The sequence below is a fragment of the Candidatus Dadabacteria bacterium genome, from assembly GCA_009837205.1.
GTDB lineage: Bacteria > Desulfobacterota_D > UBA1144 > Nemesobacterales > Nemesobacteraceae > Nemesobacter.
On sequence record VXTZ01000012.1, the window covers coordinates 1 to 57,671 of the forward strand.

Genomic DNA, 57,671 nt, shown 5'->3' on the forward strand with positions numbered 1-57,671 from the left:
CGGCAGGCCCCTCCGCGTTAACATCCTACCCCTAGCTCTCGGCCTTTCACCTTTGAATGCCCGCGGCGGGGGAGGAGGGGGAGGAGGAGGTTCATCTCGACCATCCGCAGGGGATGTACTGGACAGCGTCGTATCAGAAGCTGATAAGAACAACGCCGGGGATGAAATTTCCGAAGCTGCAGAGAATGAACCGAGCGTGGGTAGCGTTACCCAATCCTCAAATGCCAATAACGGCATCACGACAGACAGGGTTTCAGTTGAGGCTTCATACAGTGGAGGACAAGTTCGATACATTGTTCGGAACAGTAGCGCCGGATGGTCCGTTGACAGCACCACAGATACAGTGTTGAACCGGCTTGGAGGAAACAACTGGGACGGGATTGAACTGATAAAAAGACTGCCGGGAGGATATCTTTACGTCGATGTCTATTCGGAGGAAAGAACAAGGGAGAGAAAAGATTACATAGCCGGCGGAGTCTGGATATATGTGCCGGACAGCACCACCGGAACTGACGATTTAGAATTGGGTGTCTTCGGAGATGGCAGCGATCCCTTCACACAGGGAAATCTCTCCGGCCTGGACGTGAGCAACCCTGTGACCTATGAAGGGGACGCCACCGCTATGTATTCTGAAGAAGGCAGTATTTATTTTGCTGAAGGGAAAGTGACTTTGACTGTTGATTTTGATCGCGGAACCGTGAAGGGGAGGATTCATTCCTTTCTTGATGAAGAAGGCTATCCCATTGAAGGAACAGTAACACTGGAAGAGGCAGATATCGGGAATTCAGACAGCGGTTTCTTCCTAGGTGATACGGATTTGGCACATTCAAGTCCAAGTATAGTGGGAGCGGAAGGCAAATGGGGTGGACAGTTTTTCGGAAACGGGAACAGAATTCCAAGAGCAGTGGGAGGAACCTTTGGCGTTACAACGGCTGGCGGAGAAGTTGCCGGCTTGGGCGTATGGGGCGCACTGAGTCCCCGCATGCCGCAAGGGTCTGAACCTGCTACCACATCCAAATGTGGTACAGGTAACGCGGACGGTCAAAGCTGTACGGTTAGAGTTGCCGGCCAGACGGTAACACTAAATCCCGATGGTTCATGTGAGCAGGGCAGTATTAGAAGTGGAAGCGGGGTTATCAGCATTAACGGCGTGAATATCTGCGAGCAAGCGGCCGAAAGCGCTGGAATTAATTGGACGCCCGGAAGGGGTTTTGGAGATGGCGGAACTGGCCCTCCACCCGACACTTCCGGGAGAGTGCCTTCTCACCCGAGCATATTGAGTCACCGAATTTCACCACAAGAACTAGAACCTGGAGGATCAGGTGAGGTAATTGTCACTTATAGCAGGGTTCCAGAGGCGACTGATTATAAAGTGCATATCAATGTTGGTATTGCCGATTTTCCACTTACTTACAGGAGAGATGGACCAGGTTGCGACGTTTTCCCCACCGCGGATCATGTCGTAGAAACCACGAGCACAACCCATACACAGAGATTTGAGGTTCCTGACGCTCCTGGGTTTAGAGTGTACTATAGGGTAGCTGTGCAGGCCTGCAACGCGACTGGCTGCTCCTGTCCTCCTCAGTGATAAGCTTTACGGCGTATTCCCTTCTCCACTGTTATGCGGTGGGGGGAGGATGCACGGCGGCAGCACCGACACATGATAAACTCACTCCCACGCTGGAAATATCCGCATGGAAGAAGGCGTCTGGTTCTGATTCGAGATGAGAGAATTCCGAACTCGCGGTTGTTAGGTATGGATAACTTGCTCCGTCCATTGCGCAATAGCCGACGGCCGCAGGCAGAAGGGTGCGGGCACGGTGTTCAGGCCGTCTCATTTTCAGAGCAGTAGAAACCATCATAAAAAGTTCAGTGGACAAAGCTGTCCCAGTCATTATACTTAGCCGCACTGATGGTTTGTCGGAGGTGCCGTTGAAACTCGGAGCATACGGTTACATAAAACAGTTTCTCAGAGATCCAAAGCGCACCGGCTCCATAGGGCCTTCAAACGAGGAGTTGTCGGAGCTTGTCACCGAGACCGCCCGGCTCAACGAAATGGGAACCGTGGTGGAACTTGGCTCTGGAACCGGGGTTTTCACCGAGAAGATTCTTGAGAAGAAAAGTCCGGAAGCACTGTTTTTCGCAATAGAGATCAATCCCGAGTTCTGCGAGGCGACCAAATCACGATGTCCTTCCGCGACAGTCTACAGGGATTCCGCGGAGAACATGAAAAAATATCTCGAGCAGCACGGAAAAGATTCCTGCGACTGCATTATCTCAAGTCTCCCTTGGGCCGTATTTGACCACGGAACCCAGGACAGGCTACTTAACGTCATCTGGGATGTACTCAAGCCTGGAGGCAGGATGATCACATTCAGCTATTCAATCAGCATGATGGTTCCAAATGCCAGAAGATTCCGCTCAACGCTCCGAAACAAGTTCACAAGCGTCGTTAAGTCGAAAACCGTCTGGTCCAATTTCCCTCCAGCGTTTGTTTACAGCGCGGAAAAATAACGTTGTCTCCAACGCCGCCCAAAACCACACCAGCAAGCTGATTCTCCCACCGCAAGGACGGTTGGGTATACTTAATGAATAACGCGTAAGCGGTTTCTTTCATGTCCCAGCACCCGCTCTATCTGATTGACGGCAGCTCATATATATTCAGAGCGTATTACGGCGTAAGGGCCGATCTTTCCACCTCCGATGGGTTTCCAACCAACGCCGTCTACGGATTTGCAACCATGCTTCTTAAGTTTCTCAGGGAATACGAACCGAGGTACCTGGGGATGGTGTTCGATTCCAGGGGAGAAGTGTTCAGAAACGAAATATACCCTGAGTATAAGGCCAACAGGGACGAGGCCCCAGAAAGCCTCCAGCTCCAGTTCTCTAAGATTTTCGAACTGGTACGGGCATTCTCAATACCAATGCTCGCAATGGAGGGATACGAGGCCGATGACATCATAGGAACCATAGCCAGGGCACAGGGAACATCAAAGGTGGTTCTGGTCACCGGAGATAAGGATTTCTGCCAGCTGGTGTCTGAGAACGTGACTCTGGTTGACACAATGAGGGAACGTGTAACCGGAGTGCAGGAAGTGCACCAGAAGTACGGGATCGAGCCCGGACAGATGATTGATTTCTTCGCTCTTGTGGGAGACAAGGTTGACAACATTCCGGGAGTGGCGGGCGTAGGGGAGAAAACCGCTTCGGCCCTTATATCCAAGTACGGGAATCTTGACGGCGTATATAGAAACCTTGAAGAACTTCGCCCCAGCGTCGCGAAGAGGCTAAGAGAGCACAAAGACAATGCATACCTCAGCCGAGAGCTCGTTACCATAAAAACTGATGTCGAAGTAGGAACCGGAATCGAGGACTTCAGATACGGTGGATACGCTGCCGAAGATCTTCAGGAAATATTCTCAGAGCTTGAATTTGAAAAGCTTCTGGACGAAATCGGTGCATCCCGTACGCCAGGCGAAAGTGAAGCAGTAAGATACGATTCCTACGAAACTGTTTTCGATGAGATGTCCCTCGGCCAGGTCATAAGAATAGTAGAGGAGGCAGGAGAACTCTCAATAGATCTCGAGACGGATTCTAGACTGCCGATGAACGCAGGGATAGTCGGCTTTTCACTGTGCACAGCCCCGGGACGGGCTTTTTACGTCCCCGTAGGACACACGGGAATCATGGAAGCCGAAAAGCAGATGAAACCTGAGACCGCACTTTCTATGCTGAAACCAGTTCTCGAGTCCGAGGGCATAAGGAAAATAGGACAGAATATAAAATACGATATGCTCGTACTTAAAAATCACGGCGTCAGTCTCAGGGGAATTTACTTTGACACGATGCTGGCCGCACACCTGCTCGACGCTTCCCGGGGAAGCTACAAGCTTGACGAACTCTCAAGAACTGAGCTTGGCCACAAGATGATTTCCTACGATGACGTTACAGGAAAAGGGAAATCAAGGAAGAACTTCGCCGAAGTTGATATCGAGACGGCAGCAAGGTACTCGTGCGAAGATTCGGACGTGGCGCTTATTCTTTCAAGAAAATTTCTTGAGACTCTGAAAAAAGAGGGGCTCTGGGACCTTTACAGGGAAAATGTTCTGGGCCTTGTTCCGGTTCTTTGCGACATGGAGTTCACGGGAGTGAGCGTCGACACCGCTATTCTCGGGAAAATGTCTGAGGAGTTCGAGAGGGATCTCGATTCCATCGAGGGCGGAATATATGAAAAAACCGAAGGAAAGTTCAACATAAACTCGACAAAGCAGCTCTCCGAAGTGCTCTTCGAGAAGCTAGGGCTTCCCGTTAAGAAAAAAACCGCGAAAGGCGCCTTTTCCACCGATTCCGAAGTTCTAAGGGATCTGTCGACAATCCACGAAGTGCCGCGTCTCATACTCAGACACAGGTTTCTCTCCAAGCTGAAATCTACCTACATCGACCAACTTCCGAGACTCATAAATCCGGTCACCGGAAGGATTCACACCTCTTTTAACCCTGCCGGCACCTCAACCGGCAGACTGAGTTCCAGCGATCCCAACCTTCAGAACATCCCGATAAAAACCAGGGACGGAAAAAGAATACGAAAATCGTTCGTGGCAAAAGACGGCTGCGTTATACTGTCGGCTGACTATTCCCAGATAGAGCTTCGTCTGCTCGCCCATTTCTCTGAGGACCCGACCCTGCTTGAAGCTCTCCGAGACGATAAGGATGTGCACGTCGCAACGGCCTGCGAAATCTTTAACGCAAGCGAAGACCAGATCACCTCCGAGATGCGAAACCTCGCTAAGACCATAAACTTCGGGATAATATATGGCATAAGCGCTTTCGGGCTCTCAAAGCAACTCGGTACCACGGTCTCGGTATCAAGAAATTACATAAACAGATATTTTGACAGATATTCTGAAGTGAAAACCTATATGCAGGCATCAGTTGAAGAAGCCAGGAACAGGGGCTACACAGAGACGCTTGTTGGGAGAAGAAGGCCGATACCGGAGCTTGTTTCGGGAAACAGGGTAGAGAGGGGAAGAGGAGAGCGTGAGGCTATAAATACTCCGATACAGGGATCCGCAGCGGATATAATAAATTTGGCCATGATCCGCATATTCAGAAGACTTGAAGAGGGAGAATTTCGCTCGAAAATGATCCTCCAAGTTCACGACGAGCTTCTCTTTGAGGTTTACGAAGCAGAGCTTGAAAAACTACGAACTCATATAAAAAACGACATGGAAAACGCCTGGGAACTCAGAGTACCGCTTAGAGTGGAAATGCGCGCCGCAGAGAACTGGGCCGAGGCTCACTAAGAATACAGTAACGATGGATTCCAGAATAAAGACCCTGATTCTGCACACGCTCGTTTTACTCTTTGTGTTTCTGCCGGCGGCACCTTCTCACGCTGAAGTAAACGAGAAAAAAATACTCTCCTTTATTTCGAAAAATTCCTCGTCGCGAAAGAAAATCGGGGTCATGGTCCGTTCCGCCGATACCGGCAAGACGGTTTTTCGCTATAACAGCAAAGAGGAATTCATTCCCGCCTCCAATAACAAAATACTTTCCTCCATAGCGGCGCTTTCCCTGCTCGGAAAGGGTTTTCGGTTCAAAACGGAGTTTTATCTGGGTGGAGGAATACACTCGGGAGTCGGCCACGGCGGTCTTTACGTAAAAGGGTTCGGAGACCCCACTATAGACATCGAGAAGCTCAGAGAGATTGCAGGGCGGATTAAGGCTCTCGGGATAACAGGAATCGAGGGCGGGATTTACCTAGACGGTTCGTATTTTGACGACATCCATTACGGAGAAGGCTGGGATCCTGAATGGCGCGGCAAAAGCTTCTGCCCTCCCGTAACGGCGATTTCGTTTAATTACAACTCGGCCAAGATAAAAATTTCCGCGTCCAGGGTGCAGGGAGTTCCCGCAACGGTGAGAACGGAACCCGCCGAGTTTCCCTTCCCGATCAAAAACAGGGTTTCCACCAAGCTGAAAAGATCGGGTGTGAGAGCACAGTACAACGAACGAAACGAACTCAGGCTCTCCGGATACGTCTCCTCCCGAAAAAAAGCCGAGACCCTAGAGATTTCGGTGCCAGACCCGTTTTTTTACTTCGGGGCTACACTCAAGCAAGTTCTCAAGAAGGAAGGAATTGAAGTAAGCGGACCCATAGAGCGCAGGAGAGTGCCTCGGTGGACCGGCAAAATATTCACCCATTACTCAGAACCTCTGGGCGCCATTATCCATGAGTACAACAAAGAAAGCGTCAATATAATCGGAGAAAGCATAGTCAAAGTGATCGGGGCCAAGCATCTCAACACCCAAGGATCATGGAAATCCGGCACGCACGTAATTGAAAATCATCTGAGGAGAATTGGTCTTAACGGAAACTTCTCCGTGGCCGACGGTTCCGGTCTTTCGAGGCTAAACAGGGTGTCCCCCGAGGATATAACCGAGGCGCTCCATGTGGCCTACGGCGATCCGGACATTTCAGAGGAGTTCGTTGCGTCCCTTCCGATCGCCGGAGTTGACGGAACTCTCAAAAAAAGATTTCGCGCCCTCAAGGGCAGAATCTATGCGAAAACCGGATATCTTGAAGGAGCCAGATCTCTATCCGGCTACGCATTCGCAAAAAACGGGCGGGTTTATGTTTTTTCCATCATATCAAACGGCATGGGAACAAGGGTAAAGAAACTTCAGAATCTGCTTCTTAGGGAACTTGTCTACTGATTTATCGCGTGGAAGCTGTCGGCCAATCTCGCGAATTCCTCAACCGAAAGGGATTCCGCCCTTCTTCGCTGATCGATACTCGAGTCTGAAAGTGCCTGTTCAACGGTTTCCCTCTCAAAGAAGTTGCTGAGAGAATTCCTTATGGTCTTTCTCCGCGAGGAAAACGCACATCTGGTAACGGTCCTGAAGGTCTTCTCGCTCGATACAGAAAACACAGGCTCCTTAAGCGGATCGAGCACCACCACCGCCGAATCCACCTCGGGAACCGGATAGAACACGCGCCGGGAAACTTTGAAGGCAATCTCTACGTTGAAACAGCTCTGGAGAAGTATCGAGAGGGAACCGTAGCTCTTCCGTCCCTTTGCAGAGGATATCCTCTGCGCCACTTCCTTTTGCAGCATCACTACTATCTTTGAGAAAAGTTCTCTTTCATCGAAAAGCTTAATTAGAACCTGAGTGGATATGTTATAGGGAAGATTGGATACAAGTTTCGTCTTTTTTCCGTCGGAAAAACGACTGAACCCGATTTTAAGGACATCTTCGTAAACAAATCTGATGTTTGCAGATTCCCCGAATCTCTCGTCAAGAAAGGTCTTCAGCCTCTTGTCTTTCTCAATTGCCGTGATTCTGCCAGCACCGTGTGCGAGATGCTCCGTGAGGCTCCCCTTTCCGGGTCCGATTTCAATCACATGATCTTCTTTGTGGAGCTTTGCAGTGGCGCAGATCTTACGGAGTATGTTGGGGTCGTTCAGAAAATTCTGTCCAAGCCTCTTAGTCTGACGGAATATCTGCTCCCCCTTCATATCATCCATCCGTTTAAAGCGGATACTGTTTCAGAACAGCTCTTAAGCATGGAAGCAAAGAATGAAAGTGTAAAGTTATTCTTCTTTGAACCTGAATATCTTTTCTTTGTCTTTTATCATCCCCAGTTCCTCTCTCAGTATTTTCTCAATGTATCTTTCGTCTTGCTTAAGGGCCTTTATTTCTTCTCTGTACGCCCTGTTCTGCGTTTCTAAGTCCTCTATCCTCTTCTCTATCCTCTTGTTTTCGTTCTTGAGAAAATAGACCTTGGAAATCTCGTTGAAAAACATCAAGGCCACCGCTACGGCAATCACCGAGTACGCAGCCAACCTAATGAATCTTTGCGGTCTCATATGTCCTCTAAAGAGCAAAAGTTCCCACGAGAAAAGGATTAGTCCTTTTTTCAATTCCCACTGTCGTTTGAGGGCCGTGGCCCGGATGGATTTCGTAATGGTCGGGATATTGAAGAATCTCGGAGCGGATCGACCCGACAAGCTCCGTCATGCTCGTTCCCCCGGTAAGATCCACCCTTCCTACGCTTCCAGCGAAAACAGTGTCTCCAGCTATTATTGATTTTCCGAAAACAAAACATATATGCCCCCAGGTATGTCCCGGAACAAGGAGTATCTCTCCCCTGAGATTCCCCACAGAAAGAGTTTCTCCTTCTTTCACGTAACCATCTACCTCAGGGACTTCGACAAAGTCAAATCCCGGGAACCTCATCTTCGCCTCGGGAAGCAAATCAAGGACGGGCTGTTCTTTTTCGTGTATGTAAAAGGGTATGCCAAGCATTTTCTTGAAAGCCTCGACACCGGCCACGTGATCCAAGTGCGTGTGGGTATTAACTATTTTTTTTACCTCGAGTCCTGATTTTTCGATTTCCTCGGATATCTCCGCTATCTGCTCTCCGGGATCAACGAGCATAGCCTCGTTCGTATCTTCATCCCCTATGATGTAACAGTTTTCAATGAATATCCCGCCCGGGATGCATTTTATTATCAATCTGATCTCCTTTGAGTTCTGTTTATACGAAAATCGATGAATCCGCCCCCGGGTGGAAGCCACTTGAATTCAACCGATTCGACCTTTGCGCGGGGCGGTCCTTCTCCGCACCACTCAATCAGCTTTTCGAGATTCTCGGTCGTTCCTTCAGCGACTATTCTGACGTTTCCATCCATGAGGTTCTCGACATGTCCCTTGATGCCAAGCTCAGTCGCTGTTTGGGCCGTCGAGACTCTGAAGAAAACTCCCTGCACCTTTCCCTTTACCAGGATAACGGCTCTTCGTTCCATCCGATTCTTCCAGACTACCGAAAGCCTCTGTCAGTGTCAATGAACGCAGAGATTCGGGACTTTAAAGTAAGCACCGGAGCAGGAGAAAAGGGTTTGCGCGGCGTTGACAGAGAAAAAGGCAAAATGTATTTTCTTTTCTTAATGAGTGAGTACCGAGCCCATTTCAGATGCATAGACGAGAACTGCTCTGAAACCTATCCCATCGACGAAATCATTTACAGGTGCAAGAAGTGCGACAATCTTCTTGACGTTCAGCACGACATGGAAACTCTGGGGCAAAAAACGCCCGAGCAATGGAAAGAGCTTTTTGACAGCAGGTACAGAAAGCAGGTCTGGCCTTTCGGAAGCGGCGTCTGGGGGAAGAAGGAGTGGGTTATGCCCTCAATCGAAAACGAGAAAATAGTTTCAATGTACGAGGGGTGCACGAACCTTTTCTGGGCCGAGAGGTTCGGAAAACAGGTAGGCGCTGAAGATCTCTGGATAAAGATGTGTGGCAACAGCCACACGGGATCCTTCAAGGATCTGGGGATGACCGTGCTCGTATCGGCCGTAAACCAGATGATAAGCGACAACGTGAGCATCCCGGCGGTAGCCTGCGCCTCAACTGGGGATACATCGGCTGCTTTGGCCGCCTACTGCGCGTCTGCAGGCATTCCTTCCATAGTCTTTCTCCCCAAAGACAAGGTATCCATTGCCCAGTTGATCCAGCCCATATCGAACGGATCTCTGGTTCTCTCCCTGGATACGGACTTTGACGGCTGCATGGAGATGGTCCAGAGAATAACCAGCGAGCATAACATTTATCTTGCAAATTCGATCAACTCCCTGCGCATAGAGGGACAGAAAACTATAAGCATAGAACTTTGCCAGCAGTTTGACTGGGAGGTCCCGGACTGGGTAATAATTCCAGGCGGCAACCTAGGCAACGTGTCCGCGCTCGGGAAGGGATTCCTGATGATGTATGAGCTCGGCGTCATAAAAAAACTTCCGAGAATAGTCTGTGCGCAGGCACAGAACGCAAACCCTCTTTACCTGAGCTATCTTAAGGGATTTGAAGAATTTACCCCCGTAACAGCGAAAAAAACCCTCGCAAATGCCATACAGATCGGAAACCCGGTAAGCATCAACAAGGCAATTTCGATCCTCAGGCGATTTGACGGAGTTGTGGAGCAGGCATCGGAAGACGAACTTTCCCATGCCTCGGCAATGGCGGACAGAACAGGCACGTTTAACTGCCCGCACACAGGAGTTGCACTCGCGGTGTTTTTGAAACTGCTTGAGAAAAAGGTTCTTTCTCCCAAGGAGAAGATAGTGGTGGTTTCCACAGCTCACGGGCTTAAATTCGTTGAGTTCAAAGCCGGCTACCATAGGTCCGTTCTTGAAGGGATATCTTCTGAGCTAAGCAATGTTCCGGTGGAACTTCCAAACGATTACAAGGCCGTAAAAAACGCAATACAAAGCAGAATTCCGGTCCAGTAGTCACCATAAGAGTCATTCGGCAATCTGGATAATCCCTTGTTCTCAGCCGCTATCAACAATGTCTGTTCGGATGGCTGAGGCTTTTTCCGAAGCCCGAAACCTCCACCATTCCCAAGCGAGAAAAACCCACACGGGCGCAAACTCTATCCATATCACCGCGTTCCCGAATATTCCACCTTCCTCCGGGTGAGAGGGAAAATAGTACTGAAGGTAATAAAGCGGGAGCAGTGCGGTTAAAGCAAGGAACCCCGGGCTTGGAGCTATGCAGAGAAACGGAAGAAGCCACGTGTAGTACCAAGGAAACTGTGCCGGGATCAACAGAAACACACCTCCAATTATCAGAAGTGCTTTTCTGTGGAGACCTAAAGACCTGCATACAAACGCCACGTAAAACTTCCAGAGAAGAAAAATCGCGATGAGACCAATTCTTGAATGTGCCTGCGCATGTCCGGGGTGAACATCAAACGCCTCCAGGATAAACTCCCATCCCGAAAGAACCGCCGTGAAGAACGGGCTGTTGTTCTGCCAGCTTTTTCCGTACGCTACGATGCCGGAAGTCGAATCCAGCCTAAATACAACCATGGGAAGAAATATGATTAAGACCGCACTGGCGAAAATAGAGATCTGCAGCAGTGTTTGCCGTTTCTCCTTAAGGGGAGTTAAAAACATCCCGAAAAGAAGCGCCGGCCAGAGCTTGACTCCCACCGCCAAGGAAAGGACGAGCGTCCAGAGCTTTTTCCTTTCGCAGAGAAAAAGCAGAATTGCTCCCAGTACGAACGGAAACGCAAGGATGTCCATGTGCAGGGAATTGAATATCTCTTTCACCAGAAGCGGGTTCCACCAATAGATAATGGAATATTGACGAGGAATACCAAGTTTCTTCAAACTAGCAAGCAGAAGCCCTAGCGTAACCAGATCAAACACCATGAGCAGAATCCTCCACGCCGTGGTGCCCATGGGAGATATTTTGTAGGATATGGCGAAGAAGAGTTCTGCGATAGGCGGATAGATGGTTTTTACGTGGGGATGGTTTACCTTCTCAAGCGTATCGCCATAGAGGCGCTTGAGTTCCCTAAGTTTTTCGTTTCCCCCGCCTTCCGCCACTTCCTCCGGGGAGTACTCGTAGGGATTCATTCCGTTTGCAACCACGGCGCCGTCCCAGAAATAGCGGTGATAGTCGTTTTCGAGTATCGGGGTTGAAAAAAGAAACAGAACGCGGAACCCGAGACCGAAAAGAATTATGAGAAGAAGCGAACACGCGCGGTTTTTTCTGAAACTTCCCACCGCCGCAAAGTAGACAGCCGAGGCAATAATCAGAAGCGATATGAAAACCGGTATCAGGTCTCTCTTAAAAGCCCCAGAGGAGAGTTCCGGGGAGATTTTAGCGATAGCCCCAAGCAGGAGAAAAATGGCTGTTCCGCACAGAAGAAGGAGCCGGTCCGGTTTATTGATTTTCCGCATCAATAGGTACAATTACGAAAATAACATTTCATTCAGTTCGGAATCCCGGAAGATGAACAAGAGCAGAGAAAAATTAAAACTAATTCTAAAAAGCAAATCAATCCTGCTCGGAAATTTCACTCTGGCATCGGGAAAGCAAAGTTCCTACTACATTGACGCCAGGCTCACGACTCTGGATCCTGAAGGCGCCCACCTGATATCAGAAATACTTCTGGGCGAAATCGCCGCTCAGGGAGGCGTAACGGCTGTCGGAGGACCGTCCACGGGTGCCGATCCGATGGTGGGAGCCATCATTTCCAGAAGTTATGAGCAGGACATGCCGCTTCGCGGATTCATAGTAAGAAAGAAGGAAAAAGAACATGGGACCGGGAACATGATAGAGGGCGGACTTACCGAGGGAGACAGTGTGGCAATAGTTGAGGACGTGATTACAACCGGTGGTTCCGTTCTAAGAGCCATTGATCTTGTCGAGTCCGCCGGAGCCGAGGTCCGTGGGGTCCTCTGCGTCGTCGACAGGGGAGAGAACACAGAAAAAGCCTTCCTTGAGCGGGGCTGTAGCTTTTTTTCCATATTCAGCGTTTCGGAACTTCTCTAGAAAACTCCACGCAAAACTCTTTTGTTTTTCACACAAACCGGAATGATATTTGGTTTTTACGTAATTACTGTCACCTATATTTAGGCGGGGAGAGGATTTATTGAGCGTTTTACTTGTTGTAACACTTGTGCTTTCGGCATTTCTGGCCCTTAACATAGGAGCCAACAATTCCGCGGCGTCCATGGCGACATCGTACGGTGCCGGCGTAAGGTCGAAAAGACAGGCCGTATGGCTTATAGCTATCTTTGCTCTCCTCGGAGCGCTTACGGCCGGAGCGCCCGTGGTGGAGACCGTAGGCAAGGGAATAGTGTCGGCCGAGACCCTCTCTTCCGATATAGGCTTCATATTTATAATTCTGCTTCTCGGGATAGGTTTCATCGTCTGGGCGAATATAGTCCGCACACCTATAGCCACCACCCACGCCATAGTGTGCGCCATAGTGGGAATCGGTCTTTATACTCAGACACTTAATTCCGACAGCTTCATCCGGGTGCTCAAATGGTGGATTCTGGCGCCGATAGTCGCCTGGTTAATAAATTTCGCCGTGGCAAAGTTTTTCTATTTCAAGATAGTCCATTACCTCGCAAGTAATTTCTCGGAGAAAAGAGTCAACGTCATCCTGACCGTGCTGATTACCATATCCGGAACTTTTATCGCCTTTTCGGGAGGCGCCAATAATTCCGCAAACGCCATAGGGCCGATAGTAAGCCTGGGGCTGATAGACTCCTATCCGGGCGCAATTCTTGCCGGTGTCGCAATGGGGGTGGGAGCAATTCTGCTGGGAGGCAGAGTTCTTGAGACCCTAGGGAAAAAAATAACGGAGATATGCATAATAAGGGCTATCTCGGTCGAGTTTACGGCTGCGGTAATAATACTGCTCGCTTCGTTATACGGAATTCCGGTTTCGATCGCCGAGATAGTAACAGCCGGAGTTGTGGGTTTTTCGTGCGCGCAGCACGGATTTGTCCAGACTTCCAAAAACAGCCATGTTGTAAAAATCGGTTTTTTCTGGTTTGTTGTTCCTGTGATAACCGTAGGGGTAAGTTATTACATATCCCTCGTATATATAAAGTACGGCTTGTCGTCGTATCTGAGTTTTTTGGGTTAAATGAAATTTTCTGAAAAAGACGTAAAGAACCTCAATCACGAGTTTGAGCGAAGTTCTCCTGAGGATATCCTCGCCTGGGCTTCTGCGAACCTCGACCGCTCGGTGGCGCTTGCAACCAGCTTCCAGGTCCAAGGGATGGTGCTTGTCGACATGTTCGCAAAGGCAAACCCCGAAGCGAGAATCTTCACTCTTGATACCGGGAGGCTTCATTCCCATACGTACGACGTCATGGACAAGACAAGAGAAAAATACAACATCAACATCGAGGTGCTTTTCCCCGACACGGCTGAAGTGGAGGAGATGGTGATCAGCCACGGGGTAAATCTTTTTTACAAAAGCGTTGAAAACAGAAGACTCTGCTGCCAAGTGAGAAAAACCAACCCGCTTAACGGATACTTAAAAAACCTAGACGCCTGGATTACCTCCATAAGGGCGGACCAGACGGAGCAGCGGGCAGAGTCAAGCAAGTTTGAGATCGACTACCTGCACGGAAAGATGCTCAAGATAAACCCTATTCTTGACTGGACCGCCGACCAGGTATGGGACTACGTAAGGAAAAACGATGTTCCTTATAACAAGCTCCACGACATGGGATATCCAAGCATAGGATGCGCTCCCTGCACAAGGGCCGTTGAGGAGGGAGAAGATCCTAGGGCCGGCAGGTGGTGGTGGGAGCAAGGCTCGGACAAAGAATGCGGAATTCACTTCAGTCGCGAACCGCAGTCTTAAAGGTCTGAGGTCGCTCTCAGGTCCCACTCCGCAGATTCTCTTTCACAATCGGAAGAACTTCTTCTTTGAGCAATCTCATTGATTTCTGCCATTTTTCCTTCGGGTTCCACTCGTGCCCCATGACCAGAAGCACCCCGAATCCCCCGACGAATTCATGAAGCTCGATTATTTTCCGGGCGACATCCTCAGGACTTCCCACAAGCCACATGTTCTCGATCATGTAGTCCATGGTCACTTCCCGGTCCGACATTGACTTGTCGATCTTAAACAGGTTCAAGTTGTTTCTTATCATGGGAACTATAGTGAAAAAATAATCCCGGAAATCTCTTGCGAGCGTGCCTTCTATTACTTCTTTTCTCGCCTCTTCGGTTGTCTCCGCGACATAGACGTCCCTTGCGATTCTCCATTTCGCCCTCTCAGGTGTTCTGCCGACGGCCTCCGCACCCTGCTCGTATCCCGCCCAGTGAGATTTAAGCACATCGGGAATAACGAAATTTATGCTCATAGGTATCCAGTCACGTTCCCCGGCCGTCTTAAGACTCGCGGAATTCTCCGAGATTCCCGCAACCGCTATAGGAGGATGAGGTTCCTGGTAGGGCTTCGTGTGCACTCCGAGACCAACCCTTTCCACGGGATCGGGAACGGTAAACTTCCACCGGGAGTTAGAGTAAACACCCGGGCTCGGGTTGTTCCAGAGGTTAAGTATCATCTCAAGGGACTCGTTCATAAGCTGTCTTTGTTTCCCTGTTTTCGGGTTTATACCGAACGCTTCGAAATCTCCAATGAAACTTCCGGCTCCTACTCCCCAGTAGAATCTTCCCTTAAGCAGGTGGTCAAGAACCGCGATTCTGTGCGCAAGCATAAAAGGGTCATGCTGAGGCAGGCATGAAACTCCCGTACCGAAGATTATCCGCTCAGTGAGAGCGGCGGCTTTGGCTATGAAAAGATCGGGGGCAGGTATATTCTCCCAACCCGCCGTGAAGTGTTCTCCTATCCAGGCTTCCCTGAAACCGATTTCGTCAAGAAAAACTACCTGCTCCATGTCCGCTTCGAGCGTATCGGAAAGGGAAGAGCCGAATGGATGAAGAGGCATTGTGAAATATCCTAGTTCCATTTCCGGAACATTATACTCCCTTTGAACGTAAAAAGAGAGTATTTTGCGCAGCGACCTCGGCTAGTAAAGTTTGGCAAAAACTCTGTGTATGTAGTAATATGATACGGATTTTGAACATCAAAGAGCACTAAGTAAGGAGGAAGCATTACAATGTCTAAGAACCTTCCGGGCATACAGGAGACCCGAGAACTTCTGAAGAAGAAAAAAGTTGTTATCGCCGGGGTGGGCGAAACGGAACAGGGCAAGATCCCGGATAAAAGCTCCTTTCACTTCCTGAGCGAAGCTTCAAGGCTCGCGATCGAGGACGCGGGGATAAAAAAAGACGACGTGGACGGCCTCGTAACGGCCTTCTCCCTCGTCGAGCACACTTTCATGCACTGCACTACCTTTGCCGACTACTTCGGCATGAACCCGAGGTTTTTCTCCTCGGTAGCCGTGGGGGGAGCCACGGCGGTGTGGATGGTGGCCGAGGCCGCCATGGCCATATCCTCAGGGCAGGCAGAAGTGGTACTCTGCGTAAGGGGGGATAACACCCTCTCGGGGATATCGTCTTCGGGGATGCTGGCGCTTATAAGGGAGATGTGCCACGCGGAGTTTGAGTTCCCCTACGGATTAACGACTCCCGGGGGATACGCGCTTGCAGCGCAGAGATACCTCCATGACTGGGGAAGCAGAAGAGAACACCTTGCCGCGGTGGCGGTGACCATGAGAAAGCACGCCGCCGATAAGGAAAACGCGATGAACAAGGATCCGCTCTCAATAGAGGACGTTCTTAATTCAAGAGTTATAGCGGAGCCCCTTACCAAGTATGACTGCTCGATTATCTCTGACGGGGGAGCGGCTTTCATAGTCACAACGGAGGACAAGGCGAAGGAACTCGGGATAGAAAACGACCTTGCCTACCTCTGGGGAATGGGACAGGGATACTCTCACCAGTACCTCACTTCCCTTGAGAGCCTTGACCAGATATACGACGCGGTTGAGAGATCGGGACAGAAGGCGTTTAACACGGCGGGGATAGAACCAAGGGACGTTGACATAGCGTTTCTTTATGACTGCTTTACGATAACCGTTCTGCTTGAACTCGAGGGACTGGGTTTTGTTCCCAAGGGAGAGGGAGGAGCGTTTGCCCTTGAGGGAAGGATGGAGATAGGGAAGGACCTTCCTGTTAATACCCACGGGGGACTTCTCTCACAGGCTCACCTTGGGGCCATGCATCATGTGGTTGAGGCCACGCTGCAGTTAAGGGGAGACGCGGGGTCAAGGCAGGTTGAGGATCCCGAGGTTGCGGTTGTGCACGGGAACGGCGGGATAGTGTCGGCTCACAGCACGGTGGTTTTAGGGAACCAGCCGGTTAATTAACAATACAAAAGGAGAGAAAAGAAGATGTCAGAAGAGAAAAAAGCGTATAACAAGCCTTTGCCCGAGTTTCGGCCGGAGACAAGGCCGTACTGGGATGCCGCAAAGGAGCACAAGCTGGTTATCCCCAGGTCAAGGGAGACTGGAGAGTTTTTCTTTTACCCAAGGGCTCTTTCCCCTGGAGGGGACATGAGTGAGGACATAGAGTGGGTTGAGAGTGAGGGTCGGGGGAAGGTATGGACTTTTTCCATACACCACATGGGACCATCCAAGGCGTACAAGGGTGAGCCTCCCTATGTAGTGGCCCTTATTGAGATGGACGAGGGAGTGAAGATGATGTCCAACGTGGTTGACGTTGACCCCAATGAAGTGACCATCGGGATGGAAGTGCAGGTCTGCTTCGATGACATTACCGATGAGGTTACACTCCCCAAATTCAAACCAGCTGGTTAAAAAAGCGGGGACGGTCAGTCATCGAGTTTTACAAGTATGTCGTCCCCGTCAATCTTTACCGGGTAGATCTCTAGGGGTTCGACCGCCGGAAGGCAAAGCACCTCTCCGGTTCTGACGTTGAACTCAGCCCCATGATAACAGCAGGTGATGCGTTCTCCGTCAAGGTCGCCGTCTGAAAGAGTAAAACACTGGTGGGTGCATTCATCCCGAAAGGCGTAGAAATTCCCCTCTACGCTGCATATGGCAATCGCATCTCCATCGATGAAAAAAGATTCCACTTCTCCTTCAGGTATGTCTGAAACCTTTGCTACTTTCTTATAGTCGGACACAAACCTACCTTCCTTTGCCGTTTTCGAGCCTTTGTTCAAACCATTTCATGACCACGCTCTCAAGGGCTTCTCTCACGGAGTCAATTGACATATGCTCTAGGGTCTCGCCAGTAAAGGCCTGGAGCATTATGATTTTTGCCTGCCCTGCTGAGATCCCCCTTGAACGCAGGTAAAAAAGGGCTTCTTCATCCATCTGCCCGATCGTAGCGCCATGGGTGCACTTTACGTCGTCGTTGTATATTTCAAGCTGAGGCTTCGTGTCTATCTGGGCCGTGTCGGAGAGAAGAAGGTTCCTGTTGGTCTGCTTCGCATCTGTCTTCTCGGCGCCTTCGTGAACCAGGATCCTTCCGTGAAAAACCCCCTTTGAGCGACCATCAAGTACGCCGTTATAGAACTGGCGGCTGTCGCAATGAGGACTCGCGTGCTCAACCCGCATGAAGTTATCCATGTGCTGGCGTCCCTCGGATATGAAAAGGCCGTAAATGTCGGAGTTGCATCCTTCTCCGGCCAAAACGGGATGAACATTGTTCCTCACTATGGCCCCTCCGCAGAGAACCGAGTGAGAAGCGATGTTGCTGTTTTTCTGCTGATTTACCCTAAGTGTGGAGAAATTAAACGCCTTCTGGCTTTCAAACTCAAGTCTGTAGTGCTCAAGATTCGCGTTTTCTCCGCAGACAACTTCCGTGACCACGTTTGAGAAATAGACGCTCTGGGATGCCGACACGTAATGTTCTATTACCTTGGCGACCGAACTTTGCCCGACTATGATGAGATTTCTCGGATTTATGAACAAAGGACGGCCTTCATCTGTCGATACGTGAAGAACGTGTACGGGTTGTTCGAAGACGGTTCCGTCGGGAACGTAAACAAACACTCCGTCTTCAAAATAGGATGTGTTAAGGGAAATAAACGCGTCTTTTTCATAATCTGCGTACCTCGCCAAGTGGTCCTTCACAAGATCGCCTTGCTCAGAGATTGCCTCCGACAGGCTTTTTACCAGTATTCCTTTCCCGGCATCTACAGTGTCTGAAAGGGAAGGAGCGAAACGACCGTTTACAAATACAAGCCTCGGGCAATCAAGCCCGGGAAACCCGTAGGAATCCACGGATTTTTTAGAAACCCCGGAGATTCCATTCTCGGCAATTGAAAAAGAACCTCTCCGAAGTGCCTCAAGATTGGTGAATCTCCACTCTTCGTCAGAAAGCGTCGGAAATCCAAGTTCAGCGAATCCTGAAATCGCCTCACGGCGAAGGGTGGTTACCCACTCGGGGGCATTTTTTTGCTCGCTATCGAGAAACTCAGAGAGTCTCTCGACGTAACTTTCGCGCGTACCGTCAAAAACAATAGCCATAGTATTATGCTCCTTGCAGGCTGCCCGAGACCTTAAAACCCGGCGTAACCTTTTTCCTCAAGCTCGTGGGCAAGTTCCTTTCCTCCCGATCTTACGATTTTTCCATCAACCATCACGTGGACAAAATCGGGAACTATATAGTTAAGAAGCCGCTGGTAATGGGTTATCACTATAAAGGAACGTCCAGAGTCCCTCATCGAATTCACCCCGTTTGCCACTATCTTGAGCGCATCTATGTCAAGACCGGAATCCGTCTCGTCAAGCACCGCCAGCGTCGGTTCGAGTATTTGCATCTGGAATATCTCGTTCCTTTTCTTCTCTCCACCCGAGAACCCGGTGTTCACGGACCTTTTAAGAAGATCCTCGTCAATACCGAGCGCTTTCATTTTCTCTCTGGCAAGCTTGCCGAACTCAACGTGCTTAAGCGGTTTTTCATCCCGGTACTCCCTTTTTGCATTAAGAGCCTCGCGAAGAAGATAAGTGTTCGCAACCCCCGGAATCTCTACGGGGTACTGGAAAGCCAGAAATATCCCTTCGCACGCCCTTTCCTCGGGCTCAAGATCGAGAAGATCCTTGCCCTGAAAAGTTACTTCCCCCTCGGTAACTTCGTAAGCTTCCTTACCTGCAAGAACCTGGGCAAGGGTGCTCTTTCCCGAACCGTTCGGGCCCATTATGGAGTGGACCTCCCCGGGCGCCACAGTAATGTTCATTCCTTTCAGTATTTCCTTGTCATCTACCTGCACATGCAGGTTTTTCACCTCGAGCATGTTTCGCTCCTCCTAAAAATCTTTTTTTCAGAATTACGGCGGAACCCTTATTAACCCACGCTTCCCTCAAGACTTACGCTCAACAGTTTTTCAGCTTCAACCGCGAACTCAAACGGCAACTCCTTGAAAACTTCCTTGCAGAAACCGTTTACTATGAGCGAAACCGCGTCTTCGGCGGAAAGCCCTCTCTGGCGACAGTAAAACATCTGGTCCTCACCTATTTTAGAGGTAGAAGCCTCGTGCTCCATGTGGGCCGTGGAGTTTCTGACCTCTATATATGGAAAAGTGTGTGCTCCGCAGCGGTCCCCTATAAGCATCGAGTCGCACTGCGTGTAATTTCTCGCCTTCTCGGCATTTTTACCAATTTCAACAAGTCCCCTGTATATGTTCTGCCCCTCGCCTGCGGAAATGCCCTTGGAAATAATCGTGCTGCTGGTGTTTTTTCCCACGTGAACCATCTTGGTTCCGGTGTCGGCCTGCTGGCGCCTGTTTGTAAGGGCAACGGAGTAAAACTCCCCGACCGAATTATCCCCTTCAAGAACGCAACTCGGGTATTTCCAGGTAATAGCGGAACCGGTTTCAACCTGCGTCCAGGAAATCCTTGAACTCCTGCCGACGCATCTTCCCCGCTTGGTTACGAAATTGTATATTCCGCCCTTGCCCTGCTTGTCTCCCGGGTACCAGTTCTGTATTGTCGAATACTTTATGGTGGCGTCATTATGGGCTATGAGTTCAACCACCGCGGCATGGAGCTGGTTTTGGTCTCTCTGCGGAGCTGTGCAACCCTCAAGATAGCTTACGTAGCTGCCCTCCTCGGCGATTATAAGAGTTCTTTCGAACTGTCCGGTGTTCTCGGCGTTTATACGGAAATAAGTAGAAAGCTCCATTGGGCACCTTACTCCCTTGGGAATATAGACGAAGGAACCGTCCGTAAAGACCGCGGAATTCAAAGCCGCATAGAAATTATCCCCGCGCGGCACGACCGAACCCAGATACTTGCGCACAAGATCGGGATATTCTTCCACCGCCTCGGATATAGAGCAGAAAATAACCCCTTCCTCGGCGAGTTTTTCCTTGAAAGTGGTAAAGACGGAAACGCTGTCGAAAACCGCGTCGACGGCGACGCCTGCCAGCATCTTCTGCTCCTCAAGCGGAATACCGAGCTTGTCGTAGGTCTCCTTTATCTCCGGGTCTATCTCGTCAAGGCTCTTCGGCCTGGGATTGCTTTTCGGCGCGGCGTAATAACTTATGTCGTTAAAATCTATTTCCGGATACCTTAGAAAAGCCCATCTAGGCTCTTTCATCTTCTTCCAGCGCTCATAAGCTCCGAGGCGCCATTCGAGAAGCCACTCAGGTTCATTCTTCTTGGAGGAGATCATCCTGATTATATCTTCGTTAAGCCCCTTGGGGGCAATCTCCTGCTCTACATCAGTTACGAATCCGTACTTGTATTCCTCCTGCGCGAGTTTTTCAAGGTCAACGCTCATTAAGAAATTATCCTCCTGTTAGTGACTTCTGCCGCCCCGAACTTCCTCCACCATGTCCCCGATAGTGGTATCTTCAAGAATCCTTATCATCGAAACCTTGAGCTTATCCCAGAGAGGGAGCTGCCCGCAGTTCTCATAAAGGGCACAGGGACCGTCTTCGTCCATGCAGTCGACTATCCTTATCTCTCCCTCTATGGCTTCGTATACCTCTCTCAGGCTGAGCTCGTACGGGGACTTGCGGAGCATGTATCCGCCCTCGGGTCCCACCTTCGACCTGAGTATCCCGCGATTAACGAGCCTTCTCATTACTTTAGCTAAGTAATTTTGCGGAATGTGCTGGGTCTCGGATATCTGCCTCATGCTGAACTTAAACCCCGGATTGCCTCCCATATGGATAAGGCATCTGACGGCGTAATCAAGTGTTCTGCTTACCTGCATAACGTTATTCTATACTTTATATATCCATAAAATAGCTATCTAGATGGTAATCCTTACCATTATTTAGACAAAGTCAACCGGGGCGGGAAAGAAACTCTTTCCAAGATGATTTTAAGTCTCCTCAATCTATTCCTCTGTTGCGGTCAAGGGGCAAAAACAGTCAGCAGAAGGAGGTCGCCCGCTCAAGCTGCCACCGTTAGCGGTGCGTATCCAAATAATTATCCCTGAGCTTTCTATATTCCGCTTCGGATAAACTTCTCGACCTGTCAAGAAATATGGCGACTGCCCAGATCGTCTCGTCTTCGTGCGTGGGTCCGTAAGCGGGCATTCCCGTCATCTTAACCCCATTCTTGGTGACCCAGAAAATATCCTTAAGAGAGTATTCATTGAGTTCTTCGCTAGGAAATTTGGGAGGTTCGGGAAAAAGACCTTTGCCGATCGGTAAAGGCTCGACTCCGGGCGCTCCATGGCACTGAGCGCACATATGCTCATATTCCCTAAAACCCTTCACATAAATGTTCTCGTCATTGATGTCGTAGGGAATCTTTAGATTCGCAGAGTTTCTTTGTATCGATCTTTCGGTAACGCTGTGGAAGGCCATGCTTACAATGGCCGGATGCGGCTTTGTAGCCGAGACGTCGTAACGTCCGAGAACAAAATAAAGTCCGGCACCTATTATCAAAACCGCTATCAGTAATTTTTTTCTTCTAAATACTTTTTCAATCATCGCTTACGCCTCTATTGGCAGATCCGCCCGAATTCGCCTGCTCCGGTTCGCAGCTACCCGGATGAACAATCATGCTTTATGAAAGCAGGACCATCCATAAATGAGCAAAACAGGCAGCTTGTTAAAGGTAAGACAGGCAGGATTTACCCGGATATTCTGGATAATCAATATCCATATTAGGAGTCGTTTGTCAAGCGGGCCAGAAAAAATATTTTGCCCCAAACAATATCCTTATTTCGGGAAAAGAAATTCCTGAATTGGAATCGAAGCGGAAAAAAGTTCGTCCGTCAGGAAGCTGTGGAACCGTAGATGAAAAGAAGCACTATTATTACGGCGACCCCGCCTACCATGGCCGCCACGTAATACCTGAGCAGGCCTGTCTGCAGCGCACTCAGGCGTCCTGATAAGTTCCTCACAAAATCGCTCAGCCCGTCAAGCGAGCTGTCTATAAAGGAGAGGTCAAAGTCAGAGCAAAGTCCCGAAATATAGTTAAACGGAGAGACAAAAACCGCCTCGTAGATCTCATCGACGTACCACTTGTTAAAGGACCCGCTTTTAAGCGCGGCAGCCGTTTTGCCCCCCGCCACAGCAGTTTCTCCACGCCTGCGGTAGTAGATCAAAACACCGGCCGCTATTCCCACAAACGCTGCCAGTACCGAAAACCCTACAAGGGTCCAGTGACCAAAATAGTGGGAGTAGGCATGTTCCGCTCCATAGTGTACTACCACTGAAGAAGAGAGGAACTTCTTAATAAGATCCGTGTAATGAAAACCCACGACCTCGCCCATGAATTCCGGCACGCCAAGAAGACCTCCAAAAACGGAGAGAACCGCGAGAATCACGAGAGGTACGGTCATTACGGCCGGGGATTCGTGGACGCGGCTTTTCGTCTTGTAGTCCATCCTTGCTGTCCCCTCGAAGGTAAGCACGTAGAGTCTCGTCATGTAGAAAGCGGTAAGTACGGCCGTAAGGAGCCCCGCGGCCCAGAAAAACGTATGGCCGCCGTTATAAAGCGAAGCCAAGATTTCATCCTTGCTGAAAAACCCAGAGAGAAGAGGAAAACCAGAAATGGCAAGCGTCGCCACCAGAAAAGTGACAGCCGTTACGGGAATCATCCCGCGAAGCCCCCCCATCTTCCTTATGTCCTGCTCTCCGGCCATGGCATGTATAACGCTTCCCGCCCCGAGGAATAGAAGCGCCTTGAAAAAGGCGTGGGTAACCAGATGAAATATCGAAAACACATAGGCCCCCGCCCCCGCAGCCATCAGCATGTAGCCCAGCTGACTTACGGTGGAGTATGCAAGCACCTTCTTTATGTCGTTCTGGGTGATAGCTATCGTGGCGGCGAAAAACGCGGTGAACGTAGCCACGATCAAAACGACGTTCAAAGCCACTGGACTCAGGTCAAAAAGCGGCGAGCAACGGCTTAACATGTAAACCCCGGCGGTAACCATTGTTGCGGCATGAATAAGGGCGCTCACTGCGGTCGGACCCGCCATCGCGTCCGGAAGCCACACGTGAAGCGGGAACTGGGCCGATTTCCCGACAGCACCGACAAACAGAAGAAGCGCCATCGCGGTTATAAGCGACTGCGAAAGCCCGGAAACAAAAACCGGGTCGGCAAGCTGGGAGAAAACATCCTGATAGTTAAGAGATCCGAAAACGGTAAAAATGAGGAAGATGCCGAGGATAAACCCGAAATCCCCTATCCTGTTCACCACAAAAGCCTTTCTTCCCGCATAAACCCTAAACGAGTCTTCATACCAGAACCCTATAAGCAGATAGGATGCAAGGCCCACTCCCTCCCATCCGATAAACATCATGGGGAAGTTGTTTCCCAGAACCAGAACGAGCATGAAGAAAACGAAAATGTTCAGGTAAGTGAAATAGCGCGCGTAGCAGCGGTCGTGGTGCATGTAGCCAATCGAATAGACATGTATAAGAAATCCCACCCACGTTACTACAAGGGCCATTACGGCGGAGAGGGAATCAAAGAGAAACTCGAAGCTGACGTTAAGGGTGCCCGAGAGCATCCAGGTGAAAAGTTCGGTTGTAATCGGCTCGGCTCCCGCAGGGCTCTGCGAGAGAAGATCGAGGAAAAGACGCGTGGACAAAAGAGCGGAGACCAAGACAGCCGCACACGCCACTGTCCCGACAACCCTGTCACTTGTGTGTCTTCCAGTCCCGGTGAGCTTTGCGCAGAGTCCAGTGGCGAAGAAAAGCCCGTTGAAGATCGCCCCCGCAAGCGGCGCAAGAACTATGAGAGCAAGCACTCAGGTAAACCTCCGAGAATAAATTAACCCTTAAGCAGTTTCAGCAGATCGATATCAAGACTCTCTTTCTGCCTGTAAATCGAAACGACAAACGCAAGGCCGACCGCAACCTCGGCCGCAGCCACCGTTACTGACATCAGAACGAACACATGTCCCGTGGCGCCCTCGTAGAGCCTTGAGAAAACGACGAAAAGCAGGTTGCAGGAGTTAAGCATGAGCTCAAGGCACATAAGCACGATCAGTATGTTTTTTCTGGTAATTATCCCGTAAACCCCGATCGCGAAAAGCACGCAGGCCAAGACTACGTAGTGAGTGACCGCAATTTCCATCTTACGATTCCCTCCCCTTGGCTATGACCAGAACGCCCACCATGGCTATCACCACAAGAACCGAGGTAAGCTCAAACGCGAGCAGATAATCACTGAAAAGGGATCTTCCCACTTCGGCCACGGTGCCGAAATTCTCAGGGTCCCCAAGCTTCGGAAAAGCAACCGGAGAAGACGAGAAAAGCTTCGAGGCAAAAAATCCGACAACAACGATAAAGAGAAAAAGAAACGTCATCCTCTTCGGTATGTTCATACTGTCAAACCTGAGCTCGCTGTCCCTTATATTGAGGAACATGACGGTAAAAAGAAAAAGGACCATTATCGCCCCTGCGTAAATCAGTATTTGTATCGCCGCGATGAAATGGGCATGGAGTAGAACGAAAAGCACCGCGGTGGAAAAAAGAGTAAGAACAAGCGAAACAGCGCTTGAAACGGGATTTTTATGGCTCACGACCATAACGGCCCCGAGTACCGCAAGCGTAGAAAAAATATAAAAAAGGACAGTATGAGACAACGGGTTTTCCGGAAAAAGATTTGGCAATCAATTATAGTTATAATGCGGGCAGAGTCAAACCGGTCGAGGGGTTCTACCTGCTTCTGGAAACTCCCCTCTTCGGACAGTAACCACTCACGGGACAACGGCTGCAAAGAGGAGATAAGGGTCTGCAGATCTGCTGCCCGAGAGCGACCAGAAGAGAGTTATACTCTATCCAGTATTTGCGGGGCAGTTTTTCCTGAAGAGCCATTTCGGTTTCATAAGGATTTTTGGTATCCACGTAACCCCACCTGTTTGAAATCCTGTGCACGTGAATATCAACGCAGATAGCGGGTTTTCCGTACCCAAGAGAAAGAACCAGATTGGCAGTTTTTCTCCCGACCCCACGGAATTCTAAAAGCTCGTCAATACTGTCCGGAACCCGACCGTCATATTCGTCTATCAGCTTTTCACATATCCCGATGATGTTCTGTGCTTTTACCCTGTAGAAACCGACGGGATATATAAGGTCTCTTACCCTTTTTTCCCCGAGCTCCAGTATCGTATGCGGAGTTGAAGCTTCGCGGAAAAGCCTCGCGGAGGCCTCGGCCGTGGTTTCGTCCTTGGTTCTCAGGCTGAGTACGGTGGAAATAAGAACCCTGAAAGGACTTTTTGAGGAAACGGCCGTAAGCGTAACCACGGGAACGTTCCATCCGGCGGCCTCCTTTCTAAGCACTCCCAGTACCCTTCCGATGTTCTTACTCTCGAGTTTTACGGTCATATCAGTCGGAAGCGAGGCTTTACTGGATTCGGGAGTCTTCAGTGCCGCCGGCACACTTACCTGCTATATCCTCCCATTTCTGGAAAAACACCTTAAGTGCTAGCTCGGCCTCGCCGAAGTTCGACAGTGATATAAGTTCCAAGATTCTTGCAACTTCCGGTACGCTGTTTTCATTTTTCAGCGTGTAGGGATGTATGTAATTGCAGATATCGCCGTAATTAAGCACCAGATAGCTTTGGGAATCGAACTGGACAAGCCATTTTCTAAGGTCTTCCAGACTTCGGTCAAGATTGCGCAGAAAAAGCTTAAGAGGATTAGCAGAGTCTTCGGACATTGTCTTTTCGATCTTTTCCCGCGAGGAGGTCAGTCTCCTTTTTGACTGCTCAAGGGTTGAGTTGTAATGAATTGAGTTAAAGCCCCAGTGGGTATAAAAATTTTTTCTCCCCTCCTCGGAAAAAAGAAGAAACCACTCAAACGGAACAACGTTTTCAGACGCAAAACAATTAAGGGAATCAGAAGTGGGCGCAACAAAGTAGTTGGCAGCTTCATCCTTCATGAAAAGACAGTCGGGCAGGTCTTCGTGGGGCAGATCAAGATGGTCTGAAAGCGCCTGGCGAAACGCGCTGTACTCATTGCCGAACCATATTCCGAAAGGAGAGGTAGGACCACCCCAGTAACGCTCATAAAACTTAAGATACTTGCTCCAGTACTCAGATTTTTCTCTGAAAGAATCCAGAGGCTCATATACTATAAGGGTACTGGAAGGCATCGCTTATATTAGAAAACATGTTCAAGCAAAAATCAATTCAGGCAAAAAAAAGAGGAGGGATAACCATTACGGTCTCCCTCCTCTTTCTTACTCATCAAGAACCGAGTGTCTTCAGACACCGGCCCTTCGCCATTATCCCTGGCTATACTGCGGCAGCAGGAACCTGTGACGCATCGTGTACTCAAACGGTGTCGAGTATACCACATGACCCATGTCATCGGCTCCTCTCTCTACCGTCCTCGTCCATATCGTCAACGCCGGCGGTATTATCAGGTTGAACGTGAAGCTTATCAACCCTACTACCTCCGTTGCTGGTATCTGACCACCCATGTAGTCAAATGGTGTTCCTGACATGTACCACGAACGTACATCCTCTGTAACAGCCGTCCTTACGCTCTCCGGATTCAGCTGGAACCTATGTCCCGTCCCGAATCCCGGCGGAAGATCCGACGGCAGATACGTTACTTCATGGATACTGTTCGCCACATCTGGCCTGGTTGTTATCCTGTAGTTCATTCTTCCCCAGTCGGTCTTGCCATAAAATGTAGGCCTGGCCGAAAGCGGACGGTCAGAATAACGTCCGTTCGCAGTGTGCAGTATATAGCCCCTGCGCTCCATCAAGTGGTTGAAATAGTTGTTGTTGGTACCATGCTCATACCCGGCGATGTAAGCAGCTTTCTTCGGAAATCCGAATGGCTCCTTACCGGCAAAGATCGGTGAGTCGTTCGACAGATACATGTACGGATAGTAACCCGCTTTGTATATGTGACCGCTTCCGTCATCCACCGTTGCCGAGAACGTTACGCCCATCTCCATGTATGGACCTAACATCGTGTTCTTGTGTATTACGTACCAAAACTCTATTACATCATCCTGAACCTCGATCGGTTCCGGTACTACCGCTTTCATAGCGCCGAGGTCAGCCCTTATAACATAGGCCATCCACCTGCTCTCCGTATACGTAAGCGGTATGATGTCGTAGTCGAACACTGGGTCCGCTACACCCTGACTGATTATGTGGATCCTGTCCCTGTCCAATGGTAATGGTGGAACTTCTCCCTCATCCAGCCAAGGATAACTGTACTCATTTGCATGTAATCCCATTATGGTTTTACCTCCTTAAATCCTTATTTATCTTATGAACCCTGACTGATCGGGAACTGCTGCCTCAATCCATACTTGTATGGCGTGGCATATCCACGATAACTTGCCGGCCTCTCATATGTCTCCGTCCAAAGTACTACCGCTGGCGGTATTACAAGATCGAACACAAATGAAATCAATCCAGTTACTTCCTGAATCTTCAGCTCCGCTCCCATGTTGTCAAACGGAGTGGCCTGCATGAACCAGTTTATTGCGTCTCCGCTTGCTGTCCTGGTATGCTCCGGCTTTATCTTGAACCTGTGTCCCGTTATCATGCTGTCAAACGGAGGTGGCAACGCCGATGGCAGATATGTCAGCTGCCACTCCGAACTTGATACGTCCGGACGCGTTATAACCTTCATATTGAACTTACCCCAATCCGTCTTACCATAGAAGTACGGAGGCGTTACCTGCTTGTCATCAAACTGACCTGTTGCGCTGTGCATCAGGTAACCGTTACGACTCATCGCAAATCCAAAGAAGTCAGTGCCCTTCTCTCCACCATGTACCGTACATCTGATGTAGGACATCTTCTTTGGAAATCCAAGCACACGACCAGCGTCCACAGGCGCATCTCCCGTAAGATACATATACGGATAGTATCCTGCTCTCCACACGTTCCCGTCCGGGTCTGTGTATGTTGCCGATACCGTTACGCCAAACTCAAGATATGGACCTAACATCGTGTTCTTGTGATCCACATACCAAAACTCTACCAGGTCCGCATTCTCGCCATCCCATACCTGCAGTGGGGGATTAGGGCACAGACGACTACGTGTTGCCTCGTCTACCCTTACTACGAATGCTGACCACCTGCTGTCCGTGTATGTCAGCGGCAGCACGTCTATGTCCCACAGCGGATCCGACGGATTCGCTATGATCCATGACTTGATATCCCGCTCTATCGGAGGGGGCGGGACCTCTTTCGTCAACTCCCAGTACTTCGTTGGGACGTTTAAATGACTATGGCTCATATTATAAGCCTCCTTCATTGTAGATTTGGGCCAAAACTCAACCACACATTCCAAACCTCTCCATACACCCACTCTCCCCTGTCGATAAAATGTTGGTAGTTCTGTTGGATGCGAATAGACGCAACCTCACCCGATTTACATTCAATCAAATCTTTACCCCTTTTGTCAAGTATTTTTTTATACCTAAAGCAGAGTTTTCGGTTTCTGCAGTAACAACCCGTAAACTCATGAATTTTACAAAATATTTGGGGCTAAAATCGTGAAGCGAAAGGGTTAAAACAGCCAGGGAGGGAGGTCTTTCAGGCCTCTCATCATCCTGATTCGAAGCTCATTTTCATCTGGAATGTCTTTTCTGTCGAATTTTACGTTCTTAAGACAGGCGAGCATCGCCCGCATAATGCTGTTTTTTGTTATTCTCTCCTTTTTGTTTTCCTTGGAACGGTTTTTCATTATCTCTCTTTCGAGTTTCTGGAGAAATTCAAAGTCTTCACTGCTTATCCTTAACGTGAGTACGTCAAAGGTTTTGTATTTCGGCGGTGTTTCGGGCTGGGGGCTCGGTGCAGTGCCCGCAATACCGCTCTTGATACTTTTTTCCTCAGGCGGTCTTATCCAGATATTGGGGTTTACTCCCTCACTCGTCTTTTCATCCGGCATAGCATTCCTCCTTCTTTGTCAAAGATGATCTCTTGCAAGGTAATTATACCATAAAAACCCTAAGTTATGAACTTCATTATTTTAACTTTACCAGAATCCCAAAAGAAAAAATGTCCTCCAAGGCTCTACCAGTCTCCACTTGTCAGAGGACTTGCAAAGCTGGATTAGGACAACAAGGAATCGCCTCGGAAAGCCTGTCAATAAAAGCTAATCGCGTCATAGTAAGATAAGATAACCTGTCAGTTTTTAAGACACAAGAACGATTCTGAGGAGATAAACCGTCTCTAATGACCCTAAACCAGCGAAAAATCAGGCCAACTTATGATGATAAGAAGTTATTGACTTCATAAGTTAATATCAAGTCCTGGAATTCCTCTTGGTCAAAATTATGCTTGACATTGAGTGTCGATCTGTGATAGAAACTGTAATATGCCCCGATTTGTAGAGGGCTAGGAACGGTTATGATCTCATACAGGAGGTATGGTTAGTATGGTTCCAATAGAAGCTTTGTTAGGTTACGTGTTGCTGCTCGTAGGGTTTGTGTTCTTCGCGAACGGAATGACCCTTTTGGGTAAAACCGGAGCGAAGGAAGTGGGAGTGCTCAATCTGGGAGTCGGCGTGCTTATAGCGATTGCCGCCTGGAAACTGCACACCCTTGGTCTTACGGCGGCTACCGCGCTTGTATCGGTATTTGCATTGATATACCTGATAGTCTACGCGGTATTCGTACACGGACATGACGCGAAAGGGCTGGGAGTGTACTGTCTTTTCGCAACGGTGGTGTTTATATGGTACGGGGCTCATTTCCAGGCACTTGGGCTTGCGTATTTTGCGTACTTCTGCTGGGCATGGGCTTTGCTGGTGCTTCTCTGCTTCTTTGCGTTCTCGCAGGGTAAGGATCTTGGCAAGCCGATAGCCTATCTGTTCATAATAGAGTCGATAGTGACCCTGTTGATACCGGGAATGCTTCTGCTTACAGAGAAGTGGAATCCTCTCGGTGGAGTACCAGGCTAAGGTTTATATTTTTAGCTGATTTACCAATAACGGGTAGAGGGAATCATAAGAATTTTCTCTGCCCGTTATTTTTTGTCTTTCCCTTCCTTCCTACGCCAGTCCCTTAAACAAAGCGGTTTGATATAATCCGCTTTATGATTGATAATAGAGTTTCCGGGACGGTGATCTGAATTGTCTGAAAAAATCCCTAGGTTTCTCAAAAACGGGTACTTGGCGCTTGCCTTGGGAACCATCATCGTCCTATCTTTTTTTCTTGTCGCCGAACCAGTCAGTCTTGACCGCAAATACAACAGTCAGAGCATAAAAATTGCCGAAGACACCCTTAAGCACGTAAACAAGTTTTATCTGGACAAAAACAAGATCGACTATGCGAAAATGCTTGAAAAAGGGGTTTCCAGCCTTGAAACCTTCCTTGACGACGTGCTGGTGGAATTTCCACAAGACCGGGGCAATGTCTTCGCCGTTCACGTAAAGGAAAAGACAAAGAAATTCAAGGAAAAAGAGTCACCATCCCCAAACGACGTCACGAGCACTCTGGGCCAAGTCGTGTCTTTTGTCCTTTCTAACACAGGAACCGAAGACCGCACCGTCAAAAACATAGAATATTCCATATCGGACAGCATGCTGAAGGTTCTTGACCCCCACTCCGCAATGATCCCGCCGGATATCTACAAGGAGTTTCTCATAGACACCGAAGGGAGTTTCGGAGGACTCGGAATAGTGGTCGGTATAAGAGATGGCCAGTTGACCGTCATATCTCCGATAGAAGGCACGCCGGCTTACAGGTCAGGGATAAAAACCAAAGATCGGATCGTGCAGATAGAAAACGAATCGACCATAAACATGCCTCTTCTCGAAGCCGTAGGGAAACTAAGAGGTAAGAAGGGGACCAGAGTAAACCTTCTTATCTCGAGAAAAAAATTTTCCAAGCCCAAGAAGTTTTCGATAGTAAGAGACACGATAAAGATAGAAAGCGTCGAAGGGTTTGACCTTGAAAACGATATTCTTTACCTGAGAATAAGAAATTTCCAGAAAAACACGTCCTCGGATCTAAAAAAAGAGGTGAGCAGCCGCTCTTACCCAATTAACGGAATAATCCTCGATCTCAGAGGAAACCCCGGAGGTCTTCTTTCCGAGGCAGAGAAAGTAGCCGACCTCTTTCTCTCCTCGGGAACGATAATGACAACTAAAGCAAGGGACTATGCTAAAACCTACAGAGCGACGACAAAGCAGCCTGAGTACAAGGGGAAAGTGATAGTGCTTGTGGACCAGGGAAGCGCAAGTGCGTCAGAAATAGTAGCCGGGGCGCTTAAAAACAACAAAAGAGCACTTGTGATAGGAAAAAGATCCTTCGGCAAGGGATCGGTCCAGAAGGTTTTCGAGTTCGAAGACGGCGCCGCTTTGAAACTCACAATAGCAAAGTATCTTACCCCGGGCAACATCTCCATCCAGGATAGCGGCATAACCCCCGACATTCTTCTTCAGGGATCAGTGATAACCGAAGATAAAGTCGTCTATAACCCTTTGCCCGAAAAAAGAGAAAACGGGGAAGAGGAGGCATATATGCCAATCCCCGAATTCACGGTCAAGTACATCGACGAGAGCCTGGCGCCCCAAGAAGAGGACGAGGATGAGATTCAGCCGGACGAATCGCTTACGAAAGCACAGAAACTTGAGAGACTGAAGAATGATTTTTACGTAAAACTTTCAAGAAGGATGCTCCTGGCAGAGACCAGGGAACAGATGTATGCAACAGCTACGGATTTTTCCAACGCCCAGCTTGAAGAAATCAGAAGACGGATTGAAAATACAGGAATCGACTGGTCTGCCGGGGAAACAAAAAAGCCTTCCGTATCGGTCCAAACGGTTCCCTCGAAAACAGCTTTCCGGGCCGGGGAAGAAAGTTTTCTTAAGATAAAGGTGACAAATTCCGGCCCTGACCCGATATACAGGCTCAGCGCTGTTACCGACTGTGAGAACCGCATTTACAGCGATGGAGAGCTTCTGTTCGGGAAACTGCTCCCCGGGCAGAGCAAAATCTCAAGAGTCAAATTTTCCGTTCCCAAATGGGTCACCACCAGAGAGGACAGTATCAAGCTCATTTTCACGAGTTCCGGGAACAAAACCTTTACGGAAGAGAACCTGCTCGTAAAAACCGTGGCGGACAAGCGTCCCGTCTACTCCCATAACCACGAAGTAGTGGACGACGGGAGATTCGGAAGCAAAGGCAACGGGAACGGCCATGCGGAACTTGAGGAAACCATAGTACTCAACATAAAATTGAAAAACACCGGAGACGGAACATCTGAAAAGACGGTAGCGACTCTTAAGAATCTTTCGGGGGACGACGTGTTTCTTGAGAAAGGAAGAGTTGAGCTTGAAAAGTTCCGTCCAGGGGAAACCAGACTTGCGCCTTTTCGTTTCAGGCAGAGCGGGAAGGGTGGTGAAACGGAATTTGAGCTTCTCGTAATGGATGAGGACTTCCGGGAAATAAAAACACAGAGAATAATCCTGCCTGTCTCCGAGCAGGAAAGACCGTTTTTCGCCACTTCCGCAAAAACTGCCCTGTTCAAGGACTCAAGTTCCATACTTGGGGGAACTTTCCCTGCTGCCCCCGAAGTGGCTGTGGCACAGAAAAATTCCATGGTAAAAATTCTCGGTACTTCAGGGCGATGGATACGGGTTGAGGGGAAAAATTCTCTAGCAGGCTGGGTTGAAGAAAAAGCCATCAGGGTTGCTCGGGCAAGCTATGATGGTCCGTCCGGTGAAGCGTCGGATGAGAACGGAATCGACGGCGCCGGGCAGGGGATTTCAGTTCTTGAAGAAACCTTTGAAGAACCTCCTTTCATCATGATTTCGGATTTCCCCATGTCCACGGAGGCTTCCAAGATAACAGTGGAAGGATCGGTCAGGGACACTGACCGCATAGAGAGCGTCTCGGTTTGGAAAAAAGACGACAAGGTAAAGCTTTTTACACCGGGGAAAAACAACGTTCCCCTGCTTTTTCCCTTAACTCTCGAAGAAGGAATGAATCTTTTCACCATAGTGGCCAAGGACGAAAAGGGTATGATATCCAAAAAAACCCTGGCCATAAGAAAAGATCTTTCCTGAATTTAGGATATTTATCGCGCGCGCACCGAAGACTGCGGATGAAGTCCAGGGGGTGGAGTAATGCTTAAGTTTCTCTCTTTTCGAATACTGACCGGAGCAGTCGTAATCCTCGTGGTCGCGAGCATAACCTTCTTTCTGCTCAGAGTACTTCCCGGGGGTCCTTTCGACTCCGAGAAAAGTATTCCCCCGAACATACTCGAGAACATTGAAAAGAAATATCACATGGATAAGCCGCTACACAAACAATACTTCATCTATATGGGAAACCTGGCCCGCGGCGACTTCGGACCTTCCTACAAATACGACGACAGACCGGTTACCGACATAATAAAGGAAACCCTGCCAGTCTCAATGGGGCTCGGATTGGTGTCCTTGGTGCTGGCGTTTTTCATGGGAACAGTGGTCGGAATGATTTCCTCACTGTTTCCAAGAAGCATCCACGACATTGTCTCCGTGCTGATCTCCACGTCACTGGTATCGGTCCCGAGCTTCGTCGTTGGGGCGGCACTCATATATTTTTTCTCCGTTAGATGGGGGATTCTGCCGGCCGCCCTCTGGGGAGAGCCAAAGCACATCGTCCTTCCGGCACTGACCCTGAGCTTGGCTCCGTTCGCATATATCTCAAGGCTTGTACGTTCCAACATGCTTGACGTGTCGGGCCAGTTTTTCGTAAGAACCGCCAGGGCAAAGGGACTTGGAAGAACGAAGATATTCACAAAGCATATACTGAGAAACGCGCTTGTACCGGTCGTAACGGTGCTAGGTCCTCTGACCGCCTACCTAGTGACGGGGTCCTTTGTCGTCGAGCATATATTCGCGATACCGGGAATGGGAAGGTTTTTCGTTTTTGCCGTGGCAAACAGGGACTACTCCGTTGTACTCGGAATAACGATCGTCTACGCGCTTCTGCTCGTAATAGCAAACCTTATTGTCGACCTTCTCTATGCCATACTTGATCCGAGAATAGAGCTTAGAAAGCAGGAACCGATCGCCTGACAGCGGGCAAAGACAGACGAGAATGAAGAACGTAAAGATAATTATCGAATATGACGGCACGGACTACCACGGCTGGCAATGCCAAGCGAATCTTCCCACTGTGCAGAAGACTATAGAGGACGCAATCCGGAAGATCACCAGAGAAAATGTTAAGATAACGGGTTCGGGAAGAACGGATGCGGGAGTGCACGCCATTGGCCAAGTGGCGAATTTCTCCATCGAAACGCAGATGGATCCCGAGACCCTACAAAAAGCGCTTAATTCCACACTCCCCCGGGACATATCAATCATCAAGACCCAAGAGGTCCCAGACAGCTTTCACGCACAGTTCAGCTCCCGGAGCAAGGTATACGAATACAGGATTTTCAACAGGCCGCATCCCCCCGCACTTCAGAGAAACAGAGTGTGGCACATCCAAGAGAAACTTGATACAAAAAAGATGAGAGAAGCCGCCGCATATCTTGAGGGGACGCATGATTTCTCCGTTTTCGCCACGGCCGACATAACGGTGAAAACCACCGTACGCACAGTAAAACGGGTTCACGTCAGAAAAACCCGCGAAAGAATAATCCTGGTTGAAATAGAAGCGGACGGGTTTCTGAAAAGAATGGTGAGAATGATAACCGGGACCCTCGTGGAAACTGGAAAGGGAAAACTCACCCCGGAGGGACTCGGACGGATACTTGCCGAGGGACAGAAGACAAAAAATGTCTTCACCGCTCCCCCTCAGGGACTTTTTCTCAAAAAAGTCGTCTACTGAACCTGTGACAAAGCAGTTTCGTCGATTACGCTCCAGGGGTACAGTTTTTGCCTTGCAGTTTTTTCTTCGGTTGATTTTTGTTTCCGAGACTTTCATGTATTCTGCTTGACAATCAGATTTCGGACATGATGTGAGATTCATGACAGTCCTTGTTCAAGCAAACGCACAATGAAATTTCTAAGATTCAAAAACAGCAGCCAAAAACCCGTGTTCGGAGAGTATGTCGACGGAACCGTTATCGAGATAGAAGGAGACATATTCACAACCTGGTCGGCAACCAGCACGCGGCACGACTACTCTGACATCAGACCTCTTGCCCCCTGTCTTCCGACAAAGATCATAGCGGTAGGGCTTAACTATGAAGACCACGCAAGGGAAATGAAAAGAACTCCTCCCGAAGATCCTATGCTTTTTATGAAGCCGTCGACGGCCGTAATCGCCCATCATGAAGAGATAAAATATCCGGTGCACATGTCAAACAGGGTAGATTACGAAGGAGAACTCGGAGTGGTGATAGGAAAGAAGGCCCGCATGATAGAGGAGGAGCAGGCCCTAGAATATGTATTCGGATATACCTGCATAAACGACGTAACGGCAAGAGATCTTCAGGCAAAAGACATACAGTTTACAAGGGGGAAGGGGTTTGATACTTTCGCCCCTCTGGGCCCCTTCATAGAAACGGAAGCCAATCCTGCAGACCTTCGGATAAGGACTTTCCTGAACGGTGAAGTAAAACAGGATTCAAACACAAAGAACTTGATATTCAGCGTACCGAAACTCATAAGCTTCATATCAAAGGTGATGACCCTTCTTCCGGGGGATATAATAGCTACCGGAACTCCTTCAGGGATAAGTCCGATGAAGCCGCAGGACACAGTGGAAATTGAAATCGAGGGGGTCGGGAAACTCGAAAACCGCGTCAGCCTGTAGAGAAGTCTCTCATTTCCGCCCGCAAGCTGTTCCACTCAGCAAAACCTGATGAATTTGGTTTTCTGCTATGTCTGGGAAACAATGTATGGTCAAGTGGTAAAAGAAAGTTGAATCTCCATTACGAAATTAGAATTCTTTTCCGCGCACTGCTTATAGTTAGCATTGCCGGGGCCGTTTCCTGTGGCGGAAGCGGAAGTGCGGAACCCCCGTTGTCCCAGTGCGATCTTGCCCCACAGAGAAACGAGCAGAGGTTGTCCGGCAAAAAAAGAGAAGACTATTATCCCAAAGTGTTCAGCCGTGATTTCTCCCGTGATTACGGTGCCGATATATCTCCTGAAGAAAAACATTACGATACTGTAAGAAAAGTAAGCCGTTCCGTCTTCGAGATGGAGTTCATAGGGAATAATGTATCTGGGGCAGCAGGTTCGGGATGGCTCATAGCGCCAAGATATGTAGTTACGGCAGCGCACAACTTCGACGATTTCGACGATAGTGGTCAAGCAAGTATACGTGTCCATACTTTTGACGGAGATACCATAGAGGCGGAAAAAATCTATGCCACCCGAAAAAGGACAACAGGAACAGACCTGGCGTTAGTCCGCCTCAAAGAGGAAAGTGACGCCGTTCCAATGAAAATAGCGGAGGAAAATCCAGAAAGAAATGAACTTTTGATGGGGATGGGAGGAGGCGCCGCATTAGGTGGGCTTGGCGGATGGACAGTCTCCGCGGGACCGGCTCTTGAGTTAAGAGAAGGCCGCACTCCCCCCCCCTGCACGCCGGGAGAATATACCATGCGGTGCCTATTGTCAAAGGAATGAGCGGAGGGCCTATATTCAACGACAGAGGAGAGGTCGTTTCCATCATATCCGCGATTCGGGGTGGACCTCATTTCGAAGGCATACTCAGGAACAGGTTTGGTGTCACACCTTTTCGGGTTCCTAGTTCGCCGCCGCAAAATCTTTGGGTTTATGGTTTTGTTCAGCCAGACCCCAACTCTCTCTCCTTCGGACCGAATCCCGCGGAGCTTAGAGAAGTTTTCGACAAAATTCCCGATGAAGAAAAACCGGATAATGCCGGAGAATACAGGAGTGACAACAAGTGGGAAAAAGCCGGACACGAGTTCGGCAACGAATACAGCCCGTTTCCGCTTGATCAGTTTGATCACATGCAGGACATATACAAACGGGCGCGCGAAGCCACCGTGGAACTGCGTGTTGGTCCCAACAGATATGGTTCCGGATTCATATACGACGCTGATACTGTCATCACCGCGGGACACGTCGCTCCCATAAAAGGCGAAACAGTATATCTTACGACGAATGATCTCAAAATTTACAATGGAACTGTTTTTAAGACTCAGTACCAGGCAAAACTCTATGGATGCGACATAGCAGTTATAAAGACGAATGAACCACTCCCACCGGGAGAACACCAAATTCTCGAGATAGCTGACGACTCTTCGCTTCAGTGCGGAGATCCGCTTGTCGTTATAGGTTCCGCCGACTTTTACAATAGCGTGGGTCATCTTCAGGGAGTTGGTGCCGTATACATGAGCACTGAAACATACATATCGAAATTTATCTCGCACTCCAGTGCCGCCGGCATGAGCGGCGGGCCCGTGGTAGATAAACACGGCCGGGTGGTTTCCCTGTCTTCACAGGGCGTTGGCAAGGCGGGGGAGTGGCGTGATCCCGGACCGTTTGTAATCCGCACCCGCCTTCCGGTTTATTTTGGGCAGGACTTCTTTGAGGGACCTAACGCGGAAACCATAAAAAGATTTGTTGATGAGGATGAATTTTTCTGTCCAGAGTGAATCGAGCATGTTGTGTGAACATAGCAGAACTTTCCAGCACTCCTGCAAAATCAGAATTCTTCGGGTAGGTTAGTCTTTTTTTACATCAAGACCTGAGAGGGAAGGGAAATTGCCTAAGATACTAGTGATCCCGGGAGACGGGATAGGGGTCGAAGTAACCGAAGTCAGCGTGTCAATACTCAATGCCGTCGGCGAGAGAAACGGCATTGAATTCACGCTTGAAAGCGATCTTCTCGGCGGATGCGCCATAGACGCCCACGGTGTCCCAGTAACCGAGGAGACAATAGAAAAAGCCAAGCAGAGTGACGCGGTGCTTCTTGGAGCCGTGGGAGGCCCGAAATGGGAAAACCTTGAGCACCACCTAAAACCCGAAAGAGGACTCCTTGAGCTGAGAAAGCAGCTTGACACCTTCGCGAACCTGAGACCCGCGATCGTCTACGCGGCCCTTGCCGACGCGTCCACGCTTAAAAGGGAAGTCGTTGAAGGGGTCGACATAATGGTCGTTAGGGAACTTACAAGCGGAATATATTTCGGACAGCCGAGAGGAGCAGAACAGCTCGGCGAAAAAGAGAACAAGGCGTTTAACACCCTTAGCTACACAACTTCCGAGATAGAACGGGTGGCGAAAATGGCTTTTGAGATTGCCAGGAAAAGAAGAAACAAAGTCACTTCCATAGACAAATCCAATGTTCTCGAATCAATGGTGCTCTGGAGAGACACCGTAACCGAGCTTCACGAACGTCATTTCTCCGATGTTACGCTTGAGCATCTGTACGTGGACAACGCGGCGATGCAGCTTATAAGAAGGCCCGCCGATTTCGACGTAATGCTGGCGGGGAACATGTTCGGCGATATAATAAGCGACGAGGCGGCTCAGCTCACCGGCTCCCTAGGCATGCTGCCCTCGGCAAGTGTCGGTAACGAAGGGGCCATATACGAACCGGTTCACGGAAGCGCCCCCGACATCGCCGGCCAAGGCATAGCAAATCCCATAGCCTCGATTCTCTCGATGGCCATGATGCTGCGTTACTCCTTTGACATGGACGGGGCCGCCACGCAGGTTGAAGAAGCCGTAAGGAAGGTCCTTGACGATGGCTACCGCACATCCGACATATACGAGGAAGGGAAAACAAGGGTAGGAACAGAGGAAATGGGATCTCTCATACTCGGCGAACTGTGAGAAAAAATGATTCAGGTCCCAGGAAGTGAACGGTAACAGCTCCACGCTTGAACTTTCATCCCACCTTGAAAACCCCTTGGTGGAGAAGTTTCTTGGGTGCCCGCCCGGAGAACCGACTGATCTTACGGGTCTTTACGGAAACTCGACCTATTTTCTTCTGGCGCTTATCTCCGAGGCGCCCGGCAAAAGGGTGCTTCATGTCTGCGAGCAAAGAGAGCAATGCGTCCATGCGGCGCGAAGCATCTCTTCTTTAAAAAGAACGGAAATCCCTGTTCTTCTCTCAAGAGGAATGGAGAAAACCCGCTCCCTTTTCGAGAAAACGGAAATCACGGAACCCGAAAGGCTTCACTCTATTTTCAGATGGAAGCAAACCGGGGTACTCTGCGCGGACGCGGCAGCACTTGCCGAGGTGTTGGCTCCGCCCCGCACCCTCGAGGCCGAGAGCTTCACTATAGAGGAGGGAGCACGGATCGATCGGGAGGAACTTGTACAAAGGCTCCTTGAAATCGGCTACAGCGAGGTGGATTTCACGGAAAAAAGAGGCGACATCAGCGTCCGGGGCTCTATAGTGGACCTCTTCTCCCCCGGATCACGGAATCCCCTAAGGGTGGAGCTTTTCGCAGACCAGGTGAATTCGCTCCGGGAGTTTTCCCCCGCAACTCAGAAATCCGTCGGAAAAACACAGAAAGCCGTGATCAATCCGGCCTCATTCGCCGTTTACCGCCAAATAAGCAAGGACGATCTGGTCGGACAGGTTCTCGCCGGAGCCGACAAGAAGGGACTTACCTCAAGCGAGGTGGAACCTCTTTTGGAGGCGTTTGAGAGCGGTTCGCATTTCAGGGGAATCGAATGGTTCACACCGTTTTTCTGGGACTCGCGCCAATGCGTGCTCGATTACCCGCAAGAAAACCTAATAGTGAGCCTCCCAATCGGATTTGACGAGGAAGCACTGCTATTGAGACTAGAGGAAAAATTCGAAGCAAGAAGAAAATCTCTGGGGAAACTTGAAAAGTCGCTTCCCCAGTTTGAGAGGCTATACCTCGGAAGAAAAGAGCTTGCGGAAAAACTCCAGGAATCAAGGCTCGCATACCCAGGGACGATGGGCATAGGAACCGAAGGAAAAAACAGCCTTAAGTTCAGCACAGAAGAGATATCGTTTTCGAAACCTTCGCTCAAAGTCTTTACTGACAAGGCGGAAGAACTCATCGAAGACGGTTACGAGGTGTTCGTATTTTTCACTTCACAGGCAGAAAGAGAAAAATTCCTCAAGCTTGCGGAGAACCATCCAGACAAGGGAATGGTGCACGTAGTCGGAGAGCTTTTCGAAAGCACAGTTCTTCACGATTTCAAAATCGCCCTTCTTACGGAGAAAACCCTTGTCGAGAAAACCAAAAGCCGAGGCGCGGCCTTTGGGGGAAGCGATATGCCCTCCGCTTTTCTCACTTCGTTCAGCCAGCTCAAACCCGGGGACTACATAGTTCACAAGGAATTCGGAATAGGTGTCTTCAGGGGGCTAAGAAGGCTTTCCTTTGAAAACAGCCAGGGCGATTTTCTCGAGTGCGAATACAAAGACGGGGACAAGATATTCGTCCCGGTGGAGAAATTGGCACTGGTTCAGAAGTACATGGGAGCTGGAAGGGAACCGAAGATTGAAAAGCTGGGAAGCGCAAACTGGAGAAAAACCGTCGGCAGGGTTAAAAGGGCCGTGGAGGAAGTCGCGACCGAGCTCGTGGAACTCTGCGCGGAAAGAAAGATCGGAAAAGGTTTTCGGTTCTCCCCGAGGGATCAGATGTTCAATGATTTCGAAATGGGATTTCCCTGGAGTGAGACCCCGGATCAGTCGGCAGCCATAGAGGACGTAATGTCAGACATGGAATCCGAAAAGGCCATGGACAGGCTTATCTGCGGAGACGTCGGGTTCGGAAAAACCGAAGTGGCCCTGCGGGCCGCTTTCAAGGCATGCCTCGATGGAAAACAGGTCATGGTGATCGCACCCACCACGCTTCTCGCAAGCCAGCACTACCGAACCGCACTTTCAAGGTTCAAAAGCTATCCCGTGAGCATCGGAATGCTTTCACGATTCACGACAGGCAAGAGAGAAAAGGAGATTCTAAATAGACTCGAAGACGGTTCCCTAGACGTCATAATCGGAACGCACAAGCTTCTTGGAAAAAGAATAAAGCTGAAAAACCTTGGACTCGCCGTGATAGACGAGGAACAGAAATTCGGAGTGAATCACAAAAAATCCATAAGGTCGATGAAAAACGCCGTCGACGTATTGACGCTCTCGGCGACTCCCATACCCAGAACCCTCCAGCTTTCCCTCGCCGACGTAAGGGACATAAGCGTGATAAATACCCCTCCCGAGGGACGGCAGCCCGTAGAGGTGTACATTCAGCAGTTCAACACCGCAACGATAAAGGAGGCCGCAGAAAAAGAGAGCGCAAGAGACGGCACGGTTTTTTTCATACACAACAGGATAGAGGACATATTCGAGAAGGCGGACCTTCTCCAAAAACTCATGCCGAAACTGTCAATAGGGGTAACGCACGGCCGAATGAACGAAACGCGGCTCTCAAGAACCATAGAACAGTTCACCGACGGAAAAATAGACCTGCTCGTAACCACCGCGATAGTGGAATCCGGACTCGACATACCAAAAGCCAACACGATAATAGTGAACAACGCCCATACTATGGGCCTAGCGGACCTCTATCAGCTTAAGGGCCGTGTCGGAAGATCAGACAGAAAAGCATATGCATACTTTCTCGTACCATCCATAAACTCCCTCACTGAAGATGCCAGAAAAAGGCTCGAGGTGCTCTCTCGACTCACCGACCTTGGAAGCGGATTCAAGCTCGCCACGGCCGATCTGCAGATAAGGGGAGCCGGCACCCTTTTCGGAGAAAAGCAGTCAGGACACATAGCGGATATAGGACTTGAGTTCTATCTCGAACTGCTGAGAGATACGATTGAAGGCAAAAGAAGGGGCGAAGACCACATCCGTGAAATCAGACCGGAAATAAAAACGCGGGACGATGCGTTCATCCCTGAGCATTATATTCAAAGCGGTTCAGAGAGACTTTTTTACTACAAAAAAATATCATCGGCAGGAAAACGCGGGGAAGCAAGAAAAATTGCAGGGGAAATCGAAGACAGGTTCGGCGCGATGCCCAATCCGCTGAAACGTCTCGTTCTCATCGCGGAATTGAGAATCGCGCTCGGGGAGAAGCTGATAAAAAAAGCTGAAATAGGGGAGAACACGGCGACCTTGAGTCTCGCGGACGGGAAAACCCGCGGGCGAGAGAAGAAACTTAGCATTCCCCTTCCCTCCGAGGATAGGTACGAGGCGCTGATAAGCGCGGTGGAAAGGGTGGAAAAACCGACCCAAGCCCATGTATAGTATAGTTTTGGGGTTGATTCGGTAGAGAAAAAACATTTGCAAGGAGACTTCATATGAAAAAACCATGGTGGTTCGCGGTTGCAGCGCTTTTTGCGGTTTTTACGGCCATTCCGGCCCAGCCAGCGGTCGTGGAGAAAGTGGTGGCCGTGGTGAACGATAGGATAATAACACTCAGCGAACTTAATCAAGAGCTAGAGGAAGTAGTCGTAAATCCTGAGGCAGGAGTGGACGCCCGCGAAGTGCTCGACGCCATGATAGATCGTATACTGCTCGATCAGCAAGCGGCTGCGAGGAAGATATCAGTAAGCGACGAAGAGGTAAGGGCGATAATAAAGAACCAGCGGGAAGTACTTAACCTCGATGAAGAAGACATAGCCAAGGAGCTTAAAAACCAAAATGTGACGGAGGAACTCTTCCACCGCCAGTGGAAGTACCAGATACTCTCAAGAAGGCTTCTTGACCTGGTCACGCAGGGAAGCATAGCGGTAACGGACGAAGAGATAGAGGAATACAACAGAGAACACTACGAAGAAGAAGGCAGCACTTATGGAAGGCAAACTAAGATCGCTCACATACTGATCAACAAGGAAACGGAAAACGCCCTCTCCAAAGCGGAAGAAGTGCTGGAACTCGCAAAATCCGGTGAGCCCTTCGGGGAACTCGCCAGAAAGTACTCGATGGACGAATCATCGGCGCAAAGCGGCGGACTGCTAGGATATTTCGTCAAGGGAGACTTGGTTCCCGAGATTGAAAACGCCGTGGAGCAGACCGAAGTGAACGGCATCGCGGGACCGGTAGAAAGTTCCCGCGGCTATCACATAGTGAAGGTTTTGGAAAGAACCGAGGAAGGAGAATCCTCGGTCTCCCGGTACAGAGACCGCATAAAACATCTGCTCTACGTAGAGAAGGTTGAGCGGTTCATAACATCCTGGCTTGAGGACATCAAGAAAAACTCTTACATAGAGATAAAGATCTGAAGTTCCCCTTACTTACTCCTCCACCTCGTAAGCCTCTGGGGGAAGGCATGTGCACACCAGATTCCTGTCCCCATAGGCGTTGTCTATTCTTGATACCGGCGGCCAGAACTTGTTGGTCCTCAGATACGGAAGCGGGAAGAACGCCTGCTGGCGGGAATAGGGATGTTCCCAGTCGGAAGACACAAGATCGAGCACCGTGTGGGGAGAATTTGTGAGTACGTTATCAGAAGGATCCGCCCCGCCGTCGATGATATCCTGGATTTCCCCGCGTATTTTTATCATTGCGTCGCAGAATCTGTCCATTTCCTCCATGGATTCGCTCTCCGTAGGCTCTACCATCAAGGTTCCCGTAACCGGCCACGACATAGTCGGCGCATGGAACCCGTAATCCATGAGCCTTTTGGCCACGTCTTCCACGGTTATTCCCGCGCTTTTCCCAAGCTCGCGCAGGTCAAGTATGAATTCATGGGCAACCCTTCCGTTTTCTCCCTCGTAGAGAGTATCGTAGTGCTGCCCAAGTCGGGTCTTAAGGTAATTGGCGTTCAGTATCGCGTACCGCGATGCCTCGCTCATTCCGTCCCTTCCGAGAAGCCTTATGTATCCGTAGGATATAAGCAATATGCTCGCGCTTCCCCAGGGAGCCGCGGATATCGCTCCGCATGGCTTTTCGCCCCCTACCCCCTCCACAACAGCGTGTCCGGGGAGATGCGGGGCAAGGTGGGGTGCAACGCATATGGGACCCATTCCCGGACCCCCTCCTCCATGGGGGATGCTGAAAGTCTTGTGCAGGTTTATGTGGCATACGTCGACGCCAAATACGGAGGGGAAACAGAGGCCTACCTGCGCGTTAAGATTCGCCCCGTCCATGTACACCTGCGCGCCACTTGAGTGAATTATGTCGCATATCTCACTTATTCCGGACTCGAACACCCCGTGAGTCGAAGGATATGTAATCATCAGGCAAGCAACTTTCCCCTCGTTTTTCCGGCAGCACTTTTGAAGGTCGTCTATGTCCACATCCCCGTTTTTCCGGCATTTTACCACCACGACGTCCATACCCGCCATGCGGGCGCTTGCGGGATTGGTTCCGTGCGCGGAAGAGGGAATCAGCACCACGCGCCTTTCGGTTTCTCCTCTCTCCTCAAAGTACTTACGTATGACCATAAGGCCCGCGTACTCTCCCTGGGCTCCCGAGTTGGGCTGAAGCGAGCAGGCATGAAGCCCGGTTATTTCGCAGAGATACTTTTCAAGTTCATCGATCACCCGTGCGTATCCCGCCGCCTGATCCCGGGGCACAAAAGGATGGATTCTCGAAAATTCCTCCCAGCTTATGGGCACCATCTCGGTCGTGCCGTTTAGCTTCATGGTGCAGGAACCGAGAGGAATCATGGAATGAGCCAGGGAAAGATCCCGGCCCTCAAGGTTTTTTATATACCTGAGCATCAGAGTTTCCGAGTGGTAGCGGTTAAACACGGGCTGGGCAAGAAAATCACCATCCCTAAGAAGGTTCTCGGGCACTGACTCAATGGCGCGCGCGCGGTCCAGGGTGACGGAGCCCTCTTTGCCAAGTTCGAGGGAATCCGAAAAAAGCGAAAGTATATCAGTTACATCTTCCTCGGTTACCGTTTCGTCAAGCGATATGCAGACCTTGCCGTCCGGAAGATATCTGAAGTTGATTTTTCTTTTGAGAGCCTCCGCGCGAAGCGTTTCAAGAGATTCTTCCCCGCAGGGGGAAAGATCTACGAGAAGGGTGTCAAAAAACGCCCCGTTTAGCTGGGCAAGACCCATCTCCCTAAAGCCCAGGTCGAGCATCTTCGCAAGCGTGTTTATCCTCCTGGAAATACGCCGCAGCCCGGCCGGACCGTGGTAAACCGCATACATCGAGGACATTATAGCGAGCAGGGACTGCGCGGTGCATATATTGGAAGTGGCCCTCTCTCTCCTTATGTGCTGTTCTCTGGTCTGAAGGGCCATTCTGTAGGCGGGATTCTTGTCCCTGTCTAAAGACACCCCGATTATTCTCCCTGGGACCTGCCTTCTGAACTCGTCTCTCGTGGCGAAATACCCGGCGTGAGGACCGCCGTAGCCGACCGGGACCCCGAACCTCTGCGAAGTTCCCACGACGGCGTCGGCTCCGAAGCGTCCGGGAGGGGCAAGCAGCACGAGACTCATCAGATCGGCCGCGACCGCGACCATGATGCCGTGGCCGTGAGCGCTTTTGATGAATTCCGAGTAATCCCTAACTTCCCCGAATGCGTCCGGATACTGCAGCAGCGCACCAAAAAAACTCCCGTCAAGCAAAACCTTCTCTTCCTCTCCCTCCACAATCCTTATTCCCAGGGGCTCGGCCCGGGTCTTCAGGAGATCGATGGTCTGGGGAAAACATCTTCGGGAAACGAAAAACCTGTCGGCGTCCGCCTTCTCCCGTTTCGCTCCGCTTAGCCTGTGAAACATGGCCATGGCCTCGGCAGCCGCCGTTGCTTCATCGAGCAGCGAGGCGTTTGAAAGTTCCATACCCGTAAGTTCCGAAATCACCGTCTGGAAGTTAAGGAGGGCTTCAAGTCGTCCCTGCGATATTTCGGCCTGGTAAGGAGTGTACTGGGTGTACCAGCTTGGATTCTCGAGAATGTTCCTTGATATGACTGCCGGGACCACGCAGTCGTAGTAACCCAGTCCTATGTACGACCTGAATATAGTGTTCTCGCGTGCAATAGCCCTTATATGGTCAAGATAGGAGCTCTCGGTCATGGCAGCGGGAACGGCCATCTCAATCTCTGAAAGCAGGTCAGCCGGTATGGTTTCCCGGACCAGTTCCTCAAGACTCTCCGCCCCAGTGCACGAAAGCATCTGGCGTGCTTCCTCGGGCGTGGGACCTATATGCCTCGCCGAGAAAAAATCCTCTTGTTCATAAATGCCGTTTTCGTTTCGCAATCACAATTCTCCCCAAATAATCGCCCCATCCATGCCACCGGGACATATCAGGCATCTTCCTCGTCTTCTATCAGTTCTTCGTAACCGAAAGGATCAAGAAGACTCTCGACTTCGCTTTCGTCAAGTTCGTCGGTATGAATCTTTACGATCCATCCGTCACCGTAAGGGTCGGCGTTTACAAGTTCCGGGGAATCCGCGAGAAGATCGTTCACCTCGGCAATTTCTCCCGAGACCGGAGCGAAAAGTTCAGAAACCGCCTTTGTCGACTCCGCCGCACCGAAGGAGTCTCCCTGAACGAGTTCTTCTCCTTCAGTTGGCAGTTCAACAAAAACTATCTCCCCCAAGGCTTCCTGGGCGTAATCCGTTATTCCGATCACGGCCCTGTCCTCTTCAAATCTCACCCACTCATGCTCCTCAGTATATTTCAAGTCTTTCGGTACACTCATAACCTAAATGCTCCTTTATGTTCTTTGATTAAGACATACCGTCTTTATGAAGCGGAAATTCAGAAGAAACCGCCTTTCTCACATCTCCCCGGATCTCAATCCCTATCTCATCTCCGCACTTAACTTCACCCGAGGCAACCGAAGCAATGCCCACGCCAATATCAAGAACCGGTGACATGGTACCGCTTGTAACCTCTCCTATCCTTTTTCCGTTCTTCACTACCCCATAGCCGTGTCTGGGAACCCCCCTATCAAGCATCTTAAAACCGATGCTTTCCCTGGCCGTTCCGCTCTCCACCTGCTCCAAAAGCACATCTCTACCTATAAAATCGCCTTTGTCCATCTTCACGTATCTATTAAGGCCAGCCTCGACCGGGGTCGTTTTCTCATCCAGTTCGTTTCCGTAAAGAGGATATCCGACTTCCGTCCTAAGGGTGTCGCGCGCTCCCAGACCGCAAAGAGCAATCCCGAATTCGCTTCCGCTTTCAAAAAGCTTCTCCCAGATCCCGACCGCGTCTCCCGCGGGCACGAACAGTTCAAAGCCGTCTTCACCCGTGTAACCCGTCCTGGCCGCTATAACCCCTGCTGCATCACCCTCAAGAATCCTGAAAGAGAACCTCGGGAAATCCCGCACGCTTTCTTCGCCAAGCGCCTTTTCCATTACTGATACAGAACGGGGCCCCTGAACGGCGATCTGTGCGTAGGCCGAACTCGCATTGGTTATTTCAACATCAAATCCCTCGCAGTTATCACCGATCCAGCGGTAGACCTTCTCGGTGTTGGACGCGTTTACGCACACAAGGAAATGCTCAGCTGAAAACCTGTAGGTTATAAGGTCGTCAATCGCCCCACCGTCAGGGTAGCAGAAAAGACCGTAGCGGGCCCGGCCGTCGCGAAGTCCCGCCATGTCGTTGGTGTTAAGCTTCTGGCAGAGGGCTTCGGCCTGGGTCCCCGTGATCTCTATTTCTCCCATGTGGCTTACGTCAAAAAGACCGCAGGCAGTCCTGACCGCCATGTGTTCCCGTCTTATACCTTCAAACTGAAGAGGAAGCTTCCACCCGGCAAAATCGATCATCTTCGCCCCGAAACTCTTGTGTGTTTCGTATAAAGGGGTGTAAGTCATATACTAGATTAAACATCCAAAAAAGTGGACTGTCAAAATAACCTCGAGGAACCGCTCTAAATTCCCCTTCCGCAGCGTTGCGGGTAATGGACAAATGGATATATGACATGAAAATTGTCTTTATGATAAACTCCGTATTAAATAATGTCATGGTTGAATGGAGTCGGAATACCAAATTTAGAACAGACCATCGTCAATGCCGCTTTGGCAGGCCGTGTGCCGGGCGGGCGGAAGCCGGAATCTGAACGCAAGATGAGTTATCCTAAAGTAATTGTCTACACCGTATGCCTCTATTTGCTTGTCTTGTTATCGTCAGCGCCGGCAGTAGCGCAGACTTGGAATGCGTTCAATGCCCAGTTGCTCTATGGTACAGACTTCAAACTGGGGCCCGAGAAAGCGGAAACCCTCACTCTGGAATGGATTAACGGATGGGCCTATGGCAATAACTTTGCCTTTGTGGATATCCGACCATTGAGAGGTAACAGTTCATTCTACGGGGAGTGGTCACCCCGCCTGAGCTTCTCCAAAATAAGCGGTAAAGCTTTTTCCGCAGGACCGGTGGAAGATGTGCTTCTGTCCGGCAATTTGGAAAAGGGAGAAGGCTTTGCCAATTATCTCATTGGCGCCTCGGTGGATCTTGATGTGCCCGGGTTTAATTTCGTCCAGACAAACGGCTACTTAAGGGAGAATCCAGACCTTCCCGGAACAACTTGGCAGGTGACAGTGGTTTGGAATGCGACCTTCGAAACGGGGCCGGCGCACTGGATGTTTAATGGCTATTTCGACTGGGCCGGCTCAGAGGGTGAAGCTGGAACATCCGCCTATGAAAAACAAAACTTTCTTATGCAGCCTCAGCTCCTGCTGGATGTGGGTCGTCTGGTGAACCGGCAGGGGCAGGTATATGTCGGTATTGAGTGGTGGTATTGGCACAACAAGTTTGGGATCTCGGGGATCGAGGAATCAGTTGTTCAGGCAATGATAAGGGTGGATTTATAGCTGATATCCATTGCCAGGCACAGCAGGAAGATCGTCGGCTGCGGGCACATCCGCGGGAATCGGGCGCGGGGGTCTTTGCCTGCAGTGTCTTTTTCATTATAATCGATAGTTGATCGCAGGTTCGCCGTTTGCTTCTGCGGTTCCACGCAACCCCGGAATAAGACATGAGAAACCTCTTTTTCCCCGCGGGGGCACAGCCTCTTTTTTCGTTCTCCGACGCAGAAGGCTTTTTCGGCCTCATGGTGAACAACCTCGTCCAGTACGTTCTGATCATGATACTGCTCACCGGACTTGTGGGTCTGCAAAGGGAGTTTGTCGTCTCCTCGGTCCTCCCTGCCATAGCGATATCGCTTATTATCGGCAACCTCTACTACGCATGGCTCGCGCAACGACTCTCGGCAGCCACCGGAAGAAAAGACGTAACGGCGCTTCCCTACGGGGTAAACACGATTTCCCTGTTCGCCTTCATCTTTCTGGTCATGATCCCGGCGAAACTGGTGGCCGAAAGCCGAGGAGTTCCGCCTCAGGAAGCCGCGCTTGTGGCTTGGCGCGTCGGGGTAGCGGCGTGTTTTCTCTCCGGAGTTATTGAACTCGCGGGATCCCTGGTAGCCGAGAGGATCAGAAAGGCGACTCCACGCGCCGCGCTGCTGACTTCCCTTGCCGGAATAGCCGTAGCATTTCTCTGCATGGACTTTGCCGCAAGATGCTTCGCCCATCCCCTAGTCGGCCTGCTCTCTCTGGGGGTGCTGCTGTTCGCTCTGCTCTCAAAAACCAAGCTTCCGCTTGGAATTCCGGGAGTCGGCCTGGCGCTCGTCCTAGGAATATTCACTGCGTGGCTTCTCTTTGCGGCGGGATTCGGAGCGGAAACAACGGTGTCGGGACCTGCCGTGAGCCAAGCCCTCGGCGACGTGGGATTCTATCTCCCCATTCCCGTTCTGGGTGATCTAGTAGCCGGGCTTTCAGATCCCCTCGTGCGCTCGGTGCTGATTCCAGTCGTGCTTCCTATGGGGCTTTACAATATCCTCGGGTCCCTTCAGAACATAGAGTCCGCCGAGGCCGCGGGAGACCCCTATCCCACCGGACCGTGCCTTGCGGTTAACGGTGTGGGATCGATAGCCGCCTCACTTCTCGGGTCGTGCTTTCCAACAACCATATATATAGGACACCCAGGATGGAAGGAGATGGGAGCGAAAGGAGGCTACTCGGTAATAAACGGAATTTTCTTTGCCGTGGTGTCGCTTGTCGGCCTGGGTTCCCTGGTCTCGGCGCTGGTACCGATTGAGGCCGCCGGAGTAATACTCGTATGGGTAGGACTCGCAATGATATCCCAGGCGTTTCAGACCACTCCCCGCTCCCATGTCCCCGCCGTGGCCTTGGGACTGATACCTGCACTTGCGGCATGGGGAACCGTAGTGGTTTCCCAGACCGTCTCGGCGGTGGGAACCGCTATATCGGACGGTTTGGTGGCCACGCGCGCGTTTGAGAATCTCAATGCGTTTGTCTTTTCGGGTCTTCAGCTGCCCGGACTGGTGGCGCTTTCCCAGGGATTTATGCTTTCGTCAGTGGTCTGGGCCGCAACGGCCGTCTGCCTCGTTGAGCGCAGGCTCAACCAGGCGGCAGCGTGGATGGGGGCGGGAGCCATGATGGCGTTTTTCGGCTTCATACACGCGGGAGAGATCTCGGTTGAGGGAAATCTCTATTCTCTTGGTTTCGGAACGGGAGCCAAGTGGGCAGTCGGATACGCTCTTTCGGCCGCCTTTTTCATGATTGTCTCCCACGTTAACCGCAAAAGCGGTGGGGGCGCAGCAGGTTGACCGATAGAGGCGACTCCCGAAGAATACGGGATTTCTACTCAGCTCTTTACGCAAGATACGGCCCGCAGAACTGGTGGCCCGCCCGGACGAGACTTGAGTGCGCAACGGGAGCCATACTCACTCAGAACACCTCCTGGAAAAACGTGGAAAAAGCCATAGGGACGCTCAGGGAAAATTCCATGCTCTCTGCAAAAAAACTCAGATCGGTATCCCATGAGCAGCTCGCAGTCCTGATCCGCCCCTGCGGATATTACAACTTAAAGGCCAAGAGGCTTAAGAACTTCATCGACTTCCTGTTTGCCGGTTACGGAGGAGTGATGGAGAACATGCTGGCTGAGGACACCGACAGACTCAGGGAAAAGCTGCTCTCAGTGAACGGCATCGGCGAAGAGACGGCTGACTCAATACTGCTCTATGCGCTCGGCAAACCCGTGTTCGTGGTTGATAACTACTCCCGGAGAATTCTCCAACGCCACCGCCTGGTCCCCGAGGGAGCAAGCTACTCGGAAATGCAGAAACTTTTTGTACAAAGCCTTTCTGTCGATGTGGAAGTCTTCGGAGAGTACCACGCACTCATAGTGAAAACGGGAAAACTTCACTGCCGAAAAACACCTAGCTGCGAAGGCTGCCCGCTTGAGCACGACCCGCACGATCCCGGAATAGATTTGTTTTAGCAGGAAATAAGAACAAAGCCCCGGTCGGGGCGGAAATCAGCCTTTTTTCGAGGTCGCGAACTCCACTACGGCCTTGAAGCTCTCGGGGTTTCTTACGGCAAGCTCAGAGAGGCTTTTGCGGTCAAGCTCTACCCCCGATTTTTTGAGCGCGTCGATGAACCTGCTGTAGGAAAGGCCGAAGGGTCTTACGCCGGCGTTTATCCTCATGATCCAAAGCGCCCTGAAATCCCTTTTTCTGCGGCGCCGGTCCCTGTAGGAATAGGCAAGCGCCCTGAGTATGGTTTCCTTAGCCCTTCTGAAATTGTTCTTTCTTCTGCCCCAGTACCCCTTGGCAAGCTTAAGAACTCTTTTTTTACGTCTTCTGGAAGTAACTCCTCTTTTTATGCGCATCGGTATTCTCCGTCTCTATCGGCTCACAGGTAAGGAAGGTAGGTCTTGATCTTCTTGGCGGCGGAACCTTCAAGGAAGTCCGGCTCCAGCAGTCTCCGCATCCTCTTTGAGCTTTTCTTTACGTTTATATGGCTTTTGCCACCCTTGTTTCTTCTTATCTTCCCGCTTCCCGTAACGGAAAATCTCTTGGCCGCACTGCGGTTCGTTTTCATCTTAGGCATCTCGTAAATCCCTCACTGTTTTTTTACCGGCACAAGAATCATTATCAGGTTCTTGCCCTCTATCTTGGGCTCCATGTCCACCGAGGCCACATCGGACAGTTTCTCGCGAACATCATTGGCAAGCTCGCGGCCGAGTTCCGGATGAACTATTTCCCTGCCCCTGAAAAATATCCTCATCCTGGTTTTATGACCCGCTTCGAGAAAACCCCTCATCCGGTTTACCTTGACTTCAAGGTCGTGTTCCCCTATGTTGGGTCGAAATTTTATCTCCTTTACCGTCTGATCTTTTTGTTTTTTCTCGCTCCGCTGTTTTCTAAGTTCGTACTTGAACTTCCCGTAGTCCATGAGCCTGCATACGGGAGGCGCGGCGTTTGACGCAACCTCAACCACATCGACTCCCTTTTCCTCCGAGATCCGCAAAGCGTCTTCAATACTTACGATTCCGAGCTGCTCACCTTCAACATCTATGAGCCTTACTTCCTTTGCGTTGATTCGCCTGTTAACGCGAGTCTCAGGAACACGCGGCCTAGAATAATTGCTTCTCCTCCTAGCTATACCGTTACCTCCATCCACCTATAGGGATCGTTCTCCCCGGCGACGATTTCGATAAAATCATCTACAGGCAACGCCTCCATGGCGTCCCCGCCGTATTTTCTGGGAGTAACCGTTCCCGTTTCGACCTCCTTGTCTCCTACAACCAGCAGATAGGGAATCTTCATTACCTGCGCTTCCCTAACCTTATACCCTAGCTTCTCGTTTCGCAAATCACTGCCGACCCTGATTCCCCGGCGCCGAAGCTCGGCGCAGACTTCCTCGCAGTACTCGGCCTGGCTCTGTCCCACGGACGCCACCCTCACCTGCTCGGGGCTGAGCCAAAGCGGAAACGCTCCCCCGTAATGTTCTATCAGGATTCCGAAGAACCGTTCAATCGAGCCGAATATAGCCCTGTGTATCATTATCGGGGTATGTCTAGCGTTATCATCACCCACAAACTCCATTTCAAATCGCTCGGGCAGGTTGAAATCTACTTGAATAGTTGAGCACTGCCAAGCCCTGCCTATCACGTCCTTTATTTTAATATCTATTTTGGGACCGTAAAACGCTCCCCCGCCGCTGTCCACTCCGTAGGGAAGGCCAACATCCGAGAGGGCCTGCTCGATGGCCTCTATCGACCTCTCCCAGTTCTCCTCGCTTCCGACGAACTTCTCCGGGCGCGTCGAAAGGAAAATCTCGTAATTATCAAACCCAAAAGTTCTCAGAAAATCCAGAGTGAGGTAAAGCACCTCGGAGACCTCCTCGCGTATCTGGTCGGGTCGGCAGAATATGTGGGCGTCGTCTTGGGAAAACCCCCTCACCCTCAGAAGACCGTGAAGAACCCCCGAGCGCTCGTACCTGTACACGGTTCCTATCTCTGCCCACCTGATCGGCAGGTCCCTGTAGCTTCTTGTTTTTGATTTATACACCAGTATGTGGAAAGGGCAGTTCATGGGCTTTACCTGGTAATCGGAGTTTTCAACTTCCATGCATGAGAACATGTTCTGCGAGTAGAAGTCCACGTGACCGCTCGTACGCCAGAGATCGAGCTTGGCCATGTGCGGGGTGTAGAGCACCTCGTAACCCCTGGAGATATGCTCACGCTTCCAGAAATCCTCTATAACGCTCCTTACCTTGGCCCCCCTTGGATGCCAGAGAATAAGACCGGGACCTACCTCATCGTTCACGCTGAAGAGATCAAGCTCCCTTCCAAGCTTGCGGTGATCCCTTTTTTTGGCCTCCTCAAGGTCGCGCAGATACTTGCGCAGATCCTTTTTGTCCCAGAAGGCCGTTCCGTAAATTCTCTGGAGCATCGGGTTGTTCTCGTTACCCCTCCAGTAAGCCCCCGCGGAACTCGTGAGCTTAAAGGCCTTTATGAGCCCCGTTGAGGGAAGATGCGGTCCCCTGCAGAGGTCATACCAGTCAGTCTGATCGTATATTGTTATCTCCTCCCCTTCGGGAAGATCGTTTATTATCTCCACCTTATAGTTCTCCTTTATCCCGGAGAAAGTGGCGACGGCATCCTCTCTGGTGACCGATTTTCTTACAAGAGGGCGGTTTTTCTTTATTACCTCAAGCATTTTCGCTTCGATATTCTCAAGATCCTCGGGAGTGAAACCTCTTTCGAAATCAAAATCGTAGTAAAAGCCGTTTTCTATCACGGGACCTATGGTGACACGGGCTTCGGGAAAAAGAGACTGGACGGCTTCGGCTAGAACGTGGGCCGTGGTGTGCCTCAGAAGCCCCAAAGATGCTTCGGTATTGCTTCTTACAGGCAGAAGATTGCAGTCAGCCTCAAGACGGTGCCAGAAATCAACAACCTGGCCATCTACGACGGCGCCTACAGTGCGCTTGTCCGCGTCAAGCCCCTCTAGCAATTCCCCAACAGTGATTCCCGAAGAAAAAGTGCCCTGCTTCCCGTCGATATTTACTTGTATATCCAACCGATTCGTCCCCTAGACTCTATGGTGAGCACGGCAGGATTTGAACCTGCGACCCCTTGCACGTCAAGCAAGTGCTCTGCCACTGAGCTACGTGCTCAAAAACCTGATATTGTCTTTAATTATCGCATATTGTCAATAACTGCGGGGTGGCTTGAGAATAGCAACGGTTTCGGGTAGTTTCACCATTCAGTCAAAGCGTCCCGCAAAAATCGGGAATCAAGTGGCGGAACCATTCGCAAAACGATACTCAGCACGGACTTCATCGGATTCGCAGAACCCACCAGAGGCAAGGTAAGAGACATCTACGATCTCGGCGAGCGCATCCTGATGATAGCCACCGACCGCATCTCCGCCTTTGACGTGATACTCCCAAACGGAATACCCTCAAAAGGTGAGGTGCTGAACCGAATCTCGGAGTTCTGGTTCTGGAAAACAGAGCATATAATCCCGAACCACCTGATCTCAACGGACCCCGAGGATTTTCCCGATCCCTTCGGGGACCATGCCAAGGTACTCTCGGGCCGCTCAATGCTCGTGAAAAAGACCGACCCGCTTCCCGTGGAGTGCGTAGTGAGAGGTTACATAAGCGGTTCGGGGTGGGAGGAATACAAAAAAACCGGTTCTGTCTGCGCAATACCCCTCGGGGAAGATCTCGTTGAGTCGCAGAAGCTTCCGGAACCCATCTTCACCCCGTCAACCAAGGCCGAGCAGGGAACCCATGACGAAAACATAACGTTCGGGAGAGTACGCGATATGATAGGCGGGGAACTCGCAGGCAGGGTACGGGACACAAGTATCGAAATCTACACTGCCGCCGCCAGAATAGCCGAGGAGAAGGGAATCATAATAGCCGATACAAAATTCGAGTTCGGGATAGACCGCGACACCGAAGAGCTCATCCTGATAGACGAAGCCCTGACGCCGGATTCCTCAAGATTCTGGCCCCTGGCGGACTATGCTCCCGGTGGACCGCAGACAAGTTTTGACAAGCAGTTCGTAAGGGATCACCTCAAGCAAACGGGCTGGGACAGAAATCCCCCGGCTCCCGAGCTTCCACCCGACATAGTAAGGAAAACAAGCGAAAAGTATCTTGAGATGCTCAGGCTTTTCTGCGGAGGATAGAGTTTTGGGAAAGACGAATTCTCCATGCAACGGCATATGCATAATGGACGAGGACACGGGGCTCTGCGTCGGATGTCTTCGCACAAGCGACGAGATAGCAGGCTGGGAGGATTATTCAGACGAGCAGAGAGCGGAAGTCATGCGTGAAATAACGCAGCGGGAAGCGGAGCAGAACCAGTGAAGACCGTCAGCATCCTTGGCTGCGGCTGGCTCGGAGAGCCGCTCGCGCTCTCTCTTAAGGAAGCGGGTTTTTCTGTAAGAGGATCGGTTAGAAAACCCGAAGCAAGCCCCGCCCTTTTGGAAAAGGGGATAGAACCCTACCTTATAGATATAGCCCCGGAGGTAAACGCAGAGAGAGCGGATGAATTTTTCTCTTCTGATGTTCTTTTCATAAATTTTCCCCCCGAGCGAAGAGACGACATCGAGACCTACCATAAAAAGCAGATCGAAAATCTCATCGAAGCGATACCGAGCCCCCGAGGAAAAATGGTCATTTTCGCCAGTTCAACCTCGGTATACCCGAACACAAACGGAGTCGTGAGGGAAGAGGACTCCCTCCATCCCGACAAGCCGTCGGGAAAGGCTCTTCTGGGAGTGGAGAGGCTTTTAATGGATAATCCTGAATTCGATACGACCGTGATACGTTTTTCAGGACTCATAGGCTACGACAGGGCTCCCATAAAATCGATAAGAAGAAAAAAACTGGTGCTAAACCCCGACTGCCCCCTTAACCTCATACACCGCGACGACTGCATAGGAATCGTCCGAAGCGTAATAGATCTTGATGTGAGAAACACTGTGCTTAACGCCACCTGCGACGAGCACCCAACAAGAAAGGAGTACTACTCGCGCGAAGCCCAAAAATACGGAATCCCCCCGCCGCTTTTCGAAACGGAAAATCCCCCGCAGTACAAGATAGTCTCGAACGAAAGACTGAAGAGAACGCTCGGGTACAGGCTCATTTACCCGGATCCGCTTGGCATGCCCTGAAAGAATGGACAGACTCCGCGACAATCGACGGAATTTGAAAACTGTTGAGAAAAACCTTAAAAAAAGGGAAAATAAACAGAAGTGAGACGCCAAGTTGTACAGTATTGGTTTTGGGTGGATGCCATAGAATTTCTAAACACGAAACGTAATTTCTCCCGCGCGGCAGCCTAGGTGCCTATGGACGGAATCAGGGAACTCGAACTTGAGAACATAGAAGCGGTAAAGGTCCTCTACGGGGAACTTAACTCGAATCTCAAGGAAATAGAGAATGAATTCGACATAAGCATCCACACTCGGGGCAACAAAATCACTCTCAAGGGAAACGAGGAGAGGACCGCTGAGGCGGGCATGCTCATGGGGCAGATGTACTCTCTTATAGAGAAGGGGTACGTTCTCCAGCCTTCGGACATAAAGATAGCGAAAAGGCTTCTAAGCCAGAAAGACGCCTCTCTCGAAGAGATATTCCTCGACACGGTCTGCATATCCGTACGGAAAAAAATAATAAGCCCCAAGACAATAAACCAAAAACTCTACATCGACGCCATAAGAAGAAACGACATGGTGTTCGGCATAGGACCAGCGGGAACGGGGAAAACCTATCTGGCGATGGCGATGGCCGTCTCGGCGTTTACAAACAAGAAAGTAAACAGAATAGTGCTCGCTCGGCCCGCCGTGGAGGCGGGAGAAAAACTGGGATTTCT

The 57,671-nt window shown here is 50.4% G+C and carries 53 protein-coding genes and 1 tRNA gene (1 of these 54 running past the window's edge); 26 read left to right on the plus strand and 28 right to left on the minus strand.

Annotation, left to right across the window (positions count from 1 at the left end):
* Positions 1-1,932: 1,932 nt before the first annotated feature.
* From F4Z13_01820 to dacB, 3 genes are all read left to right on the plus strand, one after another.
* Positions 1,933-2,514, plus strand: a complete 582-nt coding sequence (locus F4Z13_01820; GenBank protein MXZ47984.1) for a methyltransferase domain-containing protein — start codon at positions 1,933-1,935, stop codon at positions 2,512-2,514.
* Positions 2,515-2,615: 101 nt separating this feature from the next.
* A complete protein-coding gene (gene polA, locus F4Z13_01825) occupies positions 2,616-5,303 on the plus strand; it encodes a DNA polymerase I (protein ID MXZ47985.1) in 2,688 nt (895 codons plus the stop codon).
* 13 nt (positions 5,304-5,316) lie between these two features.
* Positions 5,317-6,717: a D-alanyl-D-alanine carboxypeptidase/D-alanyl-D-alanine-endopeptidase gene (gene dacB / locus F4Z13_01830; protein ID MXZ47986.1), complete on the plus strand. Its 1,401-nt coding sequence runs from the start codon at positions 5,317-5,319 to the stop codon at positions 6,715-6,717.
* Here the strand turns inward: dacB and rsmA are convergent.
* From rsmA to F4Z13_01850, 4 genes are all read right to left on the minus strand, one after another.
* The gene (gene rsmA, locus F4Z13_01835) at positions 6,711-7,529 is read right to left on the minus strand and encodes a ribosomal RNA small subunit methyltransferase A (protein MXZ47987.1); all 819 of its coding nucleotides are present in this window, start codon (positions 7,527-7,529) and stop codon (positions 6,711-6,713) included. The genes dacB and rsmA overlap by 7 nt on opposite strands.
* Positions 7,530-7,595: 66 nt before the next feature.
* Positions 7,596-7,871: a septum formation initiator family protein gene (locus tag F4Z13_01840; protein ID MXZ47988.1), complete on the minus strand. Its 276-nt coding sequence runs from the start codon at positions 7,869-7,871 to the stop codon at positions 7,596-7,598.
* Between the two features lie 7 nt (positions 7,872-7,878).
* Entirely contained in the window at positions 7,879-8,589 is a 711-nt protein-coding gene (locus F4Z13_01845; GenBank protein MXZ47989.1) for an MBL fold metallo-hydrolase, read from the minus strand.
* Positions 8,517-8,810 (minus strand): acylphosphatase, encoded by a 294-nt coding sequence (locus F4Z13_01850; GenBank protein ID MXZ47990.1) that lies wholly within the window; start codon positions 8,808-8,810, stop codon positions 8,517-8,519. Before F4Z13_01850 ends, F4Z13_01845 begins: the two co-directional genes overlap by 73 nt.
* 141 nt (positions 8,811-8,951) lie before the next feature.
* Between F4Z13_01850 and thrC the strand changes: the two genes are divergently transcribed.
* The gene (gene thrC / locus F4Z13_01855; GenBank protein MXZ47991.1) at positions 8,952-10,289 is read left to right on the plus strand and encodes a threonine synthase; all 1,338 of its coding nucleotides are present in this window, start codon (positions 8,952-8,954) and stop codon (positions 10,287-10,289) included.
* Positions 10,290-10,331: 42 nt separating this feature from the next.
* On the opposite strand, the gene F4Z13_01860 is transcribed toward thrC, so the two are convergent.
* Positions 10,332-11,573, minus strand: coding sequence for a hypothetical protein (locus tag F4Z13_01860; protein MXZ47992.1), 1,242 nt, complete (start codon positions 11,571-11,573; stop codon positions 10,332-10,334).
* 40 nt (positions 11,574-11,613) lie between these two features.
* On the opposite strand from F4Z13_01860, the gene pyrE reads away from it, so the two are divergent.
* The 3 genes from pyrE (at position 11,614) to F4Z13_01875 (ending at position 14,182) form a co-directional block, all read left to right on the plus strand.
* Complete coding sequence (pyrE, locus tag F4Z13_01865; GenBank protein ID MXZ47993.1) at positions 11,614-12,345, plus strand: orotate phosphoribosyltransferase; 732 nt, start codon at positions 11,614-11,616, stop codon at positions 12,343-12,345.
* 100 nt (positions 12,346-12,445) lie between these two features.
* Entirely contained in the window at positions 12,446-13,453 is a 1,008-nt protein-coding gene (locus F4Z13_01870; protein ID MXZ47994.1) for an inorganic phosphate transporter, read from the plus strand.
* A complete protein-coding gene (locus F4Z13_01875) occupies positions 13,454-14,182 on the plus strand; it encodes a phosphoadenylyl-sulfate reductase (GenBank protein MXZ47995.1) in 729 nt (242 codons plus the stop codon).
* A 16-nt stretch (positions 14,183-14,198) separates the two neighbouring features.
* On the opposite strand, the gene F4Z13_01880 is transcribed toward F4Z13_01875, so the two are convergent.
* Positions 14,199-15,296, minus strand: coding sequence for an LLM class flavin-dependent oxidoreductase (locus F4Z13_01880; protein ID MXZ47996.1), 1,098 nt, complete (start codon positions 15,294-15,296; stop codon positions 14,199-14,201).
* Positions 15,297-15,446: 150 nt separating this feature from the next.
* Here F4Z13_01880 and F4Z13_01885 point away from each other — a divergent pair, with 150 nt between their 5' ends.
* Entirely contained in the window at positions 15,447-16,658 is a 1,212-nt protein-coding gene (locus tag F4Z13_01885) for a thiolase family protein (GenBank protein MXZ47997.1), read from the plus strand.
* Positions 16,659-16,682: 24 nt separating this feature from the next.
* Complete coding sequence (locus F4Z13_01890; protein MXZ47998.1) at positions 16,683-17,108, plus strand: Zn-ribbon domain-containing OB-fold protein; 426 nt, start codon at positions 16,683-16,685, stop codon at positions 17,106-17,108.
* A gap of 14 nt (positions 17,109-17,122) precedes the next feature.
* Here the strand turns inward: F4Z13_01890 and F4Z13_01895 are convergent, their stop codons facing one another.
* From F4Z13_01895 to F4Z13_01960, 14 genes are all read right to left on the minus strand, one after another.
* Positions 17,123-17,476: a non-heme iron oxygenase ferredoxin subunit gene (locus F4Z13_01895; GenBank protein ID MXZ47999.1), complete on the minus strand. Its 354-nt coding sequence runs from the start codon at positions 17,474-17,476 to the stop codon at positions 17,123-17,125.
* Entirely contained in the window at positions 17,442-18,788 is a 1,347-nt protein-coding gene (gene sufD, locus F4Z13_01900; GenBank protein MXZ48000.1) for a Fe-S cluster assembly protein SufD, read from the minus strand. Before sufD ends, F4Z13_01895 begins: the two co-directional genes overlap by 35 nt.
* A gap of 32 nt (positions 18,789-18,820) precedes the next feature.
* Positions 18,821-19,555, minus strand: a complete 735-nt coding sequence (gene sufC, locus F4Z13_01905) for a Fe-S cluster assembly ATPase SufC (GenBank protein ID MXZ48001.1) — start codon at positions 19,553-19,555, stop codon at positions 18,821-18,823.
* A gap of 50 nt (positions 19,556-19,605) precedes the next feature.
* On the minus strand, positions 19,606-21,042 hold the full coding sequence (sufB, locus tag F4Z13_01910) for a Fe-S cluster assembly protein SufB (GenBank protein MXZ48002.1): 1,437 nt from the start codon (positions 21,040-21,042) through the stop codon (positions 19,606-19,608).
* A gap of 18 nt (positions 21,043-21,060) precedes the next feature.
* The gene (locus F4Z13_01915) at positions 21,061-21,480 is read right to left on the minus strand and encodes an Rrf2 family transcriptional regulator (GenBank protein ID MXZ48003.1); all 420 of its coding nucleotides are present in this window, start codon (positions 21,478-21,480) and stop codon (positions 21,061-21,063) included.
* A gap of 196 nt (positions 21,481-21,676) precedes the next feature.
* The gene (locus F4Z13_01920) at positions 21,677-22,207 is read right to left on the minus strand and encodes a cytochrome c (protein MXZ48004.1); all 531 of its coding nucleotides are present in this window, start codon (positions 22,205-22,207) and stop codon (positions 21,677-21,679) included.
* Positions 22,208-22,494: 287 nt separating this feature from the next.
* Positions 22,495-24,480 (minus strand): NADH-quinone oxidoreductase subunit L, encoded by a 1,986-nt coding sequence (gene nuoL, locus F4Z13_01925; GenBank protein MXZ48005.1) that lies wholly within the window; start codon positions 24,478-24,480, stop codon positions 22,495-22,497.
* A 23-nt stretch (positions 24,481-24,503) separates the two neighbouring features.
* Entirely contained in the window at positions 24,504-24,809 is a 306-nt protein-coding gene (nuoK, locus tag F4Z13_01930) for an NADH-quinone oxidoreductase subunit NuoK (GenBank protein ID MXZ48006.1), read from the minus strand.
* Position 24,810: 1 nt separating this feature from the next.
* Positions 24,811-25,320, minus strand: coding sequence for an NADH-quinone oxidoreductase subunit J (locus F4Z13_01935; GenBank protein MXZ48007.1), 510 nt, complete (start codon positions 25,318-25,320; stop codon positions 24,811-24,813).
* 73 nt (positions 25,321-25,393) lie between these two features.
* Positions 25,394-26,062, minus strand: a complete 669-nt coding sequence (locus tag F4Z13_01940; protein MXZ48008.1) for an endonuclease III — start codon at positions 26,060-26,062, stop codon at positions 25,394-25,396.
* A 19-nt stretch (positions 26,063-26,081) separates the two neighbouring features.
* Positions 26,082-26,831: a hypothetical protein gene (locus tag F4Z13_01945; protein MXZ48009.1), complete on the minus strand. Its 750-nt coding sequence runs from the start codon at positions 26,829-26,831 to the stop codon at positions 26,082-26,084.
* Between the two features lie 132 nt (positions 26,832-26,963).
* Complete coding sequence (locus F4Z13_01950; GenBank protein MXZ48010.1) at positions 26,964-27,935, minus strand: hypothetical protein; 972 nt, start codon at positions 27,933-27,935, stop codon at positions 26,964-26,966.
* A 32-nt stretch (positions 27,936-27,967) separates the two neighbouring features.
* Positions 27,968-28,993: a hypothetical protein gene (locus F4Z13_01955; protein MXZ48011.1), complete on the minus strand. Its 1,026-nt coding sequence runs from the start codon at positions 28,991-28,993 to the stop codon at positions 27,968-27,970.
* A 228-nt stretch (positions 28,994-29,221) separates the two neighbouring features.
* Positions 29,222-29,602: a hypothetical protein gene (locus tag F4Z13_01960; GenBank protein MXZ48012.1), complete on the minus strand. Its 381-nt coding sequence runs from the start codon at positions 29,600-29,602 to the stop codon at positions 29,222-29,224.
* Positions 29,603-30,082: 480 nt separating this feature from the next.
* Between F4Z13_01960 and F4Z13_01965 the strand changes: the two genes are divergently transcribed.
* The 10 genes from F4Z13_01965 (at position 30,083) to F4Z13_02010 (ending at position 43,786) form a co-directional block, all read left to right on the plus strand.
* Complete coding sequence (locus F4Z13_01965; GenBank protein MXZ48013.1) at positions 30,083-30,616, plus strand: hypothetical protein; 534 nt, start codon at positions 30,083-30,085, stop codon at positions 30,614-30,616.
* Between the two features lie 171 nt (positions 30,617-30,787).
* Positions 30,788-33,727, plus strand: a complete 2,940-nt coding sequence (locus tag F4Z13_01970; protein MXZ48014.1) for a PDZ domain-containing protein — start codon at positions 30,788-30,790, stop codon at positions 33,725-33,727.
* Between the two features lie 60 nt (positions 33,728-33,787).
* The gene (locus tag F4Z13_01975; GenBank protein MXZ48015.1) at positions 33,788-34,723 is read left to right on the plus strand and encodes an ABC transporter permease; all 936 of its coding nucleotides are present in this window, start codon (positions 33,788-33,790) and stop codon (positions 34,721-34,723) included.
* A gap of 22 nt (positions 34,724-34,745) precedes the next feature.
* Positions 34,746-35,483 (plus strand): tRNA pseudouridine(38-40) synthase TruA, encoded by a 738-nt coding sequence (gene truA, locus F4Z13_01980; GenBank protein ID MXZ48016.1) that lies wholly within the window; start codon positions 34,746-34,748, stop codon positions 35,481-35,483.
* Positions 35,484-35,651: 168 nt separating this feature from the next.
* Positions 35,652-36,413 (plus strand): DUF2437 domain-containing protein, encoded by a 762-nt coding sequence (locus F4Z13_01985; protein ID MXZ48017.1) that lies wholly within the window; start codon positions 35,652-35,654, stop codon positions 36,411-36,413.
* Positions 36,414-36,520: 107 nt separating this feature from the next.
* Entirely contained in the window at positions 36,521-37,231 is a 711-nt protein-coding gene (locus tag F4Z13_01990; GenBank protein MXZ48018.1) for a trypsin-like peptidase domain-containing protein, read from the plus strand.
* Entirely contained in the window at positions 37,210-38,226 is a 1,017-nt protein-coding gene (locus F4Z13_01995) for a trypsin-like peptidase domain-containing protein (GenBank protein MXZ48019.1), read from the plus strand. Before F4Z13_01990 ends, F4Z13_01995 begins: the two co-directional genes overlap by 22 nt.
* A gap of 109 nt (positions 38,227-38,335) precedes the next feature.
* Positions 38,336-39,406, plus strand: a complete 1,071-nt coding sequence (gene leuB / locus F4Z13_02000) for a 3-isopropylmalate dehydrogenase (protein ID MXZ48020.1) — start codon at positions 38,336-38,338, stop codon at positions 39,404-39,406.
* A gap of 25 nt (positions 39,407-39,431) precedes the next feature.
* A complete protein-coding gene (gene mfd, locus F4Z13_02005; GenBank protein ID MXZ48021.1) occupies positions 39,432-42,809 on the plus strand; it encodes a transcription-repair coupling factor in 3,378 nt (1,125 codons plus the stop codon).
* Positions 42,810-42,862: 53 nt separating this feature from the next.
* Positions 42,863-43,786 (plus strand): hypothetical protein, encoded by a 924-nt coding sequence (locus F4Z13_02010; GenBank protein MXZ48022.1) that lies wholly within the window; start codon positions 42,863-42,865, stop codon positions 43,784-43,786.
* Positions 43,787-43,798: 12 nt separating this feature from the next.
* Here the strand turns inward: F4Z13_02010 and gcvP are convergent, their stop codons facing one another.
* From gcvP to gcvT, 3 genes are read right to left on the minus strand one after another with little or no spacing between them, the layout of a single operon-like run.
* Complete coding sequence (gcvP, locus tag F4Z13_02015) at positions 43,799-46,717, minus strand: aminomethyl-transferring glycine dehydrogenase (protein MXZ48023.1); 2,919 nt, start codon at positions 46,715-46,717, stop codon at positions 43,799-43,801.
* Positions 46,718-46,764: 47 nt separating this feature from the next.
* A complete protein-coding gene (gcvH, locus tag F4Z13_02020) occupies positions 46,765-47,163 on the minus strand; it encodes a glycine cleavage system protein GcvH (GenBank protein MXZ48024.1) in 399 nt (132 codons plus the stop codon).
* Between the two features lie 28 nt (positions 47,164-47,191).
* Positions 47,192-48,286, minus strand: a complete 1,095-nt coding sequence (gcvT, locus tag F4Z13_02025) for a glycine cleavage system aminomethyltransferase GcvT (protein MXZ48025.1) — start codon at positions 48,284-48,286, stop codon at positions 47,192-47,194.
* Between the two features lie 144 nt (positions 48,287-48,430).
* Here gcvT and F4Z13_02030 point away from each other — a divergent pair, with 144 nt between their 5' ends.
* The 3 genes from F4Z13_02030 (at position 48,431) to F4Z13_02040 (ending at position 51,770) form a co-directional block, all read left to right on the plus strand.
* A complete protein-coding gene (locus tag F4Z13_02030) occupies positions 48,431-49,282 on the plus strand; it encodes a DUF5020 domain-containing protein (GenBank protein ID MXZ48026.1) in 852 nt (283 codons plus the stop codon).
* Positions 49,283-49,446: 164 nt separating this feature from the next.
* Positions 49,447-51,096, plus strand: coding sequence for an NCS2 family permease (locus F4Z13_02035; protein ID MXZ48027.1), 1,650 nt, complete (start codon positions 49,447-49,449; stop codon positions 51,094-51,096).
* A 23-nt stretch (positions 51,097-51,119) separates the two neighbouring features.
* Positions 51,120-51,770 (plus strand): endonuclease III domain-containing protein, encoded by a 651-nt coding sequence (locus F4Z13_02040; GenBank protein ID MXZ48028.1) that lies wholly within the window; start codon positions 51,120-51,122, stop codon positions 51,768-51,770.
* A gap of 36 nt (positions 51,771-51,806) precedes the next feature.
* Here the strand turns inward: F4Z13_02040 and rplT are convergent, their stop codons facing one another.
* The 5 genes from rplT to F4Z13_02065 form a co-directional block, all read right to left on the minus strand.
* Complete coding sequence (gene rplT, locus F4Z13_02045) at positions 51,807-52,160, minus strand: 50S ribosomal protein L20 (GenBank protein ID MXZ48029.1); 354 nt, start codon at positions 52,158-52,160, stop codon at positions 51,807-51,809.
* Between the two features lie 23 nt (positions 52,161-52,183).
* Positions 52,184-52,381 carry a 50S ribosomal protein L35 gene (rpmI, locus tag F4Z13_02050; GenBank protein MXZ48030.1) on the minus strand — a complete coding sequence of 66 codons (198 nt, stop codon included), beginning with the start codon at positions 52,379-52,381 and terminating at the stop codon, positions 52,184-52,186.
* A gap of 12 nt (positions 52,382-52,393) precedes the next feature.
* Positions 52,394-52,936, minus strand: coding sequence for a translation initiation factor IF-3 (locus tag F4Z13_02055; protein ID MXZ48031.1), 543 nt, complete (start codon positions 52,934-52,936; stop codon positions 52,394-52,396).
* Positions 52,933-54,858 (minus strand): threonine--tRNA ligase, encoded by a 1,926-nt coding sequence (gene thrS / locus F4Z13_02060; GenBank protein MXZ48032.1) that lies wholly within the window; start codon positions 54,856-54,858, stop codon positions 52,933-52,935. Before thrS ends, F4Z13_02055 begins: the two co-directional genes overlap by 4 nt.
* A gap of 22 nt (positions 54,859-54,880) precedes the next feature.
* Positions 54,881-54,955: transfer RNA gene (locus F4Z13_02065), tRNA-Val, on the minus strand.
* A 134-nt stretch (positions 54,956-55,089) separates the two neighbouring features.
* On the opposite strand from F4Z13_02065, the gene F4Z13_02070 reads away from it, so the two are divergent.
* The 4 genes from F4Z13_02070 to F4Z13_02085 all read left to right on the plus strand — a co-directional run.
* Positions 55,090-55,980 carry a phosphoribosylaminoimidazolesuccinocarboxamide synthase gene (locus tag F4Z13_02070; GenBank protein ID MXZ48033.1) on the plus strand — a complete coding sequence of 297 codons (891 nt, stop codon included), beginning with the start codon at positions 55,090-55,092 and terminating at the stop codon, positions 55,978-55,980.
* A gap of 43 nt (positions 55,981-56,023) precedes the next feature.
* Positions 56,024-56,161, plus strand: coding sequence for a DUF1289 domain-containing protein (locus F4Z13_02075; GenBank protein MXZ48034.1), 138 nt, complete (start codon positions 56,024-56,026; stop codon positions 56,159-56,161).
* A complete protein-coding gene (locus tag F4Z13_02080; GenBank protein ID MXZ48035.1) occupies positions 56,158-56,970 on the plus strand; it encodes an SDR family oxidoreductase in 813 nt (270 codons plus the stop codon). Before F4Z13_02075 ends, F4Z13_02080 begins: the two co-directional genes overlap by 4 nt.
* Before the next feature lie 177 nt (positions 56,971-57,147).
* Positions 57,148-57,671, plus strand: partial view of a PhoH family protein gene (locus F4Z13_02085; GenBank protein ID MXZ48036.1) — the 5' portion only. Its footprint extends 448 nt past the window's final position; only the first 524 of its 972 coding nucleotides appear in the window; its start codon is at positions 57,148-57,150; its stop codon lies beyond the right edge, outside the window.

Excerpts from the sequence above, each read along its gene's own strand:
- polA (MXZ47985.1), top strand. The coding sequence starts at position 2,616 with ATGTCCCAGCACCCGCTCTATCTGATTGACGGCAGCTCATATATATTC.
- dacB (MXZ47986.1), top strand. The coding sequence starts at position 5,317 with ATGGATTCCAGAATAAAGACCCTGATTCTGCACACGCTCGTTTTACTC.
- rsmA (MXZ47987.1), bottom strand. The coding sequence starts at position 7,529 with ATGGATGATATGAAGGGGGAGCAGATATTCCGTCAGACTAAGAGGCTT.
- F4Z13_01840 (MXZ47988.1), bottom strand. The coding sequence starts at position 7,871 with ATGAGACCGCAAAGATTCATTAGGTTGGCTGCGTACTCGGTGATTGCC.
- F4Z13_01850 (MXZ47990.1), bottom strand. The coding sequence starts at position 8,810 with ATGGAACGAAGAGCCGTTATCCTGGTAAAGGGAAAGGTGCAGGGAGTT.
- thrC (MXZ47991.1), top strand. The coding sequence starts at position 8,952 with ATGAGTGAGTACCGAGCCCATTTCAGATGCATAGACGAGAACTGCTCT.
- pyrE (MXZ47993.1), top strand. The coding sequence starts at position 11,614 with ATGAAAACCGGTATCAGGTCTCTCTTAAAAGCCCCAGAGGAGAGTTCC.
- F4Z13_01875 (MXZ47995.1), top strand. The coding sequence starts at position 13,454 with ATGAAATTTTCTGAAAAAGACGTAAAGAACCTCAATCACGAGTTTGAG.
- F4Z13_01880 (MXZ47996.1), bottom strand. The coding sequence starts at position 15,296 with ATGGAACTAGGATATTTCACAATGCCTCTTCATCCATTCGGCTCTTCC.
- F4Z13_01885 (MXZ47997.1), top strand. The coding sequence starts at position 15,447 with ATGTCTAAGAACCTTCCGGGCATACAGGAGACCCGAGAACTTCTGAAG.
- F4Z13_01890 (MXZ47998.1), top strand. The coding sequence starts at position 16,683 with ATGTCAGAAGAGAAAAAAGCGTATAACAAGCCTTTGCCCGAGTTTCGG.
- sufD (MXZ48000.1), bottom strand. The coding sequence starts at position 18,788 with ATGGCTATTGTTTTTGACGGTACGCGCGAAAGTTACGTCGAGAGACTC.
- sufC (MXZ48001.1), bottom strand. The coding sequence starts at position 19,555 with ATGCTCGAGGTGAAAAACCTGCATGTGCAGGTAGATGACAAGGAAATA.
- sufB (MXZ48002.1), bottom strand. The coding sequence starts at position 21,042 with ATGAGCGTTGACCTTGAAAAACTCGCGCAGGAGGAATACAAGTACGGA.
- F4Z13_01915 (MXZ48003.1), bottom strand. The coding sequence starts at position 21,480 with ATGCAGGTAAGCAGAACACTTGATTACGCCGTCAGATGCCTTATCCAT.
- F4Z13_01920 (MXZ48004.1), bottom strand. The coding sequence starts at position 22,207 with ATGATTGAAAAAGTATTTAGAAGAAAAAAATTACTGATAGCGGTTTTG.
- nuoK (MXZ48006.1), bottom strand. The coding sequence starts at position 24,809 with ATGGAAATTGCGGTCACTCACTACGTAGTCTTGGCCTGCGTGCTTTTC.
- F4Z13_01940 (MXZ48008.1), bottom strand. The coding sequence starts at position 26,062 with ATGACCGTAAAACTCGAGAGTAAGAACATCGGAAGGGTACTGGGAGTG.
- F4Z13_01945 (MXZ48009.1), bottom strand. The coding sequence starts at position 26,831 with ATGCCTTCCAGTACCCTTATAGTATATGAGCCTCTGGATTCTTTCAGA.
- F4Z13_01950 (MXZ48010.1), bottom strand. The coding sequence starts at position 27,935 with ATGGGATTACATGCAAATGAGTACAGTTATCCTTGGCTGGATGAGGGA.
- F4Z13_01960 (MXZ48012.1), bottom strand. The coding sequence starts at position 29,602 with ATGCCGGATGAAAAGACGAGTGAGGGAGTAAACCCCAATATCTGGATA.
- F4Z13_01965 (MXZ48013.1), top strand. The coding sequence starts at position 30,083 with ATGGTTAGTATGGTTCCAATAGAAGCTTTGTTAGGTTACGTGTTGCTG.
- F4Z13_01975 (MXZ48015.1), top strand. The coding sequence starts at position 33,788 with ATGCTTAAGTTTCTCTCTTTTCGAATACTGACCGGAGCAGTCGTAATC.
- truA (MXZ48016.1), top strand. The coding sequence starts at position 34,746 with ATGAAGAACGTAAAGATAATTATCGAATATGACGGCACGGACTACCAC.
- F4Z13_01985 (MXZ48017.1), top strand. The coding sequence starts at position 35,652 with ATGAAATTTCTAAGATTCAAAAACAGCAGCCAAAAACCCGTGTTCGGA.
- F4Z13_02010 (MXZ48022.1), top strand. The coding sequence starts at position 42,863 with ATGAAAAAACCATGGTGGTTCGCGGTTGCAGCGCTTTTTGCGGTTTTT.
- gcvH (MXZ48024.1), bottom strand. The coding sequence starts at position 47,163 with ATGAGTGTACCGAAAGACTTGAAATATACTGAGGAGCATGAGTGGGTG.
- gcvT (MXZ48025.1), bottom strand. The coding sequence starts at position 48,286 with ATGACTTACACCCCTTTATACGAAACACACAAGAGTTTCGGGGCGAAG.
- F4Z13_02030 (MXZ48026.1), top strand. The coding sequence starts at position 48,431 with ATGTCATGGTTGAATGGAGTCGGAATACCAAATTTAGAACAGACCATC.
- F4Z13_02035 (MXZ48027.1), top strand. The coding sequence starts at position 49,447 with ATGAGAAACCTCTTTTTCCCCGCGGGGGCACAGCCTCTTTTTTCGTTC.
- rplT (MXZ48029.1), bottom strand. The coding sequence starts at position 52,160 with ATGCGCATAAAAAGAGGAGTTACTTCCAGAAGACGTAAAAAAAGAGTT.
- rpmI (MXZ48030.1), bottom strand. The coding sequence starts at position 52,381 with ATGCCTAAGATGAAAACGAACCGCAGTGCGGCCAAGAGATTTTCCGTT.
- F4Z13_02075 (MXZ48034.1), top strand. The coding sequence starts at position 56,024 with ATGGACGAGGACACGGGGCTCTGCGTCGGATGTCTTCGCACAAGCGAC.